The 57671-nt window shown below is 71.7% G+C and carries 47 protein-coding genes and 1 tRNA gene (2 of these 48 running past the window's edge); 22 read left to right on the top strand and 26 right to left on the bottom strand.

Going from position 1 to position 57671, the window contains the following annotated elements; all coding sequences use genetic code 11:
• The 5 genes in view from ACWD5Q_RS03565 to ACWD5Q_RS03585 are tightly spaced (at most 8 nt apart) and all read right to left on the bottom strand, a layout consistent with a single transcriptional unit that may run on beyond the window.
• On the bottom strand, positions 1 to 368 hold the beginning of the coding sequence (locus ACWD5Q_RS03565) for a CaiB/BaiF CoA transferase family protein (RefSeq protein ID WP_451425334.1). It extends 820 nt beyond the left edge of the window; only the first 368 of its 1188 coding nucleotides appear in the window; its start codon is at positions 366 to 368; its stop codon lies off the left edge, out of view.
• Positions 365 to 1726, bottom strand: a complete 1362-nt coding sequence (locus ACWD5Q_RS03570; protein ID WP_451425335.1) for an ADP-ribosylglycohydrolase family protein — start codon at positions 1724 to 1726, stop codon at positions 365 to 367. The genes ACWD5Q_RS03565 and ACWD5Q_RS03570 overlap by 4 nt, the downstream gene beginning before the upstream one ends.
• Positions 1714 to 2883 carry an ADP-ribosylglycohydrolase family protein gene (locus ACWD5Q_RS03575; RefSeq protein ID WP_451425336.1) on the bottom strand — a complete coding sequence of 390 codons (1170 nt, stop codon included), beginning with the start codon at positions 2881 to 2883 and terminating at the stop codon, positions 1714 to 1716. The genes ACWD5Q_RS03570 and ACWD5Q_RS03575 overlap by 13 nt, the downstream gene beginning before the upstream one ends.
• A gap of 8 nt (positions 2884 to 2891) precedes the next feature.
• Positions 2892 to 4055: an ADP-ribosylglycohydrolase family protein gene (locus tag ACWD5Q_RS03580; RefSeq protein WP_451425428.1), complete on the bottom strand. Its 1164-nt coding sequence runs from the start codon at positions 4053 to 4055 to the stop codon at positions 2892 to 2894.
• An 8-nt stretch (positions 4056 to 4063) separates the two neighbouring features.
• Positions 4064 to 5287 (bottom strand): ADP-ribosylglycohydrolase family protein, encoded by a 1224-nt coding sequence (locus ACWD5Q_RS03585; RefSeq protein WP_451425337.1) that lies wholly within the window; start codon positions 5285 to 5287, stop codon positions 4064 to 4066.
• Between the two features lie 272 nt (positions 5288 to 5559).
• Here ACWD5Q_RS03585 and ACWD5Q_RS03590 point away from each other — a divergent pair, with 272 nt between their 5' ends.
• The 3 genes from ACWD5Q_RS03590 to ACWD5Q_RS03600 all read left to right on the top strand — a co-directional run bounded on the left by ACWD5Q_RS03590 (position 5560) and on the right by ACWD5Q_RS03600 (position 12718).
• Positions 5560 to 6291: a VIT1/CCC1 transporter family protein gene (locus ACWD5Q_RS03590; RefSeq protein WP_451425338.1), complete on the top strand. Its 732-nt coding sequence runs from the start codon at positions 5560 to 5562 to the stop codon at positions 6289 to 6291.
• Between the two features lie 366 nt (positions 6292 to 6657).
• Positions 6658 to 11262 (top strand): glutamate synthase large subunit, encoded by a 4605-nt coding sequence (gltB, locus tag ACWD5Q_RS03595; protein ID WP_451425429.1) that lies wholly within the window; start codon positions 6658 to 6660, stop codon positions 11260 to 11262.
• Positions 11255 to 12718 carry a glutamate synthase subunit beta gene (locus ACWD5Q_RS03600; RefSeq protein ID WP_451425339.1) on the top strand — a complete coding sequence of 488 codons (1464 nt, stop codon included), beginning with the start codon at positions 11255 to 11257 and terminating at the stop codon, positions 12716 to 12718. Before gltB ends, ACWD5Q_RS03600 begins: the two co-directional genes overlap by 8 nt.
• A gap of 168 nt (positions 12719 to 12886) precedes the next feature.
• On the opposite strand, the gene ACWD5Q_RS03605 is transcribed toward ACWD5Q_RS03600, so the two are convergent.
• Positions 12887 to 13630 carry an ankyrin repeat domain-containing protein gene (locus ACWD5Q_RS03605; RefSeq protein ID WP_451425340.1) on the bottom strand — a complete coding sequence of 248 codons (744 nt, stop codon included), beginning with the start codon at positions 13628 to 13630 and terminating at the stop codon, positions 12887 to 12889.
• 141 nt (positions 13631 to 13771) lie between these two features.
• Positions 13772 to 14668, bottom strand: a complete 897-nt coding sequence (locus ACWD5Q_RS03610) for a hypothetical protein (RefSeq protein WP_451425341.1) — start codon at positions 14666 to 14668, stop codon at positions 13772 to 13774.
• Positions 14669 to 15014: 346 nt separating this feature from the next.
• Between ACWD5Q_RS03610 and ACWD5Q_RS03615 the strand changes: the two genes are divergently transcribed.
• From ACWD5Q_RS03615 to ACWD5Q_RS03635, 5 genes are all read left to right on the top strand, one after another.
• Complete coding sequence (locus tag ACWD5Q_RS03615; RefSeq protein WP_451425342.1) at positions 15015 to 15365, top strand: chorismate mutase; 351 nt, start codon at positions 15015 to 15017, stop codon at positions 15363 to 15365.
• A gap of 281 nt (positions 15366 to 15646) precedes the next feature.
• Positions 15647 to 16207, top strand: coding sequence for a response regulator (locus ACWD5Q_RS03620; protein ID WP_451425343.1), 561 nt, complete (start codon positions 15647 to 15649; stop codon positions 16205 to 16207).
• A gap of 198 nt (positions 16208 to 16405) precedes the next feature.
• Entirely contained in the window at positions 16406 to 18916 is a 2511-nt protein-coding gene (gene pepN / locus ACWD5Q_RS03625) for an aminopeptidase N (RefSeq protein WP_451425344.1), read from the top strand.
• 195 nt (positions 18917 to 19111) lie between these two features.
• Entirely contained in the window at positions 19112 to 20476 is a 1365-nt protein-coding gene (locus ACWD5Q_RS03630) for a pyridoxal phosphate-dependent decarboxylase family protein (protein WP_451425345.1), read from the top strand.
• Positions 20473 to 21882, top strand: coding sequence for a lysine N(6)-hydroxylase/L-ornithine N(5)-oxygenase family protein (locus ACWD5Q_RS03635; protein WP_451425346.1), 1410 nt, complete (start codon positions 20473 to 20475; stop codon positions 21880 to 21882). The genes ACWD5Q_RS03630 and ACWD5Q_RS03635 overlap by 4 nt, the downstream gene beginning before the upstream one ends.
• A gap of 181 nt (positions 21883 to 22063) precedes the next feature.
• Here the strand turns inward: ACWD5Q_RS03635 and ACWD5Q_RS03640 are convergent, their stop codons facing one another.
• Positions 22064 to 23869 (bottom strand): bifunctional metallophosphatase/5'-nucleotidase, encoded by a 1806-nt coding sequence (locus tag ACWD5Q_RS03640; protein ID WP_451425347.1) that lies wholly within the window; start codon positions 23867 to 23869, stop codon positions 22064 to 22066.
• A gap of 141 nt (positions 23870 to 24010) precedes the next feature.
• Between ACWD5Q_RS03640 and ACWD5Q_RS03645 the strand changes: the two genes are divergently transcribed.
• Together ACWD5Q_RS03645 and pyk are read left to right on the top strand one after the other, a co-directional pair.
• On the top strand, positions 24011 to 24727 hold the full coding sequence (locus ACWD5Q_RS03645) for an SIMPL domain-containing protein (RefSeq protein ID WP_451425348.1): 717 nt from the start codon (positions 24011 to 24013) through the stop codon (positions 24725 to 24727).
• A gap of 197 nt (positions 24728 to 24924) precedes the next feature.
• On the top strand, positions 24925 to 26361 hold the full coding sequence (gene pyk, locus ACWD5Q_RS03650; protein ID WP_451425349.1) for a pyruvate kinase: 1437 nt from the start codon (positions 24925 to 24927) through the stop codon (positions 26359 to 26361).
• A gap of 49 nt (positions 26362 to 26410) precedes the next feature.
• On the opposite strand, the gene ACWD5Q_RS03655 is transcribed toward pyk, so the two are convergent.
• Together ACWD5Q_RS03655 and ACWD5Q_RS03660 are read right to left on the bottom strand one after the other, a co-directional pair.
• Positions 26411 to 27172: a transcriptional regulator gene (locus ACWD5Q_RS03655; RefSeq protein WP_451425350.1), complete on the bottom strand. Its 762-nt coding sequence runs from the start codon at positions 27170 to 27172 to the stop codon at positions 26411 to 26413.
• 107 nt (positions 27173 to 27279) lie between these two features.
• A tRNA-Leu gene (locus ACWD5Q_RS03660) sits at positions 27280 to 27353 on the bottom strand.
• 103 nt (positions 27354 to 27456) lie between these two features.
• Between ACWD5Q_RS03660 and ACWD5Q_RS03665 the strand changes: the two genes are divergently transcribed.
• Positions 27457 to 28107, top strand: coding sequence for an ANTAR domain-containing response regulator (locus ACWD5Q_RS03665; protein WP_451425351.1), 651 nt, complete (start codon positions 27457 to 27459; stop codon positions 28105 to 28107).
• A gap of 114 nt (positions 28108 to 28221) precedes the next feature.
• Here the strand turns inward: ACWD5Q_RS03665 and ACWD5Q_RS03670 are convergent, their stop codons facing one another.
• From ACWD5Q_RS03670 to ACWD5Q_RS03710, 9 genes are all read right to left on the bottom strand, one after another.
• Entirely contained in the window at positions 28222 to 28938 is a 717-nt protein-coding gene (locus ACWD5Q_RS03670; protein ID WP_451425352.1) for an ABC transporter ATP-binding protein, read from the bottom strand.
• Positions 28935 to 29834, bottom strand: coding sequence for an ABC transporter ATP-binding protein (locus ACWD5Q_RS03675; protein ID WP_451425353.1), 900 nt, complete (start codon positions 29832 to 29834; stop codon positions 28935 to 28937). The genes ACWD5Q_RS03670 and ACWD5Q_RS03675 overlap by 4 nt, the downstream gene beginning before the upstream one ends.
• Positions 29835 to 29839: 5 nt before the next feature.
• A complete protein-coding gene (locus tag ACWD5Q_RS03680) occupies positions 29840 to 31666 on the bottom strand; it encodes a branched-chain amino acid ABC transporter permease (RefSeq protein ID WP_451425354.1) in 1827 nt (608 codons plus the stop codon).
• 5 nt (positions 31667 to 31671) lie between these two features.
• The gene (locus ACWD5Q_RS03685) at positions 31672 to 32604 is read right to left on the bottom strand and encodes a branched-chain amino acid ABC transporter permease (RefSeq protein WP_451425355.1); all 933 of its coding nucleotides are present in this window, start codon (positions 32602 to 32604) and stop codon (positions 31672 to 31674) included.
• Between the two features lie 113 nt (positions 32605 to 32717).
• Positions 32718 to 33950, bottom strand: coding sequence for a branched-chain amino acid ABC transporter substrate-binding protein (locus tag ACWD5Q_RS03690; protein WP_451425356.1), 1233 nt, complete (start codon positions 33948 to 33950; stop codon positions 32718 to 32720).
• A gap of 272 nt (positions 33951 to 34222) precedes the next feature.
• On the bottom strand, positions 34223 to 34852 hold the full coding sequence (locus tag ACWD5Q_RS03695) for a Tat pathway signal sequence domain protein (RefSeq protein WP_451425357.1): 630 nt from the start codon (positions 34850 to 34852) through the stop codon (positions 34223 to 34225).
• Positions 34849 to 35277 (bottom strand): hypothetical protein, encoded by a 429-nt coding sequence (locus ACWD5Q_RS03700; RefSeq protein WP_451425358.1) that lies wholly within the window; start codon positions 35275 to 35277, stop codon positions 34849 to 34851. The genes ACWD5Q_RS03695 and ACWD5Q_RS03700 overlap by 4 nt, the downstream gene beginning before the upstream one ends.
• A gap of 54 nt (positions 35278 to 35331) precedes the next feature.
• On the bottom strand, positions 35332 to 35820 hold the full coding sequence (locus ACWD5Q_RS03705; RefSeq protein ID WP_451425359.1) for a PaaI family thioesterase: 489 nt from the start codon (positions 35818 to 35820) through the stop codon (positions 35332 to 35334).
• A 55-nt stretch (positions 35821 to 35875) separates the two neighbouring features.
• Complete coding sequence (locus ACWD5Q_RS03710) at positions 35876 to 38155, bottom strand: FdhF/YdeP family oxidoreductase (RefSeq protein WP_451425360.1); 2280 nt, start codon at positions 38153 to 38155, stop codon at positions 35876 to 35878.
• 217 nt (positions 38156 to 38372) lie between these two features.
• Between ACWD5Q_RS03710 and polA the strand changes: the two genes are divergently transcribed.
• On the top strand, positions 38373 to 41099 hold the full coding sequence (gene polA, locus ACWD5Q_RS03715; protein ID WP_451425361.1) for a DNA polymerase I: 2727 nt from the start codon (positions 38373 to 38375) through the stop codon (positions 41097 to 41099).
• An 84-nt stretch (positions 41100 to 41183) separates the two neighbouring features.
• On the opposite strand, the gene ACWD5Q_RS03720 is transcribed toward polA, so the two are convergent.
• Positions 41184 to 42038: a DUF4184 family protein gene (locus tag ACWD5Q_RS03720; RefSeq protein WP_451425362.1), complete on the bottom strand. Its 855-nt coding sequence runs from the start codon at positions 42036 to 42038 to the stop codon at positions 41184 to 41186.
• Between the two features lie 268 nt (positions 42039 to 42306).
• On the opposite strand from ACWD5Q_RS03720, the gene ACWD5Q_RS03725 reads away from it, so the two are divergent.
• Positions 42307 to 44118 (top strand): lytic transglycosylase, encoded by a 1812-nt coding sequence (locus tag ACWD5Q_RS03725; protein WP_451425363.1) that lies wholly within the window; start codon positions 42307 to 42309, stop codon positions 44116 to 44118.
• Between the two features lie 134 nt (positions 44119 to 44252).
• On the top strand, positions 44253 to 44375 hold the full coding sequence (locus tag ACWD5Q_RS03730) for an SPW_0924 family protein (RefSeq protein ID WP_451425364.1): 123 nt from the start codon (positions 44253 to 44255) through the stop codon (positions 44373 to 44375).
• A gap of 160 nt (positions 44376 to 44535) precedes the next feature.
• Here the strand turns inward: ACWD5Q_RS03730 and ACWD5Q_RS03735 are convergent, their stop codons facing one another.
• From ACWD5Q_RS03735 to ACWD5Q_RS03745, 3 genes are all read right to left on the bottom strand, one after another.
• Positions 44536 to 47163 carry an ATP-dependent RNA helicase gene (locus ACWD5Q_RS03735; protein ID WP_451425365.1) on the bottom strand — a complete coding sequence of 876 codons (2628 nt, stop codon included), beginning with the start codon at positions 47161 to 47163 and terminating at the stop codon, positions 44536 to 44538.
• A gap of 111 nt (positions 47164 to 47274) precedes the next feature.
• The gene (locus ACWD5Q_RS03740; protein WP_451425366.1) at positions 47275 to 47601 is read right to left on the bottom strand and encodes a hypothetical protein; all 327 of its coding nucleotides are present in this window, start codon (positions 47599 to 47601) and stop codon (positions 47275 to 47277) included.
• 184 nt (positions 47602 to 47785) lie between these two features.
• Complete coding sequence (locus ACWD5Q_RS03745) at positions 47786 to 48646, bottom strand: class I SAM-dependent methyltransferase (protein ID WP_451425367.1); 861 nt, start codon at positions 48644 to 48646, stop codon at positions 47786 to 47788.
• Positions 48647 to 48991: 345 nt separating this feature from the next.
• On the opposite strand from ACWD5Q_RS03745, the gene rpsA reads away from it, so the two are divergent.
• The 4 genes from rpsA (at position 48992) to ACWD5Q_RS03765 (ending at position 52810) form a co-directional block, all read left to right on the top strand.
• A complete protein-coding gene (gene rpsA, locus ACWD5Q_RS03750) occupies positions 48992 to 50482 on the top strand; it encodes a 30S ribosomal protein S1 (protein ID WP_451425368.1) in 1491 nt (496 codons plus the stop codon).
• Between the two features lie 297 nt (positions 50483 to 50779).
• Positions 50780 to 51718 (top strand): PAC2 family protein, encoded by a 939-nt coding sequence (locus tag ACWD5Q_RS03755; RefSeq protein ID WP_451425369.1) that lies wholly within the window; start codon positions 50780 to 50782, stop codon positions 51716 to 51718.
• Between the two features lie 52 nt (positions 51719 to 51770).
• Positions 51771 to 52379 (top strand): dephospho-CoA kinase, encoded by a 609-nt coding sequence (coaE, locus tag ACWD5Q_RS03760; protein WP_451425370.1) that lies wholly within the window; start codon positions 51771 to 51773, stop codon positions 52377 to 52379.
• Between the two features lie 50 nt (positions 52380 to 52429).
• Entirely contained in the window at positions 52430 to 52810 is a 381-nt protein-coding gene (locus ACWD5Q_RS03765; RefSeq protein WP_311697067.1) for a tetratricopeptide repeat protein, read from the top strand.
• A 55-nt stretch (positions 52811 to 52865) separates the two neighbouring features.
• On the opposite strand, the gene ACWD5Q_RS03770 is transcribed toward ACWD5Q_RS03765, so the two are convergent.
• Positions 52866 to 53138: a DUF6343 family protein gene (locus ACWD5Q_RS03770; protein WP_451425371.1), complete on the bottom strand. Its 273-nt coding sequence runs from the start codon at positions 53136 to 53138 to the stop codon at positions 52866 to 52868.
• A gap of 108 nt (positions 53139 to 53246) precedes the next feature.
• Here ACWD5Q_RS03770 and ACWD5Q_RS03775 point away from each other — a divergent pair, with 108 nt between their 5' ends.
• Both ACWD5Q_RS03775 and ACWD5Q_RS03780 read left to right on the top strand, forming a co-directional pair.
• Positions 53247 to 54233 carry an acyltransferase domain-containing protein gene (locus tag ACWD5Q_RS03775; protein ID WP_451425430.1) on the top strand — a complete coding sequence of 329 codons (987 nt, stop codon included), beginning with the start codon at positions 53247 to 53249 and terminating at the stop codon, positions 54231 to 54233.
• A 99-nt stretch (positions 54234 to 54332) separates the two neighbouring features.
• Entirely contained in the window at positions 54333 to 54821 is a 489-nt protein-coding gene (locus tag ACWD5Q_RS03780; protein WP_451425372.1) for a DoxX family protein, read from the top strand.
• Positions 54822 to 54837: 16 nt separating this feature from the next.
• On the opposite strand, the gene ACWD5Q_RS03785 is transcribed toward ACWD5Q_RS03780, so the two are convergent.
• Positions 54838 to 55635: an RNA-binding S4 domain-containing protein gene (locus ACWD5Q_RS03785; RefSeq protein ID WP_451425373.1), complete on the bottom strand. Its 798-nt coding sequence runs from the start codon at positions 55633 to 55635 to the stop codon at positions 54838 to 54840.
• 88 nt (positions 55636 to 55723) lie between these two features.
• Between ACWD5Q_RS03785 and ACWD5Q_RS03790 the strand changes: the two genes are divergently transcribed.
• Positions 55724 to 56425, top strand: a complete 702-nt coding sequence (locus ACWD5Q_RS03790; protein ID WP_451425374.1) for a uracil-DNA glycosylase — start codon at positions 55724 to 55726, stop codon at positions 56423 to 56425.
• 16 nt (positions 56426 to 56441) lie between these two features.
• On the opposite strand, the gene ACWD5Q_RS03795 is transcribed toward ACWD5Q_RS03790, so the two are convergent.
• Positions 56442 to 56849, bottom strand: coding sequence for a RidA family protein (locus ACWD5Q_RS03795; protein WP_451425375.1), 408 nt, complete (start codon positions 56847 to 56849; stop codon positions 56442 to 56444).
• A gap of 303 nt (positions 56850 to 57152) precedes the next feature.
• Between ACWD5Q_RS03795 and ACWD5Q_RS03800 the strand changes: the two genes are divergently transcribed.
• Positions 57153 to 57671, top strand: partial view of a nucleotidyltransferase domain-containing protein gene (locus tag ACWD5Q_RS03800; protein ID WP_451425376.1) — the 5' portion only. Its footprint extends 273 nt past the window's final position; 519 of the gene's 792 nt are visible here — the first part of the coding sequence; its start codon is at positions 57153 to 57155; its stop codon lies beyond the right edge, outside the window.

The raw sequence follows: 57671 nt of genomic DNA on the forward strand, positions 1-57671 counted from the left end.
ACCCGGGCCAGGACCAGCCGGGGGTTCGCCGCCGACAGCTCGTCCCAGCCCAGGCCCCACTTCTCCAGCGTGCCCGGGCGGAAGTTCTCGATCACCACGTCGGCGGTCGCGGCCAGGCGCAGCAGTGTCGTGCGCCCGCCGGGCCGGGACAGGTCCAGGGTCATCGTGCGCTTGTTGCGGCCCAGCAGCTTCCACCACAGGCCGACCCCGTTCTTGGCCGGGCCGTGGCCGCGGGAGGGGTCCGGCCGGGCCGGGTGCTCGACCTTGATGACCTCGGCGCCGAAGTCACCGAGCAGGGTGGCGGCGAGGGGGCCGGCGAAGAGGGTCGCGAGATCGAGGACGCGGAGGCCGGTGAGGGGCGCGGTCATGAGCGGTGGGCCTCCCGGTGGGTGAGCTGGGCCAGGGTGTCGAAGCCGATGCCGTTGAAGTCGCCGACGGACGTGGTCAGCCGGTTCTTGAGCGGGGCCGTCCAGCGGTCGGGCAGCGCGCCGGGGTGTCCGGCGAGCAGGCCCGCGAGGCTGCCCGCCGTCGCGCCGTTCGAGTCGGTGTCCCAGCCTCCGGACACGGCCCGGCAGACGGAGCCGGTGAAGTCGCCGTCGGCGTGGGTGAGGGCGGCGGCGATCAGGGCGGTGTTGGGGACGGCGTGGACCCAGTGATAGGCGCGGTGGGTGGCGTGGAGTTCGTCGACGACCGCGTCGAAGTCCCTTGTCTCGCCCGCGAGTCGGATCGCGTGGCGGACGGCGCGGGCCAGCCGGGAGCGGGGCGGGACCACACGGAGGCCGGTGCGCAGACAGTGGTGGACGTCATGGGCGCCGGTGGCCGCCTCGGCGAGGGCGGCGGCCGTGAACATGGCCGCATAGACGCCGTTCGCGGTGTGCGTGAGGGTGGCGTCGCGGTGGGCCTGTTCGGCCGCGGCGGCCGGGTCGCCCGGGTTGGTCCAGCCGTGGACGTCCGCGCGGATCAGGGCGCCGATCCACTCGCGGAAGGGGTTGCGGTGGCGGGCCGTGCGCGGGGGTTCGATGCCGCAGAGCAGATTGCGGTAGGCGACGCGTTCGGCGGTGAACGTGCGCCCGGCGGGCAGTTCGTCGAGCCAGAGCCGGGCCACGTCGGCGGTGGTGAAGGCCGTGCCGTGGCGGGCGAGCAACAGCAGGTTGAGGAGCGGGTAGTTGAGGTCGTCGTCCTCGGGCATGCCGTCGATGTTCTCGGCGAGGGAGTTCGCCGCGGAGCGGCGGTTCCAGGGGTACCGCTCGGCGAGGTCGTCCGGTACTCCGCGGGCCGTGAACCAGGTGCGCAGAGGCCAGTTGCCCGTGACGCGGGCGAGTGCGCGGATGCCGTCCAGGGGGAGCTTCTCGACGGGCTTGCCGAGCAGGCAGCCGACGGCCCGGCCGAGCCAGGCGGCCTCCAGGCGGGCCTCGGCCGGGACCCTTGTGCTCCCGGGCCGGTCCGGCCAGTCGGAGCACAGGGCCTTGATGCGCTCCAGGCAGGTCGGTTCGCGCTCCGCCGACCGGCGGGGCAGATCGGCCAGCTCGTCCAGCAGGTCCTTCGCCAGCACCCGCAGGTACGGGGACACCGGCCCCGGGGACGCGCCCGCCCGCGACGGAGCCTCGGGGCCGCCCGCCCGGTACCACCGCGCCGCGACGGCCGACGTCTCGCGGCCCTCGTGCGCCGCCTGGCGCAGCTCATGGCCGAGGAGGTCCTCCGGCTGGACCCAGGTCAGTCGGAGCACCTCGGGCCTCCCATCCCGGCGAACGCCGCCTCATGGGCCCGGCGGCAGTACACGTCCCGGGCGAAGATCTCCCGCGTGACCTCCGTCAGTGTCCGCGCCGGGGCGTGCAGATCCAGACGGCTGGCCTCCGCGACCTCCTTCGCCCAGTAGGACGGCACCTCCGACCCCAGTGCGCCCGTGATCGCGCCCGCCATCGTCGCGATGGAGTCGCAGTCCCGGCCGTAGTTGACGGAGCCGAGCACCGCGTGCCGGTAGTCGCCGCGCGCCACCACCACCATGCCGATCGCCACCGGCAGTTCCTCGATCGCGTGCAGCCGGGAGGGCCGGCGGGCGCCCAGGGACGGGGCACGGTAGTCCGGGCCGACCGTGTCGTAGGGGGCGACCGCCTCCCGCAGCGGACCCAGCGCGGACTCGAAGTCCGAGTAGCGGGAGGCCGTGTCGCAGACCGTCTCGATGGCGGCGCGCGTCCCGTCCTTCGCCAGCGACAGGCACGCGCCCACGACCGAGTCGGCGCTCGCGCCCGGCGCGCACGCGGCCGCCACCGCCGCCGCGAACACCCCGGCCGCCTCCCTGCCGTACGACGACTGGTGCGCCCCCGCCACCTCCAGCGCCTCGGCGTACGCGCCCGCCGGATGGGCCGCGTTGACCAGGCCGACCGGCGCCATGTACATCGCCGCACCGCAGTTGACGATGTTGCCGGCGCCGGCCTCGCGCGGGTCGATGTGGCCGTAGTGAAGCCTGGCCACCAGCCACTTCTCCGCGAGGAAGATCCGCTGGAGGGGGATCGTCTCCGCCTCCAGTTCCGGGATCCAGCGCGGGTTCGTCATCAGGTCGGGGACCAGGTGTTCGGCGATCGCGTACGCGTCGAGGTGGTCGCGGACGGCCGCGTACACCCGGACCAGCGCATGGGTCATCAAGGTGTCGTCGGTGACGTGGCCGTCGCCCTTGTGGTACGGGGCCACGGGACGGGCGGTGCGCCAGTCGTCGCCGTCCCAGGGTCCGACGATTCCGTGCACGCGACCGCCGTGCCGTTCGACGATCTGCGCGGGGGAGCGGCCCTCGACGGGGCCGCCGAGGGCGTCGCCGACGGCGGCGCCGACCAGGGCGCCGGTGATGCGGTCGTCGAGAGGGGTCGTCTCGTCAGAAGTGGGCGTCATGTCCCGAATCATCCACCGGGAGTGGTCAGTTCCGTCGCCTCCAGGAGTTCGGCGAGGTGTACGAGGTCGGTACCGGTGAGCCGGGGGAGCGCGCACCCGGACAGGGTGCGGCAGGCGTCGCGCCAGGCGGGCGGGATCGCCGCGCCGCCGCCGATCGCCCCGGTCAGCGCGCCGGTCAGGGCCGGGGCGGAGTCGGCGACCCGCGACAGACACGCGGCGGCGGGCACGGCCTCGGCGATCCGGCCGCGGGCCGCCGTCGCCAGGGCGAGGGCGACCGGGACGGTCTCCGCGGCCGCGACGCCGTAGCTGTAGACGTGGTCGACGATCTGGTGCTCGAGCAGCGGTACGACACAGAAGGCGCGGTCGGCGTCCCGGGCCAGCGTCAGCGCGTGCCGGGCGTTGCGGCCGATCTCGGTGGACTTGGGGAGTTCGGCCAGCGCGGCCGTCACACACCGCCCGACCGGCTCCCCGGACAGGGCGAGCGAGAGGGCCGCGGCCATGGCCCGCGCCCCGTGCACCCCGTCGCCGTCCTGGGTGTAACGGGCGTCGAACTCCGCGAGTTCCGCGGCGAGTTCGGGCTCCCCGGGGTGCGCCACGGCCAGCACGCAGGCCCGTACACAGGCCGCGTCGTCGAAGTAGTGCGGGTTGTCGTGGCCGGTGGCGGGCGGGCGCAGACCGGCGGCGAGATTGCCGAGTCCCGCGCGTACGGAGATACGGGCACGCAGCGGCGGTACCGCCGACTCGAGCTCGGGCGCGCGGTCGGCCGCCGCGGCGACCTCGGCGGCCACGGCGTTCCAGGACAGATCGATGGCCGCGCGCATCCGGCGCTGCCGGCCGAGGTCGCCGAGCGCGTTGCCGTCCCCGGCCCGCAGCACGGCCTCCGCCGCGAACGCCGCCCACTCGGCGTCGTCCGACGGCCCCAGCCGGAGCGGCTCCGGCGGCTGGTTGAGCGCGATCGGCACGGGCAGCGTGGTGGTCGCGTTCTGTTCCGCGAAGGTGTCCAGTTCCCGGGTCAGCCGCCGGGTCCACTCGGGCATCCGGGCGGCCCGGTGCCGGGCGGACGGCCAGCCGGCGGCATCCCCCGCGGCGAGCCCGAGCAGCAGCCCCTCGATCCGACGGGGACCGGCACAGGCGCTCACGATCCCCCTTCCTCCGGCCCGCCCCGCATCCACGGGCGCGCTCACGGTTCCTCCTCCTCCTCGTCCGCCGCGACCACGTGCGCCGCCTTCGCACGGGCCGCGGGATCGGGCAGTGCCCGGGCGTCCCGGAGCGGGGGCCCGGTGCGCCGTACCGGCTCCCGACCGGTCGCGGCCCGCACCAGGGCGCCGTCGTCCGGGGGCCGGCCTTGTCGCGCGGGCGTGCCGGCGCCCCGCGCCCCAGGTGCGGTCCCCGTCGCCGGCGTCCCGCTGTCCCGCTGGGTCAGCAGGTCCGCCACATCGAGCACATGGTGGCCCGCCATGGACGGCAGGCACCGGCCGCGGACCGGTCCGATCGCCGCCGCCCACGCGGCCGGGATCGCCGACACCCCGCAGGTCGCGCCGGCCAGCGCGCCCGCGACCGCCGCCGTGGTGTCGGCGTCGCGGCCCATGTTCACCGCGGTGAGCACCGACTCCTCGAAGTCGCCGTCCGCCGCCGCGTACGCGCCGAAGGCCAGCGCCACCGCCTCGGGGGCGAGGTCCGTCCAGGGGTAGCCGCCGATCACCACCGCGGAGCGGACCGCGCGGGCGCCGCGGCGCGCCGCGGTCGCCGCGCGGCGCAGGGAGCGGGCCGTCCACGAGTCGTCGGGGACGACCGCGAGGGCCGAGGCCACCACGGCGGTCGTCGGCGCGCCCGCCATCGCCGCCGCCACCCCGGCCGCGACCGCCTGGCCGCCGTAGATGCCCTCCCCCTCGTGGCTCACCGAACCGTCGACGGCCACCAGTCGGGCCGCCTCCACCGGGCGGCCCGCGGCGAAGACGCCGAAGGGAGCCGCCCGCATGGCCAGGCCGTCGCTCCAGGCGTGCCGGTGCTGTGCCGAGACGGGCGCCGCAAGGCCCCGGCGGAGGTTCTCCAGCGTGCCCCGCTCGCTGAAGCCCGCCCCGCGGAACGGGCCCTCGTCGCGGTCCGCGATCCACCGGTGCCAGGCCGCCTCCACCTGCGCCACGGTGAGCGCCGAGCCGTACCGGGCCAGCAGCAGCCCGGAGAAGATCGCGTACTCGGTGTCGTCCGTGCCGGAGGGCTGCTCGACGACGTACCCCGTGATGCGGCCCCAGCGGGCGCGGATCTCGGACGGCCTCATGTTCTCTGCGGGCGCGCCCAGCGCGTCGCCGACGGCGAGACCGAGGAGCGCGCCGCGCGCCCGTTCCCGCAGGCCGGAGGCGTCTTTGGGGGCCGGGGCCGGGGGAGTGCAGGCGATGGAAGCCATACGGAGCCTCTCCTCTCAGGGCGCGCCCCGTCCCCGGTCCGGGGCGCGGAACCGCTGTGCGGATCTGTGCCACCGGAGCCGTCCCGCCGAGCCTCATCGGCCTCACCATCACCCGTCCGACATCTGTGCAGAGGAGTACACGGATGAGCACTCAGCGCCAAAGACGCAGGTTAGCGCAGCCTTTCCTTGCTGGCGGCCCGGCCATGCGCGACGTACTTTGATTGTTGTCAAAAAGTGGAAGCAGTCCAATCAAGCACCCTGGGGGGCCGGTCATGGCCATCATCGAGAACGAGGCGTCGCTGCACGAGGCGCACCGGGACAACCACACCCACCGCGATGTGAACGGCGGCTGGCTGCGCCCGGCCGTCTTCGGCGCGATGGACGGACTGGTGTCCAACCTGGCCCTGATGACCGGTGTCGCCGGCGGATCCGTCGGCCAGCAGACCATCATCATCACCGGCCTCGCGGGCCTTGCCGCCGGGGCCTTCTCCATGGCGGCGGGCGAGTACACCTCCGTCGCCTCGCAGCGCGAGCTGGTGGAGGCCGAGCTGGATGTCGAGCGCCGCGAGCTGCGCAAGCATCCCGAGGACGAGGAGGCGGAGCTGGCGGCGCTGTACGAGGCCCGCGGAGTCGAGCCCGCGCTCGCCCGCGAGGTCGCCCGGCAGCTCTCCCGCGACCCGGAGCAGGCCCTGGAGATACACGCGCGCGAGGAACTCGGCATCGACCCGGGCGACCTGCCCTCCCCGCTGGTGGCCGCCGTCTCCAGCTTCGGGTCCTTCGCGCTCGGTGCTCTGCTGCCCGTCCTGCCGTATCTGCTCGGCGCCCACGCCCTGTGGCCCGCGGTGCTGCTCGCCCTGCTCGGACTGTTCGCCTGCGGTGCGGTCGTGGCCAAGGTGACGGCGCGGAGCTGGTGGTTCAGCGGGCTGCGGCAGCTCGCCCTCGGTGGTGCGGCGGCGGGTGTGACCTACGTCCTGGGTGGCCTGCTCGGTACGGCCGTAGGATGAAAAGCGCGCTACGTGTGCGAGGGACCGTACGAGTAGTTGTTACCGGTTGGTTTCAAGTACTTAACCACCGGGCATGAGCCGTAAGCACCGCGGGCAATGACGCCTGCGCCGCACCTTCGCGGTGGGTGACGACGCCCGCCCCGCCCCGGCCCGACGGACATCGATCTGTCCGCCTGTGCCCCCCTGACTTCATCGCCGTTGCGTGGAACCCGCGCCACGCCCCGCCGATGTCCGCATGCTGGAACGGACTATCCGCTTCCCGAGAACCGCTCCATCATGTAACCTGCACGAAATTTGCACCCGACGCAGAGGGCCAACGTCGTCCCTCGGCACTGCACATGCCACATGACGACGACGGGAGAGCCGATGCGTACGCCGCGCCAGCCGTCCCAGCACTCCACGAATGGCCAGAACTGGTCGTTCATGGATGCTCGCCCTGCCGCACAGGGTATGTACGACCCCCGCAACGAGCACGACGCCTGTGGCGTCGGCTTCGTCGCCACCCTTACCGGCGAGGCGAGCCATACGCTGGTCGAACAGGCGCTCACGGTTCTGCGCAACCTGGAGCACCGCGGTGCCACCGGCTCCGAGCCCGACTCCGGTGACGGCGCCGGCATCCTCTCCCAGGTGCCCGACGCCTTCCTCCGTGACGTGGCCGGTTTCGAACTGCCCGAGGCGGGCGGCTACGCCGTCGGCATCGCCTTCCTGCCCGAGGCGACGACCGCCGAGGCCGTCTCACAGATCGAGACGATCGCCGCGGACGAGGGTCTGACCGTCCTCGGCTGGCGTGAGGTCCCGGTCGCCCCCGAGCTGCTGGGCGCCACCGCCCGCTCCACCATGCCCGTCTTCCGTCAGCTCTTCGTCACGGACCGCGCGAGCCGGGGCATCGACCTCGACCGCAAGGCGTTCGTGCTGCGCAAGCGCGCCGAGCGTGAGGCCGGCGTGTACTTCCCGTCGCTGTCCGCGCGCACGATCGTCTACAAGGGCATGCTGACCACCGGCCAGCTCGAACCCTTCTTCCCGGACCTGTCCGACCGCCGCTTCACCACGGCCATCGCGCTGGTCCACTCGCGCTTCTCCACCAACACCTTCCCGAGCTGGCCGCTCGCCCACCCGTACCGGTTCGTCGCCCACAACGGCGAGATCAACACGGTCAAGGGCAACCGCAACTGGATGCGCGCCCGCGAGTCGCAGCTGGTCTCCGATCTGTTCGGCCCCCAGGAGAAGCTGGAGCGGATCTTCCCGATCTGCACACCGGACGCCTCCGACTCCGCCTCCTTCGACGAGGTGCTCGAACTCCTGCACCTCGGCGGCCGCTCCCTGCCGCACTCCGTGCTGATGATGATCCCGGAGGCGTGGGAGAACCACGAATCCATGAACTCCGGGGACGCGGCCCGGCGCGCGTTCTACCAGTTCCACTCCACGATGATGGAGCCCTGGGACGGCCCCGCCTGCGTCACCTTCACCGACGGCACCCAGGTCGGCGCGGTACTCGACCGCAACGGTCTGCGCCCCGGCCGCTACTGGGTCACCGACGACGGCCTCGTCGTCCTCGCCTCCGAGGTCGGCGTCCTCGACATCGACCCCGCCAGGGTCGTCCGCAAGGGCCGGCTGCAGCCCGGCCGGATGTTCCTCGTCGACACCGCCGAGCACCGCATCATCGAGGACGACGAGATCAAGGCGACTCTCGCCGCCGCGCAGCCGTACCAGGACTGGCTGGAGGCCGGCGAGATCGAGCTGGGCGACCTGCCCGAGCGCGAGCACATCGTGCACACCCACGCCTCGGTCACCCGCCGCCAGCAGACCTTCGGCTACACCGAGGAGGAGCTGCGCGTCCTCCTCGCGCCGATGGCCAAGGCCGGTGCCGAGCCGATCGGCTCCATGGGCACCGACTCGCCGATCGCCGCGCTCTCCGAGCGCCCGCGTCTGCTCTTCGACTACTTCACCCAGCTGTTCGCGCAGGTCACCAACCCGCCGCTGGACGCGATCCGCGAGGAGCTGGTCACCTCCCTGCGCTCGGCGCTGGGCCCGCAGGGCAACCTGCTGCAGCCGGCCGCGGCCTCCTGCCGCAGCGTCGTCCTGCCCTTCCCGGTGATCGACAACGACGAGCTGGCCAAGCTCATCCACATCAACGCCGACGGCGACATGCCCGGCATGAAGGCCGCCACCCTCTCCGGCCTCTACCGGGTCTCCGGCGGCGGCGACGCCCTCGCCGGACGCCTGGCGGAGATCTGCGCCGAGGCCGACGCCGCCATCGAGAACGGCGCCCGCCTGATCGTGCTCTCCGACCGGCACTCCGACGCCGAGCACGCGCCGATCCCCTCGCTGCTGCTCACCGCGGCCGTCCACCACCACCTCATCCGCACCAAGCAGCGCACCCACGTGGGCCTGCTGGTCGAGGCGGGCGACGTCCGCGAGGTCCACCACGTCGCCCTGCTCATCGGCTTCGGCGCCGCGGCCGTCAACCCGTACCTGGCGATGGAGTCCGTCGAGGACCTGGTCCGAGCGGGAACGTTCCTGCCGGGCGTCGAGCCCGAGAAGGCGATCCGCAACCTGATCCACGCCCTCGGCAAGGGCGTCCTGAAGGTCATGTCCAAGATGGGCATCTCGACCGTCGCCTCCTACCGCGGCGCCCAGGTCTTCGAGGCCGTCGGCCTGGACGATGCCTTCGTCGAGGAGTACTTCAACGGCACGGCCACCAAGATCGGCGGCGTCGGCATCGACGTTATCGCCGAGGAGGTCGCCGCCCGCCACGCCAAGGCCTACCCGGCTTCCGGCATCGCTCCCGCGCACCGCGCGCTGGAGATCGGCGGCGAGTACCAGTGGCGCCGCGAGGGCGAGCCGCACCTGTTCGACCCGGAGACGGTCTTCCGCCTCCAGCACTCGACGCGCACCGGCCGCTACGACATCTTCAAGATGTACACGTCCCGTGTGAACGAGCAGTCCGAGCGCCTGATGACGCTGCGCGGCCTGTTCGGCTTCACCTCCGGCCGCGCGCCGGTCCCCGTCGACGAGGTCGAGCCGGTCTCCGAGATCGTCAAGCGCTTCTCCACGGGCGCCATGTCGTACGGCTCCATCTCCAAGGAGGCGCACGAGACACTCGCCATCGCCATGAACCAGCTGGGCGCCAAGTCCAACACCGGTGAGGGCGGCGAGGACCCCGAGCGCCTGTACGACCCGGCCCGCCGCTCGGCGATCAAGCAGGTGGCCTCCGGCCGCTTCGGCGTGACCTCCGAGTACCTGGTCAACGCGGACGACATCCAGATCAAGATGGCCCAGGGCGCCAAGCCCGGCGAGGGCGGCCAGCTCCCCGGCCACAAGGTCTACCCGTGGGTGGCCAGGACCCGGCACTCGACGCCCGGTGTCGGCCTGATCTCCCCGCCGCCGCACCACGACATCTACTCCATCGAGGACCTGGCCCAGCTGATCCACGACCTGAAGAACGCGAACCCGCAGGCGCGGGTTCACGTGAAGCTGGTCTCGGAGGTCGGCGTCGGCACGGTCGCCGCGGGTGTCTCGAAGGCGCACGCGGACGTCGTCCTGATCTCCGGCCACGACGGCGGCACGGGTGCCTCCCCGCTGACCTCCCTCAAGCACGCCGGCGGTCCCTGGGAACTCGGCCTCGCCGAGACCCAGCAGACGCTGCTGCTCAACGGGCTGCGCGACCGCATCGTCGTGCAGACCGACGGCCAGCTCAAGACCGGACGTGACGTCGTCATCGCCGCGCTGCTCGGCGCCGAGGAGTTCGGTTTCGCGACCGCGCCGCTCGTCGTCTCCGGCTGCGTCATGATGCGCGTCTGCCACCTGGACACCTGCCCGGTCGGCATCGCCACCCAGAACCCGGTGCTGCGCGAGCGCTTCGCCGGCAAGGCCGAGTTCGTCGTGAACTTCTTCCGGTTCATCGCCGAAGAGGTCCGCGAACTGCTCGCGGAGCTGGGCTTCCGCTCCATCGAGGAGGCCGTCGGCCACGCCGAGGTCCTCGACGTGACCCGCGCGGTCGACCACTGGAAGGCACAGGGCCTGGACCTGGAGCCGCTGCTCCACGTGCCCGAGCTGCCCGAGGGCGCGGTGCGCCACCAGGTCGTCGCCCAGGACCACGGCCTGGAGAAGGCGCTCGACAACGAGCTGATCAAGCTCGCCGCCGACGCCCTGGCCGCGAACTCCCAGACCGAGGCCCAGCCGGTGCGCGCCCAGGTCGCGATCCGCAACATCAACCGCACCGTCGGCACCATGCTCGGCCACGAGGTCACGAAGAAGTTCGGCGGCGCGGGCCTGCCCGACGACACGATCGACATCACCTTCACCGGGTCGGCGGGCCAGTCCTTCGGCGCCTTCCTGCCGCGCGGCATCACGCTGCGGCTGGAGGGCGACGCCAACGACTACGTCGGCAAGGGCCTGTCCGGCGGCCGGGTCGTCGTACGCCCGGACCGCGCGGCCGAGCACCTCACCGAGTACTCGACGATCGCGGGCAACACCCTCGCCTACGGCGCGACCGGCGGCGAGCTGTTCCTGCGCGGTCGTACCGGCGAGCGGTTCTGCGTCCGCAACTCCGGTGCGCTGGTGGTGTCGGAGGGCGTGGGCGACCACGGCTGCGAGTACATGACCGGTGGGTACGCGGTCGTGCTCGGCGAGACGGGCCGCAACTTCGCGGCCGGCATGTCGGGCGGCATCGCCTACGTCATCGACCTGGACCGCGGCAACGTCAACGCCGGCAACCACGGCTCCATCGAGGCCCTGGACGACGCCGACCGGCAGTGGCTGCACGACGTGGTGCGCCGGCACGCCGAGGAGACCGGCTCCACGGTCGCCGGGAAGCTCCTCGCCGACTGGCCCGTCGCCGTGGACCGCTTCAGCAAGATCATCCCCAGCACGTACAAGGCAGTGCTCGCCGCCAAGGACGCCGCCGAGCGAGCCGGTCTCACCGAGACCGAGATCACCGAGAAGATGATGGAGGCGGCGACCCATGGCTGATCCCAAGGGCTTCCTGACGCACGGCCGCGAGGTCGCCCGGTCCCGCCCGGCGGGCGAGCGCGTCAAGGACTGGAACGAGGTCTACGTTCCCGGTTCGCTGCTGCCGATCATCAGCAAGCAGGCCGGCCGGTGCATGGACTGCGGCATCCCGTTCTGCCACAACGGCTGTCCGCTCGGGAACCTGATCCCCGAGTGGAACGACTACGCCTACCGCGAGGACTGGACCGAGGCCTCCGAGCGGCTGCACGCCACGAACAACTTCCCGGAGTTCACCGGCCGCCTGTGCCCGGCCCCGTGCGAGTCGGCGTGCGTGCTCGGCATCAACCAGCAGCCGGTCACCATCAAGAACGTCGAGGTCTCGATCATCGACAAGGCGTGGGACAGCGGCACCGTCAAGCCGCAGGCCCCCGAGCGCCTGTCCGGCAAGACGGTCGCGGTCATCGGCTCGGGCCCGGCCGGCCTGGCCGCCGCCCAGCAGCTGACCCGGGCCGGTCACACGGTCGCGGTGTACGAGCGCGCGGACCGCGTCGGCGGCCTCCTGCGCTACGGCATCCCCGAGTTCAAGATGGAGAAGCGGCACATCAACCGCCGTATCGAGCAGATGCGCGCGGAGGGCACCCGCTTCCGTACCGGCGTCGAGATCGGCCGCGACCTCACGGCGACGGACCTGCGCAAGCGGTACGACGCCGTGGTGATCGCCGCGGGCGCGACCACCGCACGCGACCTCCCGGCCCCCGGCCGCGAGCTGACGGGCGTCCACCAGGCCATGGAGTACCTGCCCCTGGCCAACAAGGTGCAGGAGGGCGACTACGTCACCCCGCCGATCTCGGCCGAGGGCAAGCACGTCGTCGTGATCGGCGGCGGCGACACGGGCGCCGACTGTGTGGGCACGGCCCACCGCCAGGGCGCGGCCTCCGTCACCCAGCTCGAGATCATGCCCCGCCCGAACGACGAGCGGCACCCGGTCAGCCAGCCGTGGCCGACCTTCCCGATCCTCTACAAGGTCACCTCGGCCCACGAGGAGGGCGGCGAGCGCATCTACTCGGCCTCCACGACCCACTTCGAGGGCGACGAGGACGGCCAGGTGCAGTGGCTGCACCTCGCCGAGGTCGAGTTCGTGGACGGCAAGCTGACCCAGAAGCCGGACACCGCGCGCAAGATCCCGGCGCAACTGGTCACCCTGGCCATGGGCTTCACCGGCACCGACCGCGAGAACGGCCTGGTCGAGCAGTTCGGCCTGGAGCTCGACGAGCGCGGCAACATCGCCCGCGACGCCGACTTCCAGACGAACGTTCCGGGTGTGTTCGTGGCGGGCGACGCCGGCCGCGGCCAGTCCCTGATCGTGTGGGCGATCGCCGAGGGCCGCTCGGCAGCCCGGGGCGTCGACCGCTACCTCACGGGCGCCAGCGACCTGCCGGCCCCCATCCGCCCGACGGACCGCTCCCTGATGGTCTGATCCACCCGGACGTGACCTGACGGTCACCCACCCACGTCCCGTACAAAGGCGTACGGAACACAGACGGCGCCTGCCCCGTCCCCGACCGGACCCTGGGCAGGCGCCGTCGCATGCGCCGGACCGCTCGGCTCGTCCGCTGCGCGGACGCGGTCCGCCGGAGCGGGCCGGCTACCCCGTGAGCGAGCCGGGGTCCTTCTCCAGCAGGGCCACTATCGTGCGGTGCCCCGTCTGGCGGTTGTCGCCCGCCGCCGGCCGGCCGTCGCGCAGGAGCGCCACCTCGACGGTCACCGTGCCGGGCTCGTCCTCCCGGCGGCTCGTGACGTACGTGTACCCGGGTCCGTACGCCGCCTCCAGGCCCGCACGGAGTTCGTCCTCGATGTCCAGCGCCAGCCAGCGCCGGGCCTCGGCCAGGGCCTCCCGCCGTGCCCGCGCCCCGTGCGCCAGCAGTTCCCGCACACAGCCGGGAGAGCCGCGGCGAGCGGCCGCCACCAGCGGGGGTTCGCCGCCGGGACCGGGCAGGTCCGGGTCCGCGCCCGCAGCCAGCAGCGCCCGTACGACCGCCACGTGTCCGCTCTGCACCGCCCACGTCAGTGCCCGGAACCCGTAGTCCTCCCGCAGGTCCGGCACGGCCCCGGCCGCCAGCAGCGCCCGTACGACCTCGGTGTGGCCCCCGCAGGCGGCCCCGCACAGCGGCGCGTCGGCACCCGAGCTGAGGCGGTCGGGGGCGGCGCCCGCCGCCAGCAGCAGCCGTACGATGCCCGGTGCGTCGCTCACCGCCGCCAGGTACAGGGGGGTCTGGCCGTCGGCGTCCACCGACTCGGGGTCGGCGCCCGCGCGCAGCAGTCGCAGGACCGCGTTCTCGTCCCCTGCGTACACCGCCGCGAACAGTCCGGGCGGTTCGTGCGTGTTCATGCCTCGACCCTCGCTCGCCCAGGGCTCCGCGGGCAAAGACATTCCGGGTGTTCTGTGCCACCTCCGGGTGGCGGGGCCGCCCGTGACCGGGACACGAGCGGACCCTGCGCGGCCCCGTCCCGTCCGGCAGGGGCCGGTCCTTTAGGTGTCGCACTCCAGCACGGTCCGGCACAGCCCGCAGCGCGCCCGCACCCGCCCCCGCACGGGCACCCTGATCCGCTGGTGGCAGGTCGGGCAGGGGAAGCAGACGCCCAGCGGGCTGCGCCCGGCCGAGGTGAAGGAGTAGGGCGCACCCGGATGCGCGCCGGGCGCGGAGTGGTCCTGGGCGTACCGGCGGTCCCTGGCGTAGCGGCGGCGGCCCGCCCAGCCGGCCGTCGTCAACGGAGGCTGCTGCTCGTCGCGGCGGGCCTGTGCCAGGCCCTTCCCGTACGCCGTGTACGCCTGCGGGCTGGTGAACCAGATCGAGGGGTCCTCGCCGAACAGCAGGGCGCGCTTGGCGAGGACGTAGCCGAACTCCTCCGGGGTGAGATAGCCGAGCTTCTGCGACGACGCGCCGTCCTCGCGGAAGGCGTCGAGGAGCAGCCAGCCCGCGCCCAGGTACGTCGCCGCCGTGTCGGTGAGGATCTCGTTGTCGCGCGTGCCGGGGAAGGACAGGTCCAGGCGGTGCAGATACACGTGCATCACCTCGTGCGCGAGGGCCGCGCCGATGTCCCGGCGGTGGGTGCGGAACCGGTCGTTCAGCTCCACGAAGTACTCGGGTCCGGCGGCGAGTTCGACGTTCGCCGCGTGGGTCATCTCACGGAAGCTGACGATCATCCGGGCGTCCGGCAGCCGGTAGTGGCGCACCATCTCGTGCGCCACGCGCTGCGCGCCCAGGTGCAGGTCGTCCTGGTCGGAGAAGGCCACGTCGGCCGGGGCCACGCTGGTCGCGAAGGTGCGGACGGTGTCGTACGAGAGGCGCTTGTACAGCGCGGTGATGGCCGCCCGCACCGTGTCCAGGTGCGGATAGCCGTGCTCGACCGGTCCGCCGTTCGCCACGTCCGCACCCCCTGAAGACGCCGAGTCTGCCTCCACTGTAGGCGCGCTTCCTCCCGGTGCGTGCGTGCTTCCTCCCGGCGGTGGAGTGCGGGCGGGCGCGTGGCCGTCGCGGCGTACGCCGGCTGACCGGAACGCGGTTCTTGTCGCCTCGTCCGGCTCCCTCGATCATCCCGCGAGCCAGCGGGAGCATGACATGCATGCCGGTGCCCTCCCGTCGATCGCCGCCCGTCGGCCGCGGACGCCCTCCGCACGGCTGCCACGCGCGCGTTCCGGTTGTCCCGGGAAGACGATCCGCAGTCCGGACAGGAAGGAGACGGCGCCCGCGCGCCCCGTAGGGTGGTCGCCCATGACCACCCGCAACACCGCCACCGGTGATGTCGACCCGGCCGTCCGTGCCGAACTCGCCCGGCTGCGCGACAGCATCGACAACATCGACGCCGCCGTCGTCTACATGCTCGCCGAACGCTTCAAGTGCACCCAGCAGGTCGGCCACCTCAAGGCGGCACATCATCTGCCGCCCGCCGACCCGGCTCGCGAGGCCGCCCAGATCGCCCGGCTCCGCCGGCTCGCCGAGAGCGCCAAGCTCGACCCCGCCTTCGCGGAGAAGCTGCTCAACTTCGTGATCGCTGAAGTGATCAGGCACCATGAGCGGATCGCCGACGACGCCGCATCCACCGTGGACGCGCCGGGGAACTGACCACAGGCGCCGACGGGGCCTTACGTGCGCAGGAGGGCCCCTGCGCCGACAGGTCCGCCGTGCGCACAAGGTCCGCTGTGCCGACGGTTCTTCCGTGCGCACAGGGCTTCCCGCGCCCGGCCTCGGCTCCACGCGGTCGGCGGCTCTCCCGCGCCCGACCGGCCTCCCGCGCCGGACGCGCGGTCGCCCGTTCGGCCGAGTGACTCTTTGTCAGGTCAAAGGGCCACGCGGTAGGACGGTTCGGGCATAAGCTGGTTGCCCAAACGAGGGGACGTCGGGCCATGCCGTCTGATGCGAGAATTCTCATCGTCGACGACCACGAGGACACGCTCTACGCCCTGGAGAGCGCACTGGCCCCGCTGGGCTACCGGCTCACCTGCGCGACCAGCGGCGACGACGCGCTCAAGGAGGTCCTGCGCGGCCAGGTGGGCCTCCTGCTCCTCGATGTGCGCATGCCCAGGGTGAGCGGACTCGACGTCGTGCGGTACATGCGACGCGTGCATCAGACCCAGCACATCCCGGTCGTCCTGCTCACCGGCTTCGGCACCGACACCCAACTCACCTCCGCCGCCTACGGCCTCGGCGTCGCCGACCTGTTGCTCAAACCCGTCGACCCCTGGGCCCTGCGCACCAAGGTCCGCTACCTCTACGACGCCCACCAGCGCTCCCGGGCCCTCGAACAGGAGGTGCGCGCCCTGCGCGCCCGGCTCAAGACGTCCGGCGCGCCCCCGACCCGTGTCCTTCCGTATCCGGAGGCCTACGTGCCGGGCCAGTGCGAGGACGTCTCCGCCGGCACGTCGTCCGCCGGGCGCACCTCGGCGCGCCACGAGGGGCGCATATAGGCGGCACGAGCGACGGGACGCGCGGCACAAGCAGCGCGCGCGGCACAAACAGGGCGCGCGCGGCACGAGGAGAGGGCGTGCGGGCCGTGCGAGGGGGCGCGCGGGTCGTGCGAACGACGCGAGCAGGGCAGTGCCGACAGGACGGACAAAGGACGTGTACCGGACCGCCCCTGTGCGCTGTCCGCGGCATCAGGCAGCATGTCCTTCATGTCCGTACTGACGCGCGACGAAGCGCAGACCCGTGCCCGGCTCCTCGACGTCCACCGCTACGAGATCGAACTCGATCTGACCCGCGGCGACGAGACGTTCGACTCCCGTACCGTCATCCGTTTCACGGTGCGCGACGACCAGCCGACCGCGGACACCTTCGTCGAGCTCAAGCCCGTGGAGCTGCGCTCCGCCACACTGGACGGACAGCCCCTCGACCCGGCGTCCCTCGACGAGAACCGGCTGCCGCTCAGGGATCTCACCCCGGGCGAGCACGAGCTGCGCATCGACGCCGCCATGCGCTACTCGCACACCGGTGAGGGCATGCACCGCTTCACCGACCCCACCGACGGTGAGACCTACGTCTACACCCAGCTCTTCCTGGACGACATCCAGCGGGTCTTCGCCGCCTTCGACCAGCCCGACCTCAAGGCCGTCTTCGACCTGACCGTCAAGGCCCCCGACGGCTGGAGCGTCCTGGCCAACGGCATCACCACGCACGAGGGCGAGGGCATCTGGCGCGCCGCCGCGACCCCCCTCATCTCCACCTACCTCGTCGCCGTCGCCGCCGGCCCCTGGCACTCCGTATACACCGAGCACCGCGGACTGCCCTTCGGCATCCACTGCCGCCGATCCCTCGCCCCGTACCTCGACACCGACGCGGACGAACTCCTTCAGACAACCCGCCAGTGCTTCGACCGCTACCACGAGAAGTTCGAGGAGCCCTACCCCTTCGACTCCTACGACCAGGCGTTCGTCCCCGAGTTCAACGCCGGAGCCATGGAGAACCCCGGCCTCGTCACCTTCCGCGACGAGTTCGTCTACCGCTCCGCCGTCACCGACACCCAGCGCCAGACCCGCGCCATGGTCATCGCCCACGAGATGGCCCACATGTGGTTCGGCGACCTCGTCACCCTGCGCTGGTGGGACGACATCTGGCTGAACGAGTCCTTCGCCGAGTACATGGGCTACCAGACCCTCACCGAAGCGACCCGCTTCACCGACACCTGGACCGAGTTCGGCGTCGCCCGCAAGGCCTGGGGATACGACGCCGACCAGCGCCCCTCCACCCACCCGGTGGCCCCCGACACGGTCGACGACACCGCCTCCGCGCTCCTCAACTTCGACGGCATCTCCTACGCCAAGGGCGCCTCCGCGCTGCGGCAGCTCGTGGCCTGGCTCGGCGAGAAGGACTTCCTCGCCGGCATCAACCACCACTTCGCCCGCCACCGCTTCGGCAACGCCACCCTCGCCGACTTCGTCGACTCCCTCGCCCAGGCCACCGAACGGGACGTGCACGCCTGGGCCGAGTCCTGGCTGCGCACCACCGGCGTCGACACCCTCACCCCGCGCCTCGCCCAGTCCGGCGACGGCACCTCCTCCCTCACCGTCGACCGCGACGGCAGCCGCCCCCACCGCATCGCCGTCGGCCTCTACGACCAGGACCTCGCCCACGACGGCAACCTCATCCTGCGCGAACGCGTCGAGCTGGACATCCCGCAGACCGCACCCCGGCCCCTCGGCAAGCGCCCCGCCCTGCTCCTGCTCAACGACGGCGACCTCACCTACGCCAAGGTCCGCTTCGACCCCGACTCCTTCAAGGTCGTCCTCGGCACCCTGTCCGCCCTGCCCGAGCCGCTCAGCCGCGCGGTCGTGTGGAACGCCCTGCGCGACGGCGTACGCGACGGCCGCCTCCCCGCCGCCGCCTACCTGGAGACCGCCCGCACCCACCTCCCGCAGGAAACCGACCTGGCCCTCGCCGAAGGAGTCCTCGCCTTCGCCTCCGCCCAGGTCGCCGACCGCTATCTGCCGGCCGAGGAGAGGCCCGCCGCCCTCAGCACCCTCACCCGCCTGTGCCGCGACCTCATCCGCCGCACCGAGGACGGCTCCCACCCCGGGCTGCGGCTGATCGCCGTACGCCACTTCATCGACGCCGCCGCCCACCCCGACACCATCGCCGCCTGGCTCGCCGACGGCACGGTGCCCGGCGGACCCGAACTCGACCCCGAGCTGCGCTGGCGCATCCTGGGCCGGCTCGCCGTCCTCGGCGCCATCGACGAGGCCGCGATCGACGGGGAACTCGAACGCGACCCCAGCGCCACCGGCCAGGAAGGCGCCGCCCGCTGCCGCGCCGCCCTGCCCGACCCCGAGGCCAAGCGGCGCGCCTGGGACGCGATGTTCGCCACCGACGAGCAGGGCGATCTGTCCAACTACCTGTTCACGGCCACCGCGCAGGGCTTCTGGCAGCCCGGACAGGCCGATCTCGTCGCCGAGTACGTCGACCGCTACTGGACCGACGCACCCGCCCTCGCCGCCCGCCGCGGCCCGGCCATCGCCGTCGCCGTCGGCCGCTGGGCCTTCCCCCGCTACGCCGTCGACGCGGACACCCTCCGTCGGGGCGAGAAGTGCCTGCGCAAGAAGGACCTCATCCCGGCCCTGCACCGCAGGCTCGTCGACGAACTCGACGACCTGGCACGCGCCTTGCGCGTCCGCGAGGCATAGCCCGCGAGGGCCGGCCGCCGCCCGTCACCGGGTGCCGGCCGGCCCACGCACTCCCCCCTCACCCCGGCACCTCACCCCGAGGTTTCCCGCGCACGGCGATACCCCTTCCGGGCCGGATCGTTGTCCTCAGCAGGCGGGCGAACTCCCCCCGCATGCAGGCATGCTTCCCCCCGCCCCGTGCCCGGAGGACGTCCCATGAGCTTGCCACCCCTCGCCTCAGGCCCCGAAGGCCACAGCGCCCTCGGACCGCTGCTCGCCACCGTCCTCGACGCCCTTGCGGAAGGCACCCGGCAGCGCGGCGGGCCGCTGCCCGCGGGCGGCCCCGCGGCGGTCGCCGCACGGGTCCGCGACGCCGTCGGCGACGTACTGCCGGACAAGGGCGACCCGGACGCCGTACACACCCTCGTACGCGCCTTCGCGGCGGGCGCCGCCGACCCCGCCGACCCCCGGTGCGCCGCCCATCTGCACTGCCCGCCCCTCGCCGTCGCCACCGCCGCCGACCTCGCCGCCTCCGCCCTCAACCCCTCCCTCGACTCCTGGGACCAGGCCCCGGCGGCATCCGAACTGGAATCCCTAGTCACCGCGGCCCTCGCCCAGGAGGCCGGTGCGGCCACCGCCCTCGTCACCACCGGCGGCACCGAGTCCAACCAACTCGCCCTCCTCCTGGCCCGCGAAACCCACGGCGGTGTCCGGCTCGTCTGCGGAGCAGCCGCCCACCACTCCCTGCCCCGCGCCGCCTGGCTCCTCGGCCTTCCCGAACCCGTCGTCCTCCCCACCCCGCGCGGCACCCTCGACCCCGCCGCCCTCGCCGAAGCGCTCACCGGCCTGCCCCAGACGCGCGGACCGGTCCTCGTAGCCGCCACCGCGGGCACCACCGACGCCGGACTCATCGACCCCCTGCCCGACATCGCCGCCGTGTGCGCCGCACACGGCGCCCGCCTCCACATCGACGCCGCGTACGGAGGCGGACTCCTCTTCAGCGACCGCCACCGCCCGAAGCTGACCGGGCTGGACCGCGCCCACACCGTCACCCTCGACCTGCACAAACTCGGCTGGCAGCCGGTCGCCGCCGGCCTCCTCGCCGTGCACGACCCGCACGACCTGCGGGCCCTGCGCCACCGAGCGGACTACCTCAACGCCGACGACGACACCGAGGCGGGCCTGCCCGACCTCCTCGGGCGCTCCCTGCGCACCACCAGGCGCCCCGACATCCTCAAGATCGCCGTCACCCTCAAGACCCTCGGCCGCACCGGACTCGGCGCCCTCGTCGACCACGTCTGCGCCCGCGCACAGGAACTCGCCCGGCTCGTCCGTGCACACCCCGCCTTCGAGCTCTACGCCCCGCCCACCATCAGCACCGTCCTGTTCCGGCCCGCCGGAGCCCGCGACGACACCGTCGCCGCCGTCCGCCGCACCCTCCTCCACGACGGCCGCGCCGTCCTCGGCCGCGCCCGGCTCGACGGCCGCCTCTGGCTCAAGGCCACCCTCCTCAACCCCCACACCCGGCCCGGCGACCTGGCCGCGCTCCTGAACCTGGTGGAAGGAAGCACGCCCCGATGACCCACCTCCCGCGCCACGACCCCCCGGCCCCCCGCGACCTGGTCGGCATCGGCATCGGCCCGTTCAACCTCTCCCTCGCCGCCCTCGCCCACCCCCTCGCCGAACTCGACACCGCCTTCTACGAGCAGCGCCCCGGCTTCGACTGGCACCCCGGCCTCCTCATCGACGGCGCCACCCTCCAGGTCCCCTTCCTCGCCGACCTGGTGACCCTCGCCGACCCCACCAGCCCCTGGTCCTTCCTCAACTACCTCAAGAGCCGCGACCGCCTCTTCCCCTTCTACTTCGCCGAGCGCTTCCACATCCAGCGCGCCGAGTACGACGCCTACTGCCGCTGGGTCGCCGGCCATCTCCCCGGACTCCACTTCGGCCACCAGGTCGACACCGTCCGCTGGGACCCGGAGAACGACGTCTTCGACGTCGGCTTCACCCGAATCAGCCCGGACGGCGAGGCCGAGGCCACCGGCCGGACCCGGGCGCGCACCATCGTCCTGGGCGTCGGCACCGAGCCGCACATCCCCGAACCGCTGTGCCCCCTCGTCGACGCACCCGGCGTGCCCGTCATCCACGCCGCCGACTACCTGCGCCACCGTGAGCGGTTCCTCGCCGCCGGGCACATCACCGTCGTCGGCGCGGGCCAGTCGGGCGCCGAGGTCTTCCTCGACCTGCTGCGCCACCGGCCCGTCGGGCGCGAGAGGATCCACTGGCTCGCCCGCACCGAGGCGTTCGCCCCCATGGAGTACTCCAAGCTGGGCCTGGAACACTTCACACCCGACTACACGCGCTACTTCCACGCCCTCGCCGAACCCGTGCGCGACCGCCTCGTCTCCGCCCAGTGGCAGCTCCACAAGGGCATCGACGCCGGAACCAGCGCCGCCATCCACGACGAGCTGTACCGCCGCACCCTGCACGGCGGCTGGCCCGACGCCGTCCTCACCCCCGGCGTCCGGGTCCGCACCGCGGAGCGCCGCGCCGCCGGCACGATCGAGCTCCACCTGGAACACACCCAGCAGAACGCCCGCTCCCGCCTCACCACCGACGCCGTCGTCCTCGCCACGGGGTACCGCGAACGCCCCCTGGACCGCATCCTCGCCGGGCTCGCCCCCTACCTGAGCCGCGACAGCGGCGAACGGCCCCATATCGACGACCGGTTCCGCATGGTCCTCGACCCCGCCGTCACCGGCCGGATCTACGTCCAGAACGCCGAACTCCACACCCACGGCGTCGGCACCCCGGACCTCGGCCTCGCCGCCTGGCGCAGCGCCACCATCCTCAACTCCCTCACCGGAAAGGAGCCCTACCCGCTGCCCCGGCGCACCGCCTTCACCACCTTCGGACTCCGCCGGCCCGCCCCGGGGCCGTCCGTCCCGGCGGCCCGAGACCTCGCCCCGCTCGCCGGAGAACGGTAGGCGGACGGGAAGCCGAAGGAGCCGGGGAGGCCCGCCGCGCCGAGTCCGCCGTACGGAGTCCGCCCTACGGAGTCCGCCTCCCACGCCCCCTTGAACGCCGGCGGCGCCGACGCGAGAGCCGCGCCGACGCCGCCGATCCGTCCCACCCGTCCCGTCCGAGACCCCGGGACGTCCCAAGACCTCAGAAGACCGCCGTGCCGTTCCGCGTGAGCTTCCAGTCCACCGACGCGAAGTCCTTCGGGTCCAGAACGCCCTTCGCGGTCACCCACTCCGCGATCCGGGTCCGGATCTCGGTCGACTCCGACCACAGCTCCTTCGCCGAGGCCACGTACGGGAAGGCGCCGCCGCCGTTGGCGCGGTAGTTGTTCACCGCGAGCACGAACTGCCGGGCGTCGTCCAGCGGGGCGCCCTGGTAGGTCAGGTTCTTGATGCGGGAACCCGCCGCCTGGGCGATGTCGATGTCGTAGCTCAGCCCCGACACATAGTCGTAGTTGTAGTCCGGGCGGCCGTTCGCGTTGGTCAGCTTCTCCACGTCCACCGCCGCGTCCGCGGCCGTCTGCACGTAGTACTCCGCCGAGTACTCCAGGTACGCCCGGATCTGCGCACCCGTCATCAGCTTCGCCACCAGCGTGTTGTCGTACACGTACAGGCTCGACAGATCCCGGATCGTCACCTCGCCGGCCGGGATCTGAGAGGTGCGCGAGAACGGCGACGCCTGCGCGATCACCGGCAGCGACGCGTACTCCGTGCCCGTCAGCGCCGCCTTGACGACGTCCTCCTGCACCTTGGTGATCAGGTCGATGATCGGGGCGTCCTTGTAGCGCGCCTCCACCGTCGTCAGCGTGTCCGTCGCCCGGCCGACCACCTGGTTGACGTACTTCACCACGGCCGCGTGCTCGTCGGACAGCAGCCTGGTGATCTTCGGGTCGTCGGCGACCGTGTTGGCGTCGCGCAGGGAGGCGGCGACCGACTCGACCTGCCACCTGCCCTTGTCGAAGACCAGCTCGATGTCGAAGAGCGTGAGCCGCTCCGCGTAGCACAGCGGCTCGGACAGCACGACCGTCTTCCCCGTGTGCTCGTTGGCGACCTTCAGCTCCGGGATCTCCACATGCGCGTGCCCCACGAGGATCGCGTCGATGCCCGGCACCTGCCGGGCCACGTTGGCGGCCGCGTTCTCGACGTACGGAAGCTGGTCACCGTACGACGACGTCCCGGAGGCACCGGAGTGCGCCGACACCACCACCACGTCCGCGCCCATCGACCTGAGCTTCGGCACCCACGTCGCTGCCTGCTCCTCCAGCCCCGCGAAGGTGAGCTTCCCCTGCACATAGGCCTTGTCCCAGATCGCGATGCCCGGGTTGGTCAGACCGAGCACCGCGACCTTCACCGGCGGGGCGCCCGGCACATGGAACCTCTTGATGAAGTACGGAGGGAACGCCGGGCGCTGCGTCTTCGCGTCCAGCGCGTTCGCGCCGAGCAGCGGGAAGTGACACTGCGACTCGAACTTCCGCAGCGTCTCGATGCCGTAGTTGAACTCGTGGTTCCCGAGCGCCACCGCGTCGTACCCGATCGCGTTCATCGCCTGCGCCATCGGGTGCACCGGGCCGCCCTTGGCCGTGATCGGGTCGACCTTCGCGTAGTAGTACGTCAGCGGAGTGCCCTGGATCGTGTCGCCCGCGTCCAGCAGCAGCGTGTTGCAGTGGCCCTTCTCCTGCCTGACCTGGTTCACCAGGGTCGAGATCCGGGCCAGGCCCATCGCGTTGCCGGCCTTGTCCGCGTACTCCGCGTCCTTGAAGTAGTCCCAGTTGAAGACGTGGCCGTGCAGATCCGTCGTCCCCATCACCGTCAGCGCGTACCGCTTCGGGCCCTTCTGCGCCCAGGCCGCGGGCGACGCCTCGGCCGCCGGCGCCGCGGCGGCGCCTGCCAGCGCCACCCCCGCGCCGGTCACAGCGGATCTCTTCAGGAACTTCCGGCGGTTCAACGGCATCTCTCGTACTCCTCGGCGAAAGGTCAATGACGCGCGTAGATTTTGACCCGTCCATGGCCAGTCGAAACAGACCCCTGGAGGTTTCGATTCGGTGACCGGTACATGGCCCCGCGTCAGGCCATCGGTGACAGAGTGGGGCGTATGGCCTCCATCCCCGTGGCACCCCCGCCGGACCCCGTCCCCTACGGCACCCCGGAGGTCCCCCGCCTCGCCGTCCGCGGAGAGGCCCACCTCGAGGTCGACCCCGACATCGCCCGCCTCGGCATCACCGTCAGCGCACGCGGCACCGACCGCCGCACCACCCTCGACGACCTCACCCGGCGCAACAGCGCGGTCCTCGACCTCGTCCGGACCTACTCGGGCGCCGTCCAACGGCTGGAGACCGGGCACGTCACGCTCAGTCCCGAACTGACGGAAGGCGGCCACGGCGAACGCGTCCACGCCTACCACGGCCGCGTCCACATCACCGCCGAGCTGACCGACTTCACCGCGCTCGGCGAACTCACCACCCGCCTCGCCGCCCTCGAACTCACCCATGTGGACGGCCCCTGGTGGGACCTCCGCCCCGACTCGCCCGCCCACCGCGAAGCCCGCCGGCAAGCCGTGCACGAGGCGGTGCGACGCGCCCGCGAGTACGCCGATGCCCTCGGCACCACCCTCACGGCCCTCGTCGAGCTCGCCGACATCGGCGCCGAGAACGCCGAGCGGCCTGTTCACGCGGCCCGGACCGCGCGCCGGACAGCCCTCGACGGCACGGATTCCGCGGACGGGCCCGCCGCCCTCGCCCTCGAACCCCGGCGGCACCACGTCTACGCCCGGATCGACGCGCGGTTCACCATGGCGCCGCCGCGGCTGTAGCCGCCGGGCGGCACACGCGCTCACTGAAAAGCGAGGTGCGAGGCGCGAGGGAAAACGCGTCCGCATTTCTCTCTGGGATGCTCATCGGAGCGGGTCGCCGCACAATTCAACACTTGTCAATAAGGCTTCACGCAAAGGTTGTTGAGTGGTCACGTGCAACGAATTCTCTACCCGCCGGTAAGGCATACGCTCGACACATGCGCCGAGCGAAGATCGTCTGCACATTGGGACCCGCAACCGACTCGTACGACCAGATCAAGGCACTGGTCGAAGCCGGAATGGACGTCGCCCGCTTCAACCTCAGCCATGGCAGCCACGCCGACCACGAGGAGCGCTACCAGCGCGTACGCAAGGCGTGCGAGGAGACCGGCCGCAGCGTCGGAGTCCTCGCCGACCTTCAGGGCCCGAAGATCCGACTCGGCCGTTTCACCGAAGGACCCGTACTCCTTGAACGCGGGGACACCTTCACCATCACCGTGGAAGAAGGCGTCGAAGGAGACGGCCAGACCTGCGGAACCACCTATGCCGGTCTCGCCTCCGACGTCATCGCCGGTGAACGCATCCTCGTCGACGACGGCAAGGTGTGCCTGGAGGTCACGTCCGTCGACGGCCCCCGGGTTCACACGACGGTCGTCGAGGGCGGCATGGTCTCGGACCACAAGGGGCTGAACCTGCCGGGCGTCGCCGTCTCCGTCCCCGCGCTCTCCAAGAAGGACGAGGACGACCTGCGCTGGGCCCTGCGCACCGGCTTCGACGTCATCGCCCTCTCCTTCGTCCGCAGCGGCCGGGACGTCAAGGACGTCCACCGCATCATGGAGGAGGAGGGCCGCCGCCTCCCCGTCATCGCCAAGGTGGAGAAACCGCAGGCCGTCGAGAACATCGACGAGATCGTGGCGGCTTTCGACGGCATCATGGTGGCGCGTGGCGACCTGGGCGTCGAAATGCCGCTCGAACAGGTGCCCATCGTCCAGAAGCGCGCCATCAAGCTCGCCAAGCGCAACGCCAAGCCCGTCATCGTCGCCACCCAGATGCTCGACTCGATGATCGAGAACTCGCGCCCGACGCGCGCCGAGGCCTCGGACGTCGCGAACGCCGTCATCGACGGCACGGACGCCGTGATGCTCTCCGGCGAGACCAGCGTCGGCAACTACCCCATCGAGACGGTCAGGACGATGGCCCGTATCGTCGAGGCGGCCGAGGAGGACATCCTCGCCAAGGGGCTGCCGGCCCTGACCGAGAACAGCAAACCGCGCACCCAGGGCGGCGCCGTCGCCCGCGCCGCCGCCGAGATCGGCGACTTCCTCGGAGCGAAGTTCCTGGTCGCCTTCACCCAGTCGGGTGACACCGCCCGCCGGCTGTCCCGCTACCGGTCCCCGATCCCGCTCCTCGCCTTCACCCCCGAGCCGGCCACGCACTCCCAGCTGAACCTCACCTGGGGCGTGGAGACCTTCCTGGGTCCGCATGTCGACTCCACGGACGCGATGGTCGAGCAGGTCGACGAGCTGCTGCTGACGTACGGCCGCTGCGAGCGGGGCGACATCGTGGTGATCACGGCGGGCTCGCCGCCCGGGGTGTCGGGCTCGACGAACATGGTCCGGGTCCACCACGTCGGCGAGGACGACAGCCCGAAGTAGGCGGCGCGAACACCGGGGGCCCGCTTTTTGGTGGGGCCCTTGCGTGTCATCAGTACTTGGGGCCGACGTGGGCGTCGAGGAGGGCGACGGAGGCCTTGCGGGCGACGGACACGTTGCGTGCGTTGGCCAGTGTCCACTCGACACCCAACCGGTCCAGAGTGTCCGTGAAGAGCTGGACGATGTCACGGGACAGGTTGGTGAAGAAGTACCGCGGATACTCGTAGCGCCTGCGCTCACCGCGGACGAGCCGGGTGGTCCAGTTGATGGTGCGGCAGCCGTCGGAGTGGATGAGGCCGCGGATGAAATCCCAGGGGTGGGCATCGACGATGTCCTGCTGCCAGGGTTCGAGGACGATGCGGCGCTCGTGCTTCTTGCCGGGGCCGTGCTGGGGGAAGAGGCAGGGCCAGTGCTTGCTGGAGCTGCTGACCGCTACGCAACCCTGTCTCCCGACACGGAAGACGCTGTTCGACGGGCGCACCGCACGCATCGCTTCCTCACATGCGTCGATGATGCCCGGCCAGGCCCTGTCCAGGACCACGCGCAGGAAGTAGACGTCTCTGCGGTGAGGACTGATGCAGCCGTCGCCGAGGTAGAGGCCGAGAAGGTAGGCGTATGCGGCAGGGGCTTCTGGCGGACTCGGGACTTCCTGACACCGGGGACAGGGATGGCCCGCGCGTGGGCCGGCTTCGGTGCGCGTCCGCCAGGAGCGGATCGCAGACCGAGAAATCCCCGTCTCCCTGCTGACGGAGTTCAGACTGCGCCCCTCAGCCACGAGAGCCAGGGCTCGTTTGCGTGTGCCCATGTCGTACATGGGTCCACTCTGTGCGACTGATCATCCTTGTGTGCAGCAAAAAGCGGACGTTCACGAGAAATGAGAACGTCCGCATCTGGATGGCGACCTTGGAATCTTAGGAAAAGTGCCCCGGGTGGGATTCGAACCCACACTGTATGCTGTTTGAGAGCACTGCCTCTACCGGCTGGGCTACCGGGGCCCAACGAATCGAAGGTTGATCCCGACCCGCTGCGTGTCCACCATACCGCAGCTAGGTAGGCTTCTGGGAGCAGTACTTGCCTGCCCCGGAACAAGGAGCCCGAGTGACCGCCTCCGAGTCGCCCCAGCCCGTTGCCGACGACGACAAGTCGCACGTGCCCCCGCTGACGACCCGTGTCGTCATCGCGGAGGACGAGGCGCTCATCCGGCTCGACCTCAAAGAGATGCTCGAGGAGGAGGGCTACAGCGTCGTCGGGGAGGCCGGCGATGGCGAGCAGGCGGTGGAGCTGGCCCGTGAGCACCGGCCCGATCTGGTGATCCTCGACGTGAAGATGCCGAAGCTCGACGGCATCTCGGCGGCCGAGCAGATCGCCGAGGAGCGCATCGCCCCGGTGCTGATGCTGACCGCCTTCTCGCAGCGCGACCTCGTCGAGCGTGCGCGTGACGCCGGGGCCATGGCGTACCTGGTGAAGCCGTTCAGCAAGAGCGACGTCGTTCCGGCGATCGAGATGGCCGTCTCGCGGTTCAACGAGCTGAAGACGCTGGAGCAGGAGGTCGCGGACCTCACCCAGCGGCTGGAGACCCGCAAGCTGGTGGACCGGGCGAAGTCGATCCTGCAGACGGAGTACGGGCTGACCGAGCCGGCCGCCTTCCGCTGGATCCAGAAGACCTCCATGGACCGGCGGATGTCGATGCAGCAGGTCGCCGAGGCGGTCATCCAGGACGCCGAGGAGAAGAAGGCCTCCAAGGACTGAACAGGGCGTACGGCGCGGGGTGTCGCACCGCGCCGTACGCGCGTACCGCATACGGCGAGGCCCGCACCCCGGGCAGGGGGTGCGGGCCTCGCCGTGTGCCGTACGCGGGAGCGGTCAGTCCTCGCCGAGGTACGCCTTCCGTACCGACTCGTCGTGCAGCAGGTCCTGCCCGGAGCCGGAGAGCACGATGTTCCCGACCTCCATGACATGACCGTGGTCGGCGAGCGACAGGGCCGCCTGGGCGTTCTGTTCGACCAGGAGGATCGTCGTGCCCTGGGACTTCAGCTCGGCGACGGTCGCCATGATCTTCTGCATCATGATGGGGGAGAGGCCCATCGACGGCTCGTCGAGCATGAGCAGCTTCGGCTGGGACATCAGGGCCCGGCCCATCGCCAGCATCTGCTGCTCGCCGCCGGAGAGGGTGCCCGCGGCCTGCTTCCTGCGCTCCCCGAGGATGGGGAAGAGGTCGTAGGCCCGCTGGATGTCCTTCTCGATGCCCGGTTTGTCACTGCGCAGGAACGCCCCGAGCCGCAGGTTGTCCTCGATGGTCATGCGGGGGAAGATGTGCCGCCCCTCGGGGGAGTGGGCGAGTCCGAGGGAGACCACCTGGTGGGCGGGGATCTTCTTGAGCGACCTGCCGTTGAACCTGATCTGGCCGCCGACCGGCTTGAGGAGGCCGGAGAGCGTGCGCAGGGTGGTGGTCTTGCCGGCGCCGTTGGTGCCGATGAGGGTGACGATCTCGCCGGCGTCGACCTTGAAGGAGATGCCCTTGACGGCTTCGATCTTGCCGTAGGCGACCCGGAGGTCCTCGACCTCGAGCAGTGCGGTCATCGGTCGTTCTCCTTGCCGGGCGCGGCGTCCGTCGTGGTCTCGGCGTGTGCCTCGGCGGCCTCGACCTCGGCGACCTCTTCGTCGCCGGGGGCGTTCTCGAAGGGTTCTCCGAGGTAGGCGGCGATGACGCGTTCGTCGCCCTGGACGGTCGCGCTGTTGCCCTCGATGAGCTTTTCGCCCTGGACGAGGACGGCGACGCGGTCGCAGAGGTTGAAGATGAAACGCATGTCGTGCTCGATGACGAGGACGGCGATGCCCATGTCGCGGATGGCGAAGACGAGTTCCTCGGTGGTCCGGGTCTCCTGGGGGTTCATGCCGGCGGTGGGCTCGTCGAGGAGGAGCAGGCCGGGTTCGCTGGCGAGGGCGCGGGCGATCTCGAGCTTGCGCTGTTCGCCGTAGGGGAGGTTGCGGGCGAGGTGTTCGGCCTTGTCGGCGAGGCCGACGAACTCCAGGAGTTCCATGGCGCGTTCGCGGGAGGCGGCTTCCGCCCGGTGGAAGCCGGGGCCGCGCAGTACGGCGGACCAGAAGCCTTCTTTGGTGCGGGTGTGGCGGCCGACCAGTACGTTCTCCAGGACCGTCATGTTGGAGAAGAGACGGATGTTCTGGAAGGTGCGGGCGATGCCGGCGGCGGTGACCTTGAAGGACTTGGGCGGCAGGACGTTGCCCTTGTAGCGGACCTCGCCCTCGGTGGGGATGTACAGGCCCGTCAGGCAGTTGAAGAAGGTGGTCTTGCCGGCGCCGTTGGGGCCGATGAGACCGACGATCTCGCCGCTGTTGACGGTGAGGTTGACGTCGTGCACGGCGGTGAGGCCGCCGAAGCGCATGGTGACGCCGCGTGCGTCGAGCACGGCCTCGCCGGGGGCGGTGGCGTCCTGGGTGGTGGTGTCGGTGGTCATGGTGGTCAGGCCCCTGTCGTGCCGAGGACTGTGGGCGCTTCCGCCTCTTCGTGGAATTCCAGCCGGCGACGGCGGTTCGGGATGAGGCCCTCCGGACGGAAGCGCATCAGCAGGATGAGCGCGAGACCGAAGGCGAAGAGCTGGAAGTCGCCGAGGAACTGGAGCTTGTTGGGGATGAGGAAGAGCAGTGCGGCACCGATGAGGGGGCCGCTGATGGTGCCCATGCCGCCGAGGACGACCGCGGCGAGCAGGAAGGCCGAGTTGGGCGGGATGGGGCCGGCGAACAGGTACTGCTCGGGGGTGACCGTGTAGGTGACGTGCGCCTGGACGGTGCCGGCCAGGCCGGCGAGGGAGGCGCCGACGGCGAAGGCGATGAGCTTGACCCGGAAGCCGTTGATGCCCATGGCGAGGGCGGCGGTCTCGTCCTCGCGGATGGCGACCCAGGCGCGGCCGATGCGGGAGTTGCCGCTGCGCCGGAAGACGAGCACGACGACGGCGGTGATGATCAGCATCAGGAAGAAGTAGTTGGCGAAGCGGCCGATGGAGAACCCGGCGATGTCGTGCTGGGCGCCGAAGTCGAAGCCGAGGACGTCGAGGTTCGGGATCGACGCGATGCCGTTGGAGCCGTTGGTGACGTCCGGGCCGGAGGTGCCGTCCAGGTTGTTCGCCGTGATCCGGAAGATCTCACCGAAGCCGAGGGTGACGATGGCGAGGTAGTCGCCGCGCAGGCGCAGGGTGGGGGCGCCGATGAGGACGCCGAACACCAGGGAGGCGGCGGCGCCGATGAGGACGGCGGCCCAGAACGGGAAGTGGACGTGGAAGGGCGAGTTGGGGGAGCCGGAGACCAGGCCCGCGGCGTAGGCGCCGACACCGAGGAAGGCGACGTAACCGAGGTCGAGGAGGCCGGCGAGGCCGACGACGATGTTCAGGCCGAGGGCGACGGTGGCGAAGATGAGGATGTAGACGCCGATGGTCGCGTACTGGTCGTCGGTCTGGGTGAAGGGGAACAGGGCCGCCGCGACGAACGCCCCGCAGATGGTGATGTTCTGGTGGCGTGCGGTGATCTGGGAGGCCTGGCTGATCAGGCCGGCCTTGTTCAGGGCGGCGAAGCCGAAGCCGGCGGTGAGCAGGAAGCCGATGAAGAGTTCGTCGTACTCGGTGCCGATGCCGTAGGTGAAGACGATCAGTCCCAGGGCCAGGATTCCGACGATGATCAGGATCTCGGCGTACGAGGGCAGCTTGCCGAGGGGGCGCGGGGTGCCCGAGGCGAAGGCGGCCTTGATCGTCTCCCACTGGTGGGCGGCCCGGTGTTTGACGTGTTCCCAGGACGTGTCGTCGGGGTCGATGGGGTCGGGTTCGGGCCGCTGGAAGGGCAGGGCCAGGGCGCCGATCAGGGCGGCCAGGCTGGTGACGGCCACGAGGTAGCCGCCGGGTTCGAGGTTGACGAGTCCGCCGAGTTCGACGCTGATGGCCAGGACCGTGTACCAGGCGGTGGCGAAGGTGGTGAGGGCGGCGAACTTGAGGGCGCCGTCGGCGCCGGCGGGGACGAGCCAGCCGAGTCCCTTGATGCCGTAGGAGGCGAGGGCGAACAGGGTGGTGAGGACGCCGCCGATGAGGACGAGGACCTGCAGGCCGCCCGGGTAGCCGTAGACGGTGAGGTCACCGGGGAAGTCGGCGGTCCAGGTCCAGGAGAGGAAGGTGGAGATGATGGTGAGGGCGCCGCCGGCGGTGGCGAGGGCGCGGCCGAGGTGCGGCGGGATGCCGATGAGACCGGACGGGGCGCCTGCGGCGGGGGTGCTCGGGGTGTCGGGTGCGGTGGTCTGTGTGGTCATCGGTGTCACGCCCTGTCCGCGACGCGCTCGCCGAGCAGGCCCTGTGGCCTGAACAGCAGCACGAGGATGAGGAGTACGAACGCCCAGACGTCTGCCCAGGACTGGCTGCCGAACTTCTCCATGCCGGGGAGGTCGGCGATGTAGGCGGTGGCCAGGGTCTCGGCGACACCGAGGACGACGCCGCCGATCATGGCTCCGTAGATGTTGCCGATGCCACCGAGGACGGCCGCGGTGAAGGCCTTGAGGCCGAGGATGAAGCCCATGCGGAAGTCGATCTGACCGTACTTCAGGCCGTAGGCGACACCGCCGATGGCGGCGAAGGCGGCACCGAGGGCGAAGGCGACCACGATGATGCGGTCGGTGTTGACGCCCATGAGCTTGGCGGTGTCGGGGTCCTGGGCGGTGGCCTGCATGCCGCGTCCGGTGCGGGTCTTCATGACGAAGTAGGCGAGGACGGCCATGCTGATGGGGGCCGCGATCAGCAGGAAGATGTCACCGGTCTGGATGGTGATGCTGCCGATGTGGAAGGGGCCTCCGCCGATCTGCGGGAAGGTGCGGGCGGACTTGGCGTCGGGGTACCAGGCCCAGACCGCCTGCTGGAGGGCGAGGGAGAGGCCGATGGCCGTGATGAGGGGGGCCAGCCGGGGTGCGGTGCGCAGGGGCCGGTAGGCGAACCGCTCCGCTCCCACGGCCACGGTGACGGCGACCAGGACGGCGCCGACGAGCATCAGGGGCAGGGCGACCCACATGGAGGTGCCGTCGGGCAGGACGTACGCGTAGACCGTGAGGGCGCCGAACGCTCCGGTCATGAAGATCTCGCCGTGGGCGAAGTTGATGAGCTGGACGATGCCGTACACCATGGTGTAGCCGATGGCGACCAGTCCGTACATGGCTCCTAGTAGCAGGCCGTTGACCAGCTGCTGCGGCAGTTCGTTCACCGCATGTCCTCCGAGACTTTTCGGACGTTCGACGGATGTGGCCGGATGCGAGTCCGCGCGGGGCGCCAGTGGAACAGCGCCCCGCGCGGCTCGTGAGGATGGTGCGGGCGTGGTCAGCCGCTGAAGGTGCCGGACTTGACCGCCGTGAAGACACCGTTCTTGATGGCGTAGACGGTGAGCTGCTTGTTGGTGGCGTCACCGTATTCGTCGAAGGAGACCTTGCCGGTCACACCGTCGAAGGAGACGTTCTGCATGGCGGCGGTGACCTTGGCGCGGGCGTCGGAGGGCAGCTTGCCGCTGTTGTCCTCGACGACCTTCTTCACCGCTTCGATGACCGCCCAGGCGGAGTCGTAGGAGTAGCCGCCGTAGGCGGAGTACTCGTCCTTGTAGCCGGCGGCCTTGTAGTCGGAGATGAACTGCTTGGCGGAGGGGAGGGAATCGACGGGGGCGCCGACCGAGGTGGCGAGGTCGCCGGTGCTCTCGGGGCCGGCCAGCTTGCCGTAGGCGTCGTCCTTGATGCCGTCGCCGCCGACGAGCGGGATCTTGGCACCGGCGGCCTTCAACTGCTTGCTGAGCGGGCCTGCCTGCGGGTACTCGCCGCCGTAGTAGACGACGTCGGCGCCGGAGTTCTTCACCTTGGTGACGACCGCGGAGAAGTCCGTGGTGTCGGGGTTGATGTGCTCCGTGCCGACGACCTTGCCGCCGAGCTTCTTGAACTCTTCGGTGAAGGTGCCGGCGAGGCCCGCGCCGTAGGTCTTCTTGTCGTCGATGACGAAGACCTTCTTCTTCTTGGCGTCGTTGTACACGTACTGGGCGGCGAACGGGCCCTGGATGGCGTCCGTGGTGGCGGTGCGGAAGTACGCCTTGTAGGGACGGACCTTCTTGGTCTGCCAGTCGGCGCCCTGGGTGAGGGCGGGGCCGGTGTTGGCCGGTGAGACCTCGACGAGCTTGGCGTCGTCGAAGACCTTCTGCATCGACTCGGCGACGGAGGAGTTCAGCGGGCCGACGACGCCGAGCACGTTGCTGTCGGCGACGAGCTTGGAGGCGTTCTGCTGGCCCTGGGACGGCTGCTTCTGGTCGTCGAGCGCCTCGATCTTGAAGGTGACGCCCTTGACGTAGTTCTGCTTGTTGGCGTTCTTGACGGCGAGGTCGGCCGAGTTCTTGATGCCGAGGCCCATGGCGGACAGGTCGCCGGTCAGTGGCGCGTCGACTCCGATGGTGACGGTGGTCCCGCCGCCGTTGCCGGAGTCCGAGCCCTTGCCGCTGTCGCGCGAGCCGCAGGCGGTGAGGGTCAGTGCACCTGCCGCCAGCGCGGCGGTGATGGCGATGAGCGAACGTTGACGCACGGTCAGTCCTTTCCCTGGCACGGCCCTCCCCCCTGGAAGTGGCCGAGTCGAGCGCTGGGCCGAAGTGACGTTCAGACCGCGCGGTGACTGGCGGTGACTCTAAGCGCGGGTGGGGAACGTGGAGGAGGGTCTGACCGAGGCTGTGACGTTCTTGTTATGACACGAGGTAATGCAGAGCGGTACCGGAGGGGTGGAACAGTGGAATTCCGACCGATTCGCCCCGTCCGCATAGTGAGAATCCGCAGGACGGTACGGTGCTGCGTTCAGGTGTGTCAGCCGTTTTGGTGATTACCGGAAGCGTTGCCGCAGACGGCGTGCAGGGCCGCGGAGAGATCGTGCGCATAGCGTGAGCCGAGGATGTAGCTGTGGACCTCTATTGCGCGCGTATTACGCAGAGTTACGTCCAGGAAAGGGAGTCCGGCGTTCTCGGGGACTTTTCCGCATTCGGTCACATGCAGGGTTATGGCGATCTTGCGGGCAGAACCCGCCTTTGTATGGAAAGGGGGGCGTGGGGACGTGATCACGGAAAGGCCCGCATAGGGCTGGGCCACACGGATCACGGTGACCGGCGGGCCCGACCGCACGCTCAGCAGCACCGACAGGCCGAAGCTCCGGGGCGGGGCGTTCCGGGGCACGGGCCCCGCGGTCAGGTAGACGACGTCGACGACTTGGGAGGGGTACGGCGGGGGAGGCGGTGGCGGCGGCTTCTGCGGGCGGGCGGCGTAGAGGTAGCCGCCGCCCGCGAGGAGGGCGGCGACCGCCGTCGTCGTGAGGAGCACCAGGCGGTGCCGGCCGTACCACCGGGCGAGGCGTTCACGGGGAGGGGCGGGCGGGGGCGAGAGGCCGGGCTCGTCCCACGCGCGCGTGCCCTCGCCGGGCTCTATGGGACCGACCCCGCTCACTGTCGCGGGCCCTTGCTCGGGCCGCCGGTGCGGTACCGGTCGGCACGGCCCTCGCGCGCCCGACGGACTGTCAACTGCTCTACGGCATCGGCGCCCTGACGCCTTTTCACGGCCCGGTCCGCGACCACGACCGTCCTCAGGACCCCGTACCGCCCGTTGAAGAGCCCCCTCGGCCGATGGTCCCCGCGGGTACCGCCCTCCAGCACCGTGCGGGACCCGTACGCGACGATCCGCGCGCACACCTTTTCGAATTCGAAAGGCGCGGTCCGGGGGGACGCCGAGGCGGACACGGCCGCCTCGGCGCTCCTCGTGCCGGAGGAGCCCGAGGGGGCGCAGCCGGCCGTCGCCGCACCCGCCGGCAGGTCCGGTCCGAGTCGTGCTCCACGCACCGTCAGCCCCGGCCTGGGGGCTTTGCCCGTCGCCATGCCATGACGTTAGGGCGCCGCCGGCTCAGGTTCAACGGCGGTGCGGGCGCCGGTTCAGCCCGCGTCGGGGAGGCGGTCCCCGTCGCCCGGCCGTATGTCGCGCAGAAGGCAGGTCAGGCGGGCCGTGCACACCCTCTTGCCGTCCTCGTCGCTGATCACGATCTCGTACGTCGCCGTCGAGCGCCCCCGGTGGACGGGGGTGGCGACGCCGGTGACCAGGCCGGAGCGCACCCCCCGGTGGTGGGTGCAGTTCAGGTCGACGCCGACGGCGATCTTGGAGCTGCCGCCGTGGAGCATGGAGCCGACCGAGCCGAGGGTCTCGGCGAGCACCGCGGAGGCGCCCCCGTGGAGCAGTCCGTACGGCTGGGTGTTGCCCTCCACGGGCATCGTGCCGACGACCCGCTCCGCGGAGGCCTCGATGATCTGGACGCCCATGCGGGTGCCGAGGTGTCCGGCGGAGAAGAGGGCGGGCAGGTCGACGCCGAGCGCGGCGTACTCGTCGACGACTTCCTGTGGGAACTTCACGGCGTGCTGCTCGCCCATGGGGCACGGCTCCGTTCGTCGGTGATCGGTCACTCGCCTCTGGCTGAGCAGACGCTCAGCCGGTCGCCGATTGTTCCAGGCGCACCACGACGGACTTGCTCACGGGGGTGTTGCTGGTGTCGGCCGTCGCGTCCAGCGGGACCAGGACGTTGGTCTCCGGGTAGTAGGCGGCCGCACAGCCACGGGCCGTGGGGTAGTGCACGACTCGGAAGCCGGGGGCGCGCCGCTCGACGCCGTCCTTCCACTCGCTCACCAGGTCGACGTACGACCCGTCGGCCGCGCCCAGGGCCCGTGCGTCCTCCGGGTTCACCAGCACCACCCGGCGGCCGTTCGTGATGCCCCGGTAGCGGTCGTCGAGGCCGTAGATCGTGGTGTTGTACTGGTCGTGCGAGCGCAGGGTCTGCAGCAGCAGCCGGCCCTCGGGCAGCGCCGGGTACTCCACGGGGGCCGCCGTGAAGTTGGCCTTGCCGGTGGTGGTGGGGAAGCGGCGCTCGTCGCGCGGCGCGTGGGGGAGCGCGAAGCCGCCGGGGCGGGCCACGCGCGTGTTGAAGTGCTCGAAACCGGGGATCACGCGGGCGATGCGGTCGCGGATGGTGGCGTAGTCCTTCTCGAACTCCTCCCATGGCACCGTGCTGCCGTCGCCGAGCACGCGGCGCGCGAGACGGCACACGATGGCCGGCTCGGACAGCAGCTGCGGACTCGCGGGCTCCAGACGGCCACGGGAGGCGTGCACCATGCCCATGGAGTCCTCGACGGTCACGAACTGTGCGCCGCTGCCCTGCAGATCGCGCTCCGTGCGGCCCAGGGCGGGCAGGATCAGCGCACGTGTGCCGGTGACGGCGTGCGAGCGGTTCAGCTTGGTCGACACGTGCACGGTGAGACGGGCCCGGCGTAGGGCCGCCTCGGTCACCTCGGTGTCGGGCGTCGCGGACGCGAAGTTGCCGCCCATCGCGAAGAAGACCTTCGCCTTGCCGTCGCGCAGTGCGCGGATGGCCCGTACGACGTCGTAGCCGTGCACGCGCGGCGGGGCGAACCCGAACTCCTTCTCCAGGGCGTCCAGGAAGGCGGGCTCGGGCCGTTCGAAGATGCCCATCGTGCGGTCGCCCTGCACGTTGGAGTGGCCGCGCACCGGGCACACGCCCGCGCCGGGGCGGCCGATGTCGCCGCGCAGCAGCAGGAAGTTGACGACCTCGCGGAGGGTGGGCACGGCGTGCTTGTGCTGGGTGAGGCCCATGGCCCAGCAGACGATGGTGCGCTTCGAGGCGAGGACCATCCGCAGGGCCTGCTCGATCTCGGCGCGGGTGAGACCGGTCGCGGTGAGCGTCTCGTCCCAGTCGGCGGCGCGCGCGGCCTCGGCGAACTCCTCGAAGCCGTGGGTGTGCTCGCGGACGAACTCCTCGTCGACCGCGCCCTCCGTCTGGAGGATCAGCTTGTTGAGGAGACGGAAGAGGGCCTGGTCGCCGCCGATGCGGATCTGCAGGAACAGATCGGTCAGGGCGACACCCTTGAGGATGCCCTGGGGGGTCTGCGGGTTCTTGAAGCGCTCCAGGCCCGCCTCGGGCAGCGGGTTGACGCTGATGATCTTCGCCCCGTTCGCCTTGGCCTTCTCCAGGGCCGACAGCATGCGCGGGTGGTTGGTGCCGGGGTTCTGCCCGGCCACGATGATCAGCTCGGCCTGGTAGATGTCCTCCAGCAGGACGCTGCCCTTGCCGATGCCGATCGTCTCGGTGAGCGCGGAACCGGACGACTCGTGGCACATGTTGGAGCAGTCGGGCAGGTTGTTGGTGCCCAGCTCGCGGGCGAAGAGCTGGTAGAGGAACGCGGTCTCGTTGCTGGTGCGGCCCGAGGTGTAGAAGACGGCCTCGTCGGGGGAGCCCAGCGCGGCGATCTCCTCGGCGATGATGTCGAAGGCCCGCTCCCAGCTGACCGGCTCGTAGCGGTCCGCCCCCTCGGGGAGGTACATGGGGTGCGTCAGACGCCCCTGCTGGCCCAGCCAGTATCCGCTGCGGGTGGCGAGGTCGGCCACGGGGTGCGCGGCGAAGAACTCCGGGGTGACCCGGCGCAGGGTGGCTTCCTCCGCGACCGCCTTCGCGCCGTTCTCACAGAACTCGGCCGTGTGCCGGTGATCGGGCTCGGGCCAGGCGCAGCCCGGGCAGTCGAAGCCGTTCTTCTGGTTGACGCGGAGGAGGGTGAGGGCGGTGCGGCGCACGCCCATCTGCTGCTGGGCGATGCGCATGGCGTGTTCGACGGCGGGCAGTCCCACCGCCGCGTGTTTCGGTTTGCCGACCTGCGGCGCGTCCTGAACCGGGTCCCCCTTGGGCGCCTTGCTGGCCATCGCGGCCCTCCCCTTCTCCCTGTGCGTCCACCTGTGAGGTACGTCTCTGATCTTGTGAGGTGTGTCTTCGATCCTCCCATGCGTGCCGAAAAGGGTCGCGCCAAGGCGTACGGAGGGCGGCGGCCGGCCCCCGGCGTGACGGTGCTCTCCCGTGGTGCCGAGCCGCCCCAGGCCCGGGCGGGCCCGAGTGTCGGTGGGGCGTGGCAGGATCGGGGACGTGGCAGAGACAGCATCGAAGAAGACCGAGAAGACCTCCGGCGGCGGCCGTCCCCGGCTGATGCTCATGGACGGGCACTCGCTGGCCTACCGCGCGTTCTTCGCGCTGCCCGCGGAGAACTTCACGACCGCGACGGGCCAGCCGACGAACGCGATCTACGGCTTCGCGTCGATGCTGGCGAACACGCTGCGCGACGAGACGCCCACGCACTTCGCGGTGGCGTTCGACGTCTCCCGCAAGACCTGGCGCTCCGAGGAGTTCACGGAGTACAAGGCGAACCGGTCGAAGACCCCGGACGAGTTCAAGGGCCAGGTCGAGCTGATCGGCGAGCTGCTGGACGCGATGCGGGCTCCGCGCTTCGCGGTCGAGGGGTTCGAGGCGGACGACGTGATCGCCACGCTGGCCACCGAGGCCGAGGCCGAGGGCTTCGAGGTGCTGATCGTCACCGGGGACCGCGACTCCTTCCAGCTGGTCACCGAGAGCACGACGGTGCTGTACCCGACGAAGGGTGTCTCGGAGCTGACCCGGTTCACCCCGGAGAAGGTTGTCGAGAAGTACGGGCTGACGCCGGCGCAGTACCCGGACTTCGCGGCGCTGCGCGGCGACCCGTCGGACAACCTGCCGGGCATCCCGGGCGTCGGCGAGAAGACGGCCGCGAAGTGGATCAACCAGTTCGGCTCGTTCGCGGAGCTGGTGGAGCGCGTCGACGAGGTCAAGGGCAAGGCCGGGCAGAACCTGCGCGACCATCTGGAGTCGGTGAAGCTGAACCGCCGGCTCACGGAGCTGGAGCGGCGGGTGGAGCTGCCGAAGGCGGTCACCGACCTGGAGCGGGCCGCCTACGACCGTACGGCCGTCGCGATGGTCCTGGACACCCTGGAGATCAGGAACCCCTCGCTGCGTGAGCGGCTCTTCGCCGTCGACCCCGGGGCCGAGGAGGCCGAGACGACGCCGGTCCCGGCGGACGGCGTCACGTTGGACGGCGCGGTGCTGGGTGCGGGCGAGCTGACGCCGTGGCTCGCGGAGCACGCCGGCCAGGCCCTCGGTCTGGCCACGGTCGACTCGTGGGGACTGGGCGTGGGCTCGGTGGCGGAGATCGCGCTCGCCGCGGCCGACGGGGCGGCGGCCTGGTTCGACCCGACGGAGCTGGACGAGGCGGACGAGAAGGCGTTCGCGCAGTGGCTCGCCGATCCGGCCCGGCCCAAGGTGCTGCACAACGCCAAGGGCGCGATGCGCGTCTTCCCCGAGCACGGCTGGTCCCTGGCGGGCGTGACCATGGACACGGCGCTCGCCGCGTACCTGGTGAAGCCGGGCCGCCGTTCCTTCGCGCTGGACGCGCTGTCGCTGGAGTACCTCGGCCGGGAGCTGGCGCCCGCGGCCGCGGCGGACGGCCAGCTCGCGTTCGGTGTCGACGAGGGTGCCGAGGCCGAGGCGCTGATGATCCAGGCCCGCGCGATCCTCGACCTCGGCCAGGCATTCGAGGAGAAGCTGCGGGAGGTCGGTGCGGCGGACCTGCTGCGCGACATGGAGTTGCCCGTCTCCGCGCTGCTCGCCCGTATGGAGCGGTACGGCATCGGGGCGGACCGCACGCATCTGGAGGCCATGGAGCAGTTGTTCGCGGCCGCGGCGCAGCAGGCGGTGAAGGAGGCGCACGCGGCGGCGGGGCACGAGTTCAACCTGGGCTCGCCCAAGCAGCTTCAGGAAGTCCTCTTCGGCGAGCTGGGCCTGCCCAGGACCAAGAAGACCAAGACGGGCTACACGACGGACGCGGACGCGCTGGCGTGGCTCGCCACCCAGACCGACAACGAGCTGCCGGTGATCATGCTGCGCCACCGTGAGCAGGCGAAGCTGCGCGTGACCGTCGAGGGCCTGATCAAGACGGTCGCGGCGGACGGCCGGATCCACACGACGTTCAACCAGACGGTCGCGGCGACCGGCCGGCTGTCGTCGACGGACCCGAACCTGCAGAACATCCCGGTGCGCACGGACGAGGGCAGGGCGATCCGCCGCGGCTTCGTGGTCGGCGAGGGCTTCGAGTCCCTGATGACGGCGGACTACAGCCAGATCGAGCTGCGCGTGATGGCGCACCTGTCGGAGGACGAGGGCCTGATCCAGGCGTTCACCTCCGGTGAGGATCTGCACACCACGGTGGCCTCCCAGGTGTTCGGGGTGGCCCGGGACGCGGTCGACGCGGAGATGCGGCGCAAGATCAAGGCCATGTCGTACGGTCTGGCTTACGGACTGTCGGCCTTCGGTCTGTCCCAGCAGCTGAACATCGAGGCGGCGGAGGCCCGGGCCCTGATGGACACGTACTTCGAGCGCTTCGGCGGAGTACGGGACTATCTGCGCCGGGTGGTGGACGAGGCCCGGGCCACCGGCTACACGGAGACGCTCTTCGGCCGCCGCCGCTACCTCCCGGACCTGAACAGCGACAACCGCCAGCGCCGGGAGACGGCGGAACGCATGGCGCTGAACGCCCCGATCCAGGGCACGGCGGCGGACATCGTCAAGATCGCCATGCTGAACGTGGAGCGGGCCCTGCGCGAGGCCGGTCTCGACTCCCGCATGCTCCTCCAGGTCCACGACGAAATCGTCCTGGAGATCGCTCCCGGCGAGCGCCGGAAGGCGGAGGAACTGGTCCGCCGAGAGATGGCGGCCGCGGTTCAGCTGAGAGCACCGCTGGATGTGTCGGTGGGAGACGGAGGGGACTGGGAGTCGGCGGCGCACTAGAGGCGCGCCGGGCAGCCGTGCCCTTCCCCCCTATGCGGCCCTCGGCCCCGCGGCCGTGGCCCCGATCCGCGCCGGCGGCCGGGGTCAGCGGGGGGTGGGCCGGCTGCGTTCCGGCCGGGGGGCCGACGGGGCGGCGGGGACCGGGCGCAATGCCCTGACCCCCGCCACATACATCGCGAGCCCGACGGCGAGCCCGGCGCCCGCCCCGAAACACACCGGGGGGATCACGTCCCAAGGCTTCGCGGTGGTCCCCCAGGAGGCCCACCACCGGGACGCCCGCTGCACCGCACCCACCGCCGCGCAGCCGCCGATCACCGCACCCGCCAGCCACCGGTCGGCCCAGGACAGCAGTGGCACCTGCGCCTCAGCGCCCGTACCGGCCGGCATCCGCCGGAGCAGGACCGTCAAGAACACCGCGATCACCACCGCGGCCACCACGGAACTGCCGTACTGCGCGTAGGTGTACAGCGGTGTTCCCGCGAATGGCCTTCCCAGCACCGGAAACAACCGCATCCCCCACCGGTCGAGATGCGTGAACGCGTCCCAGACGACATGGGTCAGCGCACCCAGCGCCGCGGAGACGTACCACCGGACGAGCAGCGGGAACGAGATCTTCCGGCGCGGTGTGCCACAGCGCACCAGGGCCGCCACCCGCCCCTGTGCCGCCCGCGGCAGCAGCGCCACCACCGGCTCCCGCAGCACCAGCCACGCCCCCACCAGCGCCCACGCGATGAGCACGTCCACCGTGAACACCCCGGCGACGGAGTGGGTGACGGCACCGAAGTCCATCGCCCCGGACACCGCGCTCGCCGCGACGTAGGTCATGTCGGGCGCGAACGAACCCGCGACGAGGACCGAGGGCACCAGTCGTCCGCGCCCGGATCCGTCCCCGCGTACGGCGGGCAGGACCGCCGCGGCATGGCTGAGGGTGAACGGCACGTCGGCTCCCTCGGCAGACACTCACCGGGTACAACCACCCGGCGATCACAGACGTCCAGTATGAGGGACGGAAGAAACGGGTGAGATGAGCCGCCCCGTGCCGGTGTCCCAGCCCAAGAGCACATGACCAACGGGTGAAAACCGGGCATCAACGGGTGCCGGGGCGACGGAAGTTGTCGTAGGGTCACTTGGTCGCCGTGCTGGGGAGCACGGTCGCACACAGAGAGCGCACCACTACATAAGGTCGTCGACAGGAGGGGTTCACTCAATGGCGGCGCATTTCGGCAGGCGGCTGCGCAAGGGGGCGGCAACCACGGCTGTGGCCGCGGCCGCGGTCGCGGCTCTGGCCGCGTCCCAGGCTCCGGGAGTGACCACCGACGACCAGGGCAGACAGACCACGGGTGCGCAGGCCGCATCCGAACCGGACCCCACCGTCACCGACGGCGGTGACGGCGGTGCCGGCACGGCCACCGGCAACGGCCGCTACTACACGGATCTCCCGCCGCTCAACAGCCCCACCGAGTCCCCCGGCCCGACCGTCGGTCCCACCCCCGGCGGTCCCGGCGGTCCCGTGGGGCCCGCGGTGGCCGGTATCCCGGCCACCGTTCTGGACGCCTACAAGAAGGCGGCCACGGAGCTCCAGCGGTCCAAGCCGGGCTGCAACCTGCCCTGGGAACTGCTCGCCGCCATCGGCCAGGTCGAGTCCGGCCAGGCCCGCGGCGGCCAGGTCGACGCGAACGGCACGACGTACTCGAAGATCCTCGGCCCGCTCCTGGACGGCAACGGCTTCGCGAACATCAAGGACACCGACCACGGCGTCTACGACGGCGACACCACCTACGACCGCGCCGTGGGCCCCATGCAGTTCATCCCGTCCACCTGGGCCTGGGCGGGCCGCGACGGCAACGGCGACGGGGTCAAGGACCCCAACAACATCTACGACGCCGCCCTCGCCGCCGGTCACTACCTGTGCCGTTTCGGCCGTGACCTGTCGGTCCAGTCCGACATGAACGAGGCGATCCTCGGCTACAACGCCTCGCAGGACTATCTGAACACCGTTCTGTCCTGGTACGAGTACTACCGCAAGGGCACGCACTCGGTCCCGGACGGCACCGGCACCGTGCCCAGGCACCACAGCGACTCCGGTGCGAGCCCCGACCCGAAGGCGGGGGAGACCCAGAAGCCCGGCGCCCACAAGCCCGGCCGCCCCCACCAGCCCGGCGGCACCACCCCTCCGGCCCCCTCGACGCCGGGCACGCCCTCGCCCAAGCCGCCCACCGCGAGCGACACGGTGGACCGTCTGACGGACGCCGGTACCGGCAACCTCTCGGCCAGGACGGGCGACACGTTCGACCGGAAGATCACCGTGACGGCCGTGACCAAGGACGGCAAGGCGGTGCCGAAGGTCCGCGTGCGGTTCACGATCGAAGGCGACACGGACGCCACCTTCAAGGGCGGCGAGACCGTGGCGACCGTCGTCACCGACGCTTCGGGCAAGGCCACCGCACCGGCGCTCGTCGCCGGCCAGAAGGCAGGCGGCTTCACGGTCCGCGCCCTCCTCGTGGGCCGCAAGGTCGCCGCCGAGTACCCGGTCACCGTCACCGAACGCCGGGCCGACATCCTCGTCCGCACCAGCTACACCGCGCTGATCTGCGCCCCTGGCGGCGAGTTCGCCGACCAGGTCGAGGTGAAGGCCACGTTGAAGGGCGCCGTCGCGGATGGCGTCGCGGTCACCGCGACCCTCGTCAAGGGGGTCCTCAACCCGACCGAGAACGACAAGGGCCCCTACTTCAAGGACGCCGACGGCAAGACCGTACGCACCCTCATGGGCCTGAAGACCGACGAGAAGGGCCTGCTGAAGCTCCCGAAGCTGTACGCCGACGACACCACCGGCACGTTCCTGCTCCGCATCACCACCGCGGGCGGCGCAACCCTCATGGTCCCGTTGGACGTCACGGCGGCCGCTCCGTCACCCAGCCCGACCGCGTCGGACAGCCCGTCACCGAGCCCGACCGCGTCGGACAGCCCGTCACCGAGCCCGACCGCGTCGGACAGCCCGTCACCGAGCCCGACCGCGTAGCGCCGCGCCGGCCCCGTACGACGGCGGCGCCTCTCCGCCACGGAGGGGCGCCGCCGCCTTGTGCAGCACTCTCGAGCGCCCGTTGCCATGGCGCCGGACCTGATGGGTGGTCAGTTCCCGGTCCGGGAGGCCGTATGCGCGACCTCGGCGCCGCCGCCATCGGTCTCGCCGCGGCGCTCGCCCTGACGGCCCTGGGGTCGTCGTCCGGCAACACATCCCCGAAACCGCTGCTGACGACAGTCCCCAGCCATCCGTGACGGACGGGCAGGCCCCCGACGCCCGCACCGCACGCACAGGGAGGACGCCGAGATGCGACGCGAGGCCGGCCTGATCCTGCCCGCCCCCGCCGTGTTCTTCACGGCGCTGTCCCCCCTGCTGCGCCGGTACGTCTTCCTCAAGGCGCGGAGCCCGCGCCGGTCACCGCCTGAGCCGCGCGTTGGTGTGCCGGGTCGGCTCCGCGCAGGCGGGGTCCTCGGGCCAGGGGTGCTTGGGGTACCGGCCCCGCAGCTCCGCCCGTACGGCCCGGTAGCCGCCCTGCCAGAAGGAGGCGAGGTCGGCGGTGACGGCGACCGGCCGCCCGGCGGGGGACAGCAGATGCACCAGCACGGGCACGCCGGCGATCCTGGGCGACTCCTGGAGCCCGAACATCTCCTGGAGCTTCACGGCGAGGACGGGCCGCTCGGGGTCGCCGTAGTCGATCCGAACGGCGGACCCGCTCGGGACGGTGATCCGCTCGGGCGCCAGCTCGTCGAGCCGGGCGGCATCCCCGGTGGACCAGGGCAGCAGCCGGGAGAGCGCCTGTCCCGCGTCGATCCGCGCGAGGTCGGCGCGCCGCCGCGCACGGCTCAGCTCGGGCTCCAGCCACTCCTCCACGCGCGCGTGGAGCGCGTCGTCGCGGACGTCCGGCCAGGGGCCGGCCAGGTGCAGCCGCAGGAAGGCGAGCCGCTGCCGCAGCACACGGGCCCCCGGCGACCAGTGCAGCAGACCGAATCCCTCCGCCCGCAGCCCGGCCAGCAGGGCCTCCCGGACGAGGCCCGGGGCCGGGTCCCGTAGCGGCCGCACCGCCAGCTCCACGGCCCCGAGCCGCTCGACACGGCGGGCCACGACGTCCCCGTCGGCCCAGTGGACCTCCTCCCCCTCGGTGCGCAGGGCGGCGGCGGCCCGTCGCGCCACGTCCTCGTCCACCACCGCGGCGAGCCGCACGCGCGCGTGGCCCGCGCCGACGGGCCGGTCGGCCACGGCGACCGCGAGCCAGGGAGCACCGCGCAGGCCGGACCCGTCCCCCAGCTCGGCACGGGTGCCGTTCACCATGAGGGAGGAGCCGCCGTCGGTCCGCGCGAGCCGCTCGGGGAAGGCGAGGGCCGCGACGAGACCGGCGACCTGATCGTCAGGTGCCCTCGTCGGCCTTGCCGGACGTTCTACGGCGTGGGGCCGGGCTTCGTCCGGACGGAGCGGGCCACGGTCCGGGGCGGAGGGGAGATCGTCTGTGCCGGCGGGGAGATCGTCGGTATCGGCGGGGAGGTCGCCCGCTCGCGCGGGGAGGTCGCCCGCCGCCGACCGCAGCCGGCGTACTTCGTCCCGCCAGCGGGCCGCGTACGCGTCGCTCCCGCGCCGGGCCGCCCGCCAGGCCGCCGTCAGATCGTCCCCGTACTCCCGTGGCGCCTCCTCGCTCAGCAGGGCGACCACCTCGGCGGCCCGGTTCCCGCCCACCTCCGGCGCCGCGTCCAGCAGCGCCCTGGCCAGCCGCGGATGCAGACCGAGCCGGGACATCCGTACACCCCGTGCCGTGGCCCGGCCCGTCGCGTCCACGGCGCCGACCGCCGTCAGCACCGACCGCGCCGCCGCCATCGCCCCGACCGGCGGGGCGTCCAGGAGCGCCAGTCCGGACGCCTCCGGATCGCCCCAGCACGCAGCCTGCAACGCGAACCCCGTCAGGTCGGCGAGCCTGATCTCCGGCGCCGGGAAACGCGGCAGCAGCGCGTCCTCCGCCTCGGACCAGCAGCGGTAGACCCGGCCCGGCGCCTCACGCCCCGCCCGGCCCGCCCGCTGCCGTCCCGCCGCCTGCGAGGCCCGTACCGTCGTCAGCGCGCTCAGAGCGCGCTCGTGGTCCACCCGTGGCTCCCGCGCGAGCCCGGAGTCGACGACCACCCGCACCCCGGGCACCGTCAGCGACGATTCCGCCACGGACGTCGCCAGCACCACCCGCCGTCCGGCACCGGGGGACAGCACCGCGTCCTGCACGGACGCCGGGGCCCGCCCGTGGACCTGGAGCACATCGACGCGCCCCAAGTCGCCGAGCTGTCCCGCCACGCGAGCGATCTCCCCGACCCCGGGCAGGAAACAGAGGACATCGCCCTCGCACTCGGCGAGCGCCCGCCGCACCACCGACGCCGTATGCGTCAGCAGCGCCGGGTCCACGCGCAACCCGTGCGGTGGCCGCACCGGACGCGCAGGCGGTGCCCACACCACCTCGACGGGGTGCGACACGCCCTCCGCCTCGACGACCGGGGCCCCGCCCAGCAGCCGCGCCCAGCCCTCCGCGTCCGTCGTCGCCGAGGCCGCCACGAGCCGCAGCTCAGGGCGCAGGGTCTCCCGTACGTCGAGCAGGAAGGCGGCGACCGTGTCGGCGTCCAGGTGCCGCTCATGGCACTCGTCGAGCACGACCACGTCGACGCCTGTCAGCTCCTGGTCCCGTTGCAGCCGCTGCAGCAGCACACCGGTCGTGACCACCTCCACGCGCGCGCGGCGCCCCGTCACCCGTTCCCCGCGCACGGTGTAGCCGACGCTGTGGCCGGGCTGCTCCCCGAGCAGCCACGCCATCCGCCGGGCCGCGGCCCGCGCGGCGATCCGGCGCGGCTCGGCGACGACCACACGGCGCGCCGGGCCGCCGCCCACGAGCCCGGCGAGGACCAACGGCACGAGTGTCGTCTTGCCGGTACCGGGAGGAGCGCACAGCACCGCGACACCGTGCTCCTGGAGTGCGCTCCCGAGGGCGGGGACGGCGGAGCGGACGGGAAGGCGGTCGAGGGAGTCGTGGCGGATCACCGCATCAGTGTTCCAGGCGGTGCCGGCACGGCGTCACGGGAGAGACCGGCACGGTGCCACGGGAGCGACGTCGTGGTGCCACCGTCACGGGCCGACGTCGTGGTGCCACCGTCACGGGAGAAAGTCGTGGTCGCACCGACGGCAGAACTGCTTGCGGTGCCAGTCGGCCCATCCCTTCGCCGCCTGGGCCACTCGGTCGCGCAGCGACACCAGCCAAAGGCCCCCGCCGGCCACCCCGACGAACCCCAGCCACGCTTCGGAGAGGAGGAGGGCGCAGCCCAGGGTGAGCAGGCCCAGCGGCTCGGTCCACGGCTCGTCGTCGAGCGTGGGGCGCGCGAGGTGCGGCGCCCCGGCCCGCTGGCCGGCGCTGAGCGCCCTCCAGTGCGCGCTGAGCTTCGTGGTCCTGTCGCTCCGCTTGCAGACCGGACAGACGTGCATGCGCGTACCCCCCACCGCGTGGCACTGCTGACCGCAGCCTCGAGGGTGACCTGTCGACTCATCGGTTGTGCCCCGCCCGCACGGCGGGCACACGCGCGCGGCTGCCCGCACCGCTGATTGGCCGGAACCGCCCCGGCCCCGTGCCGTTCCCCGGTCCCGCTTCCTCAGCCCCGCCCGTGCGCCGTCAGTCCCGCTCGCACACGAAGATCGCCGTACCCGGGATCAGGTTGCCGCGCAACGGCGACCAGCCGCCCCACTCCGAGGTGTTCCAGGCGGGCCACTCGGGCTCGACCAGATCGACCAGCCGGAAGCCGGACGACACGATGTCCCGCACTCGGTCGCCGAGCGTGCGGTGGTGCTCCACGTAGACCGCCCGGCCCTCCTCGTCCTGCTCGACGTACGGCGTGCGGTCGAAGTACGAGGCCGACACCGACAGTCCCTCGGGACCCGGCTCGTCCGGGAACGCCCAGCGGATCGGGTGCGTCACCGAGAAGACGAAGCGGCCGCCGGGGCGCAGCACCCGGTGCACCTCGCGCAGGACCAGGACCGGGTCCGCGACGAACGGCAGCGCGCCGTACGCGGAGCACGCGAGGTCGAAGGAGCCGTCCCGGAAGGGCAGCACGGCCGCGTCGGCCTGGACCAGGGGAATGGTCCCGCCGATGCGAAGGGCGTGCTGGAGCTGGCGGTGGGAGAGGTCCAGGGCCACCGGCCGGGCGCCCTGCCCGGCCAGCCACCGGGAGCACTGCGCCGCGCCGGCGCCGATCTCCAGGACGTCCTTGCCCTTGAGGTCCTCCGGCGGGCCGAGCAGCTCGGCCTCGACCTCGTCGAGGCCCTCGGGGCCCCAGACGAAGCGGTCGTCGCCGAGGAACGTGCCGTGCTCGATCTGGTACTCGTCCGCGTTCCGGTCCCACCAGCCCCGGTTGGCCCGGGAACTCTCCGTGACTCCGGCCGTACGCCGGGTGGCGTCCGGCTCGGACTGCTCGGGCTCTTGGATGATCGGCTCCCTCGTCGTACTCTTCCGTCCGGCCCGCCTCGGCGGTGTCACGGAAAAGGTGTCCTTAAGGCCTGTGCGGCCTCGTGGCGTGTCCGGTATACGGGTGGTGTCGCGCGCCGTGTTCTGCCGGGAATGCGGCGAACCGCCCCGGGTGTGCGGCTTCGCGCATTGACCCTGTCCGGCTGCCCCCGTATGCTACAAGTTGCGCTGCGGGCCTGCGCACCTCAGACGTAGCAGGCTGCGCTCGCATCTGTTGTATGTCCCCTCGGTTGTCGAGGCGCCACCACCAGTGACTGGTAGGGCGCTTCCTTGGCTGTCCGGCTTCTGCAGAGCGAAACGGGCTCCCGGCGTAAGCATTGCCTACGACTTCATGTCCGTACCGGAGCCCTTTCCCACATGACGAGCAGCACCGAGACCACCGCCACCATCCCGCAGGTAGCGGTCAACGACATCGGTAACGAGGAAGCCTTCCTCGCGGCGATCGACGAGACGATCAAGTACTTCAACGACGGCGACATCGTCGACGGCGTCATCGTGAAGGTCGACCGGGACGAGGTCCTGCTCGACATCGGTTACAAGACCGAAGGTGTCATCCCGAGCCGCGAGCTCTCGATCAAGCACGACGTCGACCCGAACGAGGTCGTTGCCGTCGGCGACGAGATCGAGGCCCTCGTCCTCCAGAAGGAGGACAAGGAAGGCCGCCTGATCCTCTCGAAGAAGCGCGCCCAGTACGAGCGTGCCTGGGGCACCATCGAGAAGATCAAGGAAGAGGACGGCATCGTCACCGGTACCGTCATCGAGGTCGTCAAGGGTGGTCTCATCCTCGACATCGGCCTCCGTGGCTTCCTCCCGGCCTCCCTGGTCGAGATGCGCCGCGTCCGTGACCTCCAGCCGTACGTCGGCAAGGAGCTCGAGGCGAAGATCATCGAGCTGGACAAGAACCGCAACAACGTGGTCCTGTCCCGCCGTGCCTGGCTCGAGCAGACCCAGTCCGAGGTGCGCCAGACGTTCCTCACGACCCTCCAGAAGGGTCAGGTCCGCTCCGGTGTGGTCTCCTCGATCGTCAACTTCGGTGCCTTCGTGGACCTGGGTGGCGTCGACGGTCTGGTCCACGTCTCCGAGCTGTCCTGGAAGCACATCGACCACCCGTCCGAGGTCGTCGAGGTGGGCCAGGAGGTCACCGTCGAGGTCCTCGACGTCGACATGGACCGCGAGCGTGTCTCCCTGTCGCTGAAGGCGACCCAGGAAGACCCGTGGCAGCAGTTCGCCCGCACCCACCAGATCGGCCAGGTCGTGCCCGGTAAGGTCACGAAGCTGGTTCCGTTCGGTGCGTTCGTCCGCGTGGACGAGGGCATCGAGGGTCTGGTCCACATCTCCGAGCTGGCCGAGCGCCACGTGGAGATCCCGGAGCAGGTCGTCCAGGTCAACGACGAGATCTTCGTCAAGGTCATCGACATCGACCTCGAGCGCCGTCGCATCAGCCTCTCGCTGAAGCAGGCCAACGAGGCCTTCGGTGCCGACCCGGCCTCGGTCGAGTTCGACCCGACCCTGTACGGCATGGCCGCGTCCTACGACGACCAGGGCAACTACATCTACCCCGAGGGCTTCGACCCGGAGACCAACGACTGGCTGCCGGGCTACGAGAAGCAGCGCGAGGAGTGGGAGCGCCAGTACGCCGAGGCGCAGACCCGCTTCGAGCAGCACCAGCAGCAGGTCATCAAGTCCCGCGAGGCGGACGCTGCCGCTGCCGCCGAGGGTGGCGAGGCCGCCGCTCCGGCCGCGACCGGCGGTTCGTACTCCTCCGAGGGTGGCGACACCTCCGGCGCCCTGGCGTCGGACGAGGCGCTGGCCGCCCTGCGCGAGAAGCTGGCCGGCGGCCAGAGCTGAGCGCTCGTCGCTAGGCATTAGCCGCTGACCGAGGGCCCGCCCCCCACTGGGGGGCGGGCCCTCGGTGCGTCGCCTCCTCTCCGGGGCGCGGGCGACCGCCGGGTGTCGTCCGCCGCCGTGCGGGACAGGGTCCGGGCGACTGCCGGGTCCGCTGTTGTGCGGCACAGGGCGCGGTCGGTCGCCGTCGCGGGCGGTCTTCGGCGCGCCGGCGTGCTCCCACGCGCCGCGCGCGGGCCGGGAATGCCCACGCCGCGAAGCGCGTTGTGCCGGAAAGTACACGAGGAGGAGCGGTCCACAGTGCTTGATCCGCAGGGTTTGTACGCATGGGAGCCGAAAGGGCTGGCCGTCGTCGACATGGCGCTCGCCCAGGAGTCGGCAGGCCTGGTCATGCTCTACCACTTCGACGGATACATGGACGCGGGTGAGACCGGCGACCAGATCGTCGACCGGCTCCTCGACGCGCTGCCGCACCAGGTCGTGGCCCGCTTCGACCACGACCGGCTGGTGGACTACCGTGCGCGCCGTCCGCTGCTCACCTTCAAGCGAGACCGATGGACGGCGTACGAGGTCCCGTCCATCGAGGTGCGCCTGGTTCAGGACGCCACCGGTGCGCCTTTCCTTCTGCTGACCGGCCCCGAACCGGACGTGGAGTGGGAGCGGTTCGCCGCGGCCGTCCGGCAGATCGTGGAGCGGCTCGGTGTCCGTCTGGCCGTCAACTTCCACGGCATCCCGATGGGTGTGCCGCACACCCGCCCGGTGGGCCTCACCCCGCACGGCAACCGCAGCGACCTCGTGCCGGGCCACCGCAGCCCCTTCGAGGAGGCGCAGGTCCCCGGCAGCGCCGAGTCCCTGGTCGAGTACCGGCTCATGGAGGCCGGGCACGATGTCCTCGGCGTCGCCGCGCACGTCCCGCACTACATCGCCCGCTCCCTGTACCCGGACGCCGCGCTGACCGTTCTGGAGGCCATCACGGCCGCGACGGGACTCGTCCTCCCGGGGATCGCGCACTCGCTGCGCACGGACGCGCACCGCACGCAGACGGAGATCGAACGCCAGATCCGGGAGGGCGACGAGGAACTGGTCGCGCTCGTGCAGGGCCTCGAGCACCAGTACGACGCCGCTGCGGGCGCCGAGACGCGCGGCAACATGCTCGCGGAGCCCGTCGAGATCCCGTCCGCGGACGAGATCGGACAGGAATTCGAGCGCTTCCTGGCGGAGCGCGAGGGCGAGGGCTGAGCGCAGGGGTCTGCCGCCGCGACTGTCGGTGGCAGGCCGTAGGCTTCCCGTCATGCTGAAGGTGGGTCTGACCGGCGGTATCGGCGCCGGCAAGAGCGAGGTGTCGCGGCTGCTCGTGGAGTGCGGAGCCGTGCTGGTCGACGCGGACCGTATCGCGCGCGAGGTCGTCGAGCCCGGCACTCCCGGGCTCGCGGCGGTCGTCGAGGCCTTCGGAGAGGACGTCCTCACACCGGACGGCAGCCTGGACCGCCCCGGACTGGGCTCCCTCGTCTTCTCCGATCCCGAGAAGCTCGCCGTCCTCAATGCGATCGTGCACCCCCTGGTCGGCGCCCGCTCCCGTGAGCTGGAGAGTGCCGCGCCCGAGGACGCCGTGGTCGTCCACGACGTACCCCTGCTCACGGAGAACGGACTCGCCCCGCTCTACGACGTGGTGGTCGTCGTCGACGCGAGTCCCGGCACCCAGCTCGACCGGCTCGTCCGGCTGCGTGGCATGACGGAGGAGGACGCACGGGCGCGTATGGCCGCCCAGGCATCGCGTGAGAAGCGCCTGGAGACAGCGGACATCGTCATCGACAACGACGTCCCCCTGGAGGAGCTGCGACGGCGGGTGAGGGACGTATGGGCGGATCTCGTGCGCAGGGCCGGGCGTTCACCGGAATAGCGGTCGCCGCGGGAAGCGTTGAATCGCTCCAGTGAGGGAAGGACTCAGCTGTGCCCGAGATCAGCGATCCCACCGGACGTACTCCGGAGACCCATGTGATCGACTTCCGTGCCGCTGAGCAGTTGCTCGCCGCACGGGACCCACGAGGCGCGGTCAAGCTGCTGGACGGCGTGATCGCCGCGCACCCGGAGAACACGGCCGCGCGGCTGCTGCGCGCGCGTGCCTTTTTCGCCGCCGCCCAATTGCGCCCCGCCGAGCTGGAGTTCAGCATCGTGCTGGAGCGTGAGCCGGACAACGCGTTCGCGCACTTCGCGCTGGCCCGCACCTACGAGCGTCAGGCGCGGCCCGAGGAGGCCAAGCGGCACTTCCGGCTGGCGGCCGCGCTGGACCCCAACCCGCAGTACCTCAAGGCTGCGGGCTTCGACTCATAGCCCGAGGCGGCGGCCTTCGACCGGTCGAGGGACGGCGGCAAAAGCGCGACGGCCGCTACCAGCGGCGCCGGTCCGGTGGCGGATACGGCGGGACGTCGCGGCCCGGCTGCCAGTGGGCCCCCTGCCGGATGTGCCGCACGATCATGGCCAGGTCCGCGCTGATCACCAGCCACAGCACGCCGCACGCGGCTGCCCAGCCCTCTCGCCCCACGAGCGCGAAGACGACCGTTCCGAAGGTCGCCCAGGCCAGGCCCCAGACGCTCAGCCACAAGCGCATCCGCAGCGCACTGCGCGCCGTCGCCGGTTCACTGCCCGTACGCATCACCATCACCACTCCTGACCGGACACGTACCCTTCGTGGTGCATGTTCACCATGGAACGGCGGCCAGAATCCGGTGGCGCGGGAGCGCGGCCGGGGTCACCAGGGGAGGCGATGGTGCTACTGGAGGCGGTGCGGGCGGACTCGAGGCTCGCCGAGTGGCTGAGGGACCTCGAGCGCGAGGACGGCGCGAGGGTGGCGGTCGCCCTCCCCGGCGCGGACGAGCTGCCCGACATCCTGCTCGACCTGGCCGTACCCCACGAGGACATCAACGAAGTCGTCGCGCTGCGCGTCCGGCTGGGTCAGGACCCCGAGGCGATGACACTGCTGGCGCGGTGCGTCACCCGTTTCGTGCGCGACATGGGGGAGATCGGGAAAGCCTGTGAGCCGCCCCCGTTCCCGGCCTCGGCCGGGGCGCTCGGGCGGTTCTTCCCTCTCTACGTCTTCGTCGCCGCGCTTCCGTATGTGCGCGTGTACCACCGGGAACGCGGTGTTCCGGAGGAAGTGACCCGCCGTACGCTGGCGGATCTCGGACGCCAGGTCGCGGTGCACCGCAGGCGACGCGGCACCGGGGGACTGCTGTTCCCGTGGTGGTCGGCACTGCACTTCCACGGGGAGCTGTTCCAGCTCGGGCGGCTGCAGTTCCAGCGCGGACGGCTGGGAGAGCGTACGGGCCGGGCCGTCGCGGCGGCGGGCCACGCGGTGGGTCCCGGCGACGTATGCCTGGATCTGCACATACCCGACTTCCGGGGCCCTCTGTCACCGTCCGCCTGTGAGCGGTCCCTGGCCCTGGCACGGGAGTTCTTCGCCCGTCACTTCCCCGACGAGCGTCATGAGATCGCCGTGTGCCACTCGTGGCTGCTGGATCCGCAGCTCAGGCGGTACCTGCCCGCCGACTCCCACATCATCCGCTTCCAGGACCGCTTCGAGCTCGTGCACGAGGAGGCGACACCGGACGACGGGGTGCCCGTCGGGTTCGTCTTCGGCGATCCCGATCTGCCGGTGGAGTCACTGCCGCGGCGCTCGAGTGTGGAGCGGGCGGTGGTGGACCACCTGCGCGCGGGCGGGCACTGGTACACCCGCCGCGGCTGGTTCGCCCTGTGAGCCGGCCGCGGCGGCCGGTCCGGGAGCGATGAGTTCCGGGGCATCCGGGGGTCTTACTCCGTGACAGCACCGCGCACCCGTCGCCTCCAGGAGGACCCCGTGTCCGAGACCGCAGCCCCCGCTCGCCGAGCCGCCTCCACCTCTGTCCCCGGCCCCGCCCCGGCCCCCGTCCGCCCCTCGGCGAACCGCGGCCGGAGCCGGCGCGCGGAGATCTCCCTGCGCGCCCTGCACATCGTCCTGGCGCTCTTCTACGGCCTGGCGAGCGCGCTGCCCAAGCTGATCGCGCACCCGTCGGCCGTCGAGTCCTTCGACAGGATCGGCTGGGGGAGCACGGGGATGTACATCATCGGTTCACTCGAACTGGCCGGGGCCGTCGGGCTGCTCGTACGCCTGCTGTCGTCGGTCGCGGCCGTGGCGCTGTCCGGGCTGATGGTCGGCGCCTTCGTCGTCCAGCTGACCGTCTTCGACGGGCAGCACGCGGCGACCCCGCTGATTCTGATCGTCCCGCTCACCGTGATCGCCTGGGCCCGGCGCCACCGCACCGCGGACCTGGCACGCCGGGTGCACCTGGCGCGCCGCCGGGGGTGACCGCCGCGTCGCCTCCTCAGCGGCTGCCCGAGCCGCCATGCCCCTGGGACCGGCTCCGGCCACCGGATCCGCCCTGGCCACCGGACCCGCCCTGGCCACCGGACCCGCTCCGGTCCTGGCCGCCGACCCCGCTCCGGCCGCCGATCCCGTCCTGGCCGCCGGTCCGGCCCCGGCCCTCGGACCGGCTCTGGGCGCCGAGGGCTTCGGCGTAGCCGCCGTACGGGCTGCCCGGTGCCGTGCCCAGTCCGCGGAGGCGTTCCATCTCGCGGCGGTCGCGCTTGGTGGGACGGCCCGCGCCACGGTCGCGGATGCCCGCGGGGGCCACGGACGCGCGGGGCGGCGGGGGCGGGCTGTTGTCGACATAGCACTGGACCGCCACCGGGGCTCCCACCCGCTTGCGGATCAGCCGCTTCACCACGACGACCCGCTCCCGGCCCTCGTGCCGCAGCCGCACCTCGTCGCCGACCCGCACGGAGTGCGCGGGCTTCACGCGCTCGCCGTTGACCCGGACGTGTCCGCCCTTGCAGGCGTCGGCGCCGACCGAGCGGGTCTTGACGAGCCGCACGGACCAGATCCAGCTGTCGATGCGCACGCTCTCGCCGTGCGAGGGGCCGGCCGCCTCGGCGGCGGCCACCGCGGCGGCCGTCCTCGGGTCCACGGCCTGGGCGGTGCCGTCGGGGCCCGGCGCGCCCGCACCGGAATCCCGGGGCGCCGTCTCGCCGTCCCGGTGTGCCCCGGACTCCTGGTCCGTCGCCGTCGGGCGGGTTCCCTCGGTCCCGCCCGCCTTCTCGTCGTCCGCGCCTTCGGAAGCCATGCCCTGACCCTAACTCGCCGAGCCCGGCGCACCCGACGCCTTTTCCGCGGAGCGCCGGGCCCTCGCCGTCCGGGCCTACCGTTAAGGCATGGACGACAGCGGCCTCGCCAGGCTGGACGAGCGGATCACCGGGTGCCGTGCCTGTCCCCGCCTTGTCGCCTGGCGGGAGGAGGTGGCCCGTACCAAGCGCGCCGCGTTCGCCGACTGGACGTACTGGGGGCGGCCGGTGCCGGGCTTCGGGCCGCCCGACGCGAGGCTGCTCGTCGTAGGGCTCGCACCCGCGGCGCACGGCGGGAACCGGACCGGACGGATGTTCACCGGGGACCGGTCCGGGGACGTGCTGTACGAGGCTCTGCACGCCGTCGGGCTGGCGTCGCAGCCGACGTCGGTGTCCGCCGACGACGGGCTCGAACTGTACGGCGTACGCGTGACCGCACCCGTCCACTGCGCCCCACCGGCCAACAAGCCGACCCCCGAGGAGCGCGACACCTGCCGGCCCTGGCTCGTCCAGGAACTGCGGCTGCTGCGCCCGTCCCTGCGCGCCGTGGTCGCGCTCGGCGCCTTCGGCTGGCAGGCCGCACTGACCGCGCTCGCCGAGGCGGGCTGGGCGGTGCCCCGGCCTCGGCCCGCCTTCGCACACGGGGCCCGGGTGCCGCTGGACGGGCTGGAGCTCTTCGGCTGCTTCCACGTCAGCCAGCGCAACACGTTCACGGGACGGCTCACCCCTTCGATGCTGCGGGACGTGCTGCGTACGGCGGCGCAGGCGGCAGGGCTGCCGACCGTGCCATAGCGGCGCCCGGCACAGGTCACCGCGCCGTGGGAACCACGGCCGTCGCGGTGATCTCCACGAGCTGGCCGGTGTAGCCGAGGCAGGCCACCCCGATGAGTGTCGAGGCGTGCGGGCCGGTACTGAGTTCCGACGCCTCGACCACGTCCCACACGGCGGAGAGCACCGCCGGCTCACCGCTCACCACATACACGTCCGTGGACACCACATGCGCCATATCGCTGCCGACCGCGCGTAGCTGCTCGTCGAGGTTGGCGAGCACCTGGTGCGCCTGCCGCACGGGATCGCCCTCGCCGATGAGCCTCCCCTCGGCGTCGAGGGGCACGGCCCCGGCCAGGAACGCCAGCCGGGTCCCCGCCTCCACGACGGACGCGTGCGCGTAGCGGGGCGGCGGGAACAGAGTGGGAACGGTCACGCGCTGCAGCATGGAACCTCCTGGAAACGTTTATTGTGTCGGCCCGGCCGCACGTCGTTGCGAGCGGCAGTTCGCCGATCGTCGGCAACCCTCGATCATGCGTGGGCGGGACAGCTCGCGCATCCGAATATGTGGAGCCCACGGGATCGCACCGGACGGCGGACCGGCCGGACACACGGCCGTCTGCGGACCGGGGTAGGTTCCGTACCCTCATCAAGGGGGCCCGATGGACGAGTTGACGGAGGCGGCGATGGCCGGAGCGACCGTGCTCGGCGCGCGGGCGGCGAGCGCCGGGGCACGTGAGGGCACCGACGTATGACCGCGGACGACGAGGCGTTCCTCGACCGTGTGGCGGACCGTCTGGCCGCGCTCCCCGCCGTCCGGGCCGTCGCGCTCGGCGGCTCCCGCGCACAGGGCGTCCACAGCCCGGACAGCGACTGGGACCTGGCCGTCTACTACCGGGGCCCGGGTTTCGCTCCCGCGGACCTGCGGGCCATCGGCTGGCCCGGAGAGGTCTCCGAGATCGGCGGCTGGGGCGGAGGCGTCTTCAACGGTGGCGCCTGGCTGACCGTCGAGGGCCGCCGGGTCGACGTCCACTACCGCGATCTCGATGTCGTGGAACACCAGTTGGCGAAGGCTGAGGAAGGCCGCTTCCATGTGGAGCCGCTGCTCTTTCACCTCGCCGGCATCCCCAGCTACCTGGTGGTCGCCGAACTGGCCGTCAACCGGGTGCTGCGGGGCACCCTTCCGCGCCCCGCCTCGTACCCGCAGAAGCTGCGCGCCTCCGCCGCCGACCGCTGGTACGACACGGCCCGCGCCACCCTCGCGTACGCG

This window comes from Streptomyces sp. NPDC002513 (assembly GCF_053595355.1).

Excerpts from the sequence above, each read along its gene's own strand:
- ACWD5Q_RS03615 (WP_451425342.1), top strand. The coding sequence starts at position 15,015 with ATGACCACCCGCAACACCGCCACCGGTGATGTCGACCCGGCCGTCCGT.
- ACWD5Q_RS03700 (WP_451425358.1), bottom strand. The coding sequence starts at position 35,277 with ATGGCGACGGGCAAAGCCCCCAGGCCGGGGCTGACGGTGCGTGGAGCA.
- ACWD5Q_RS03605 (WP_451425340.1), bottom strand. The coding sequence starts at position 13,630 with ATGAACACGCACGAACCGCCCGGACTGTTCGCGGCGGTGTACGCAGGG.
- pepN (WP_451425344.1), top strand. The coding sequence starts at position 16,406 with ATGTCCTTCATGTCCGTACTGACGCGCGACGAAGCGCAGACCCGTGCC.
- ACWD5Q_RS03795 (WP_451425375.1), bottom strand. The coding sequence starts at position 56,849 with ATGCTGCAGCGCGTGACCGTTCCCACTCTGTTCCCGCCGCCCCGCTAC.
- ACWD5Q_RS03630 (WP_451425345.1), top strand. The coding sequence starts at position 19,112 with ATGAGCTTGCCACCCCTCGCCTCAGGCCCCGAAGGCCACAGCGCCCTC.
- ACWD5Q_RS03680 (WP_451425354.1), bottom strand. The coding sequence starts at position 31,666 with ATGACCACACAGACCACCGCACCCGACACCCCGAGCACCCCCGCCGCA.
- ACWD5Q_RS03655 (WP_451425350.1), bottom strand. The coding sequence starts at position 27,172 with ATGTACGACATGGGCACACGCAAACGAGCCCTGGCTCTCGTGGCTGAG.
- ACWD5Q_RS03670 (WP_451425352.1), bottom strand. The coding sequence starts at position 28,938 with ATGACCGCACTGCTCGAGGTCGAGGACCTCCGGGTCGCCTACGGCAAG.
- ACWD5Q_RS03620 (WP_451425343.1), top strand. The coding sequence starts at position 15,647 with ATGCCGTCTGATGCGAGAATTCTCATCGTCGACGACCACGAGGACACG.
- ACWD5Q_RS03730 (WP_451425364.1), top strand. The coding sequence starts at position 44,253 with ATGCGCGACCTCGGCGCCGCCGCCATCGGTCTCGCCGCGGCGCTCGCC.
- ACWD5Q_RS03640 (WP_451425347.1), bottom strand. The coding sequence starts at position 23,869 with ATGCCGTTGAACCGCCGGAAGTTCCTGAAGAGATCCGCTGTGACCGGC.
- ACWD5Q_RS03645 (WP_451425348.1), top strand. The coding sequence starts at position 24,011 with ATGGCCTCCATCCCCGTGGCACCCCCGCCGGACCCCGTCCCCTACGGC.
- rpsA (WP_451425368.1), top strand. The coding sequence starts at position 48,992 with ATGACGAGCAGCACCGAGACCACCGCCACCATCCCGCAGGTAGCGGTC.
- ACWD5Q_RS03600 (WP_451425339.1), top strand. The coding sequence starts at position 11,255 with ATGGCTGATCCCAAGGGCTTCCTGACGCACGGCCGCGAGGTCGCCCGG.
- ACWD5Q_RS03740 (WP_451425366.1), bottom strand. The coding sequence starts at position 47,601 with ATGCACGTCTGTCCGGTCTGCAAGCGGAGCGACAGGACCACGAAGCTC.
- ACWD5Q_RS03705 (WP_451425359.1), bottom strand. The coding sequence starts at position 35,820 with ATGGGCGAGCAGCACGCCGTGAAGTTCCCACAGGAAGTCGTCGACGAG.
- ACWD5Q_RS03710 (WP_451425360.1), bottom strand. The coding sequence starts at position 38,155 with ATGGCCAGCAAGGCGCCCAAGGGGGACCCGGTTCAGGACGCGCCGCAG.
- ACWD5Q_RS03590 (WP_451425338.1), top strand. The coding sequence starts at position 5,560 with ATGGCCATCATCGAGAACGAGGCGTCGCTGCACGAGGCGCACCGGGAC.
- ACWD5Q_RS03675 (WP_451425353.1), bottom strand. The coding sequence starts at position 29,834 with ATGACCACCGACACCACCACCCAGGACGCCACCGCCCCCGGCGAGGCC.
- ACWD5Q_RS03790 (WP_451425374.1), top strand. The coding sequence starts at position 55,724 with ATGGACGACAGCGGCCTCGCCAGGCTGGACGAGCGGATCACCGGGTGC.
- gltB (WP_451425429.1), top strand. The coding sequence starts at position 6,658 with ATGCGTACGCCGCGCCAGCCGTCCCAGCACTCCACGAATGGCCAGAAC.
- coaE (WP_451425370.1), top strand. The coding sequence starts at position 51,771 with ATGCTGAAGGTGGGTCTGACCGGCGGTATCGGCGCCGGCAAGAGCGAG.
- ACWD5Q_RS03635 (WP_451425346.1), top strand. The coding sequence starts at position 20,473 with ATGACCCACCTCCCGCGCCACGACCCCCCGGCCCCCCGCGACCTGGTC.
- pyk (WP_451425349.1), top strand. The coding sequence starts at position 24,925 with ATGCGCCGAGCGAAGATCGTCTGCACATTGGGACCCGCAACCGACTCG.
- ACWD5Q_RS03575 (WP_451425336.1), bottom strand. The coding sequence starts at position 2,883 with ATGACGCCCACTTCTGACGAGACGACCCCTCTCGACGACCGCATCACC.
- ACWD5Q_RS03770 (WP_451425371.1), bottom strand. The coding sequence starts at position 53,138 with ATGGTGATGCGTACGGGCAGTGAACCGGCGACGGCGCGCAGTGCGCTG.
- ACWD5Q_RS03785 (WP_451425373.1), bottom strand. The coding sequence starts at position 55,635 with ATGGCTTCCGAAGGCGCGGACGACGAGAAGGCGGGCGGGACCGAGGGA.
- ACWD5Q_RS03585 (WP_451425337.1), bottom strand. The coding sequence starts at position 5,287 with ATGGCTTCCATCGCCTGCACTCCCCCGGCCCCGGCCCCCAAAGACGCC.
- ACWD5Q_RS03725 (WP_451425363.1), top strand. The coding sequence starts at position 42,307 with ATGGCGGCGCATTTCGGCAGGCGGCTGCGCAAGGGGGCGGCAACCACG.